Below are 54742 nucleotides of genomic sequence, written 5' to 3'. Positions count from 1 at the left end.
TGTGACGCTTGGGCTCCGCCATCCTTGGCTCCGCACAGTTTTGGACAGGGTTCTCCTCTTGGCTTGCCGTACCTTGGGCGGTGGCCCCGGAACTGTTTTTACCTTTTAGAGACTCTTTGATGTATTCACTTTTGCGTTATGGGGTGGCCCTGTCAGTCGCTCTTTTATCGCTGACCGCGAACGCGGACCTGCAACAACAGCTTGATGCCCTGGAACCGGGTGCGAGCTTTGAGCTTCCCCCTGAGCAGATTTCGTCTCTGGCTATCCGGGTGCCCAGGGTCACTGTGTCCTGCCATGCTGAGACGGTGATTGACCCTCGCGGGCAGGGCAATGCCGTGGATATTGTGGCCGAGCAGGTGACGTTTTCCGGTTGTACGGTGCGCAACTGGGGTGAGGACCTGAACGGGCTGGATGCCGGGATTTTTGTGGCCCGGGAGGCGCGGGATGCGGTGGTTGAGAACAACCGTTTGCAGGGGCCGGCGTTCGGGATCTGGCTGGATGCGACGCCGGATGTGACGGTCCGGAATAATCACATCCAGGGTGACACCAGAATCCGGTCGCAGGATCGGGGCAACGGGATTCATCTGTTCAATACCACGGGGGCGCTGATTGAGGGGAATGACATCCGTCAGACCCGGGATGCGATTTATATCGAGACGGCGAATAACAACACGATCCGGGGCAATGAGATGTCGGATCTGCGTTATGGCATTCATTACATGTATTCGATGAATAACCTGCTGGAGAACAACGTCACCCGGAGTACGCGAACGGGTTATGCGCTGATGCAGAGCAAGCGGCTGAAAGTGTTCAACAACCGGTCGGTGAATGACGAGAACTACGGGATTCTGATGAATTTCATTACCCAGTCAGAGTTGCGGGGCAATGTAGTAACCGGAGTGTCCCAAGGCAAGACCGGTGGAGTCGCCATTTCCGGGGCCGAGGGTAAGGCGGTGTTTATCTATAACTCGCTCTATAACACCTTCGAGGGCAACTACTTTGCCGACAGTAATATCGGGATTCACCTGACGGCCGGTTCCGAAGAGAACGACGTGTTTGGGAATGCCTTTGTGAATAACCAGCGCCAGGTGAAGTATGTGGCGACCCGAACCCAGGAATGGTCGAAGGAAGGTGAGGGCAACTACTGGAGTGACTACCTGGGGTGGGACCGTAACCAGGACGGGGTCGGGGATGTGCCTTATGAGCCTAATGACAATGTCGACCGGCTGCTGTGGAAGTATCCCGAGGCGAAGGTTCTGATGTTCAGCCCGGCGGTGGACACGCTGCGCTGGGTTCAGGATGCCTTTCCGGTGGTCAAGGCTGCCGGTGTGGCCGATTCCCACCCGTTGATGCGACTTCCCCCTGATTTGCAATCGGAGAGCCGATGAGCTGTTTTCGTCTGGAGAATGTGAGTTACCGCTACGACAAGAGTCCGGTGCTGCAAGGCATTGACCTGCGTTTGGAGCCGGGTGAGATTCTGGGGCTGTTCGGCCATAACGGGGCCGGTAAGACTACCTCTATCAAGCTGATCCTGGGGTTGATGCAACCAACCCAGGGCACGGTGTCCGTACTTGGTAGCCACGCCGGTGATCCGCAGGTGAGCCAGCACATCGGTTATCTGCCGGAGAATGTGATGTTTTATCCCCAACTGACCGGGCGGGAGATCCTCAGCCATTTCGCGCGGCTGAAGGGCGCCTCCCTGCAGCAGGTGCCTAACCTGCTGGGTCAGGTTGGCCTCGGCGATGCCATGGACGCCCGGACCAAGACCTACTCCAAAGGCATGCGCCAGCGTCTGGGTCTGGCCCAGGCGCTGTTGGGCAAACCGAAACTCCTGATGCTGGATGAACCGACCGTGGGACTGGATCCGGTGGCCACGGCAGACCTTTATCACCTGCTCCGGGAGTTGCGGGACGAGGGCGCCGGTATTGTGCTCTGCTCCCATGTCCTGCCGGGTGTCGAGCCTTATATCGATCGCGCGGCGATCCTGACGGAGGGAGCCTTGAAGGCCGCTGGAGATCTGGCTGCCCTCAGGCGACAGGCTAATATGCCGGTGACGCTCTCGCTGGATCCCGCCAACAGTATGTCCGCGCTGGAGCGGGTCATCGACAGGGTGGTCACCGGCAGTAGTTTGATGACCAGGACCGAGAACGGTCGCCTGCGGGTGGATGTGCAGCCGAGAGAGAAAATGGATTTGCTGAATGCAGTCATGGCATCGGGTGAAGTGGCCGACCTCAGCATTCACCAGCCTAGCCTCGAAGATATCTACGTGCACTTTATCGGCTCAGGTGGCCTGGCCCACAGGGGAGGCAGCCAATGAACAGTATCTGGACCATTGCCCGGAAAGAACTCAGCGACAGCTTGCGGAACCGCTGGCTGATGGCCATTTCCCTGGTCTTTGCCACCCTGGCCCTGGGGATTGCCTGGTTCGGCGCCGCCGCCTCGGGCCAGGTCGGCTATGCCTCCACGCCTGCAACCATTGCCAGCCTTGCCAGTCTGGGCATCTTTCTGATTCCCCTGATCGCGCTTCTGCTGGCCTACGATGCCATCGTCGGGGAAGAAGAGGGCGGCACCCTGCTGCTGCTGATGACATACCCGCTCAGTCGCAGCCAACTGCTGTTGGGCAAGTTCCTTGGTCATGGTCTGACCCTGGCCCTGGCCACCCTGATAGGCTTCGGGGTTGCCGGAGTCGCCATTGCCTTGCTGGTGGAAGACGTCGCCATCACCAGCCTGGCCACCGCAATGTTCCGGTTTATTGCTTCCACTGTGCTGTTGGGCTGGGGCTTCATCGCTCTTGCCTACGTAATCAGCGTCAGAGTCAGCGAAAAGCCCGTTGCCGCCGGTCTTGCCCTGGCCATCTGGTTCTTCTTCGTGCTGATCTTCGACCTCATGCTGCTGGGCACCCTCGTTGCCAGTGAGGGTAAGTTCAACGCCGAGCTGCTCCCGTGGCTGCTGATGCTCAACCCGACCGACATCTACCGCTTGCTCAACATCGTTGCCTTTGACGGCACCGCCCAGCTCAGCGGTGTCCTCAGCCTCGGTTCTGACCTGCCCATTGGCGCCGCCGGCTTATGGGCCGGCCTGGTGCTCTGGTTTGCCATCCCGCTGGCGGCGGCCCTGTTGCTTTTCCGAAATCGTCGAATCTGAACGGAGTTGTCACTGATGAACCGAACCAAACTGAACTGGCTCCTTGCCGCCGTCGCAGCCGTCACACTGACAGCCTGCTCCGGCAACGAAGAACAAGCCGCTGCCAAACCCGCCCCGGTCCATTTCGAAAGCGGTGACGAATGCCACGTCTGCGGTATGGTGATTACCAACTTCCCGGGCCCCAAGGGTGAAGCCATCACCGAAAAGGATCAGCACGTCCGCAAGTTCTGCTCCACCAAGGACATGTTCGCCTGGATGCTCCAGCCAGAGAATGAAAACCGTGATCACACCCTCTACGTTCACGACATGGCCCAGGCCGAGTGGGAGCATCCGGACGACACGGCCCTGATTGACGCCCGTGACGCCTTCTTCGTGGTTGGCTCCGACCGAACCGGTGCCATGGGGCCGACGCTTGCCTCGTTCGCGACCGAGAACGCTGCCCACGGGTTTATGACGGAGCATGGCGGTGAGGTTGTGACATACAGCGAGATCACCATGGAGCATCTGAATACCGACATGGCGATGCATGGTATGGACCACTAGAAATGAAAAAGGGTCAGATGAAAGCTTTCATCTGACCCTTTTTTTGTGCTGGCCGCTTAGCCGCCGGTCATATTCATGAACCGAAGAATCTGTACGTCCCCATTGCTGGAAAAGTGATGCCGTTCCGGCTTCAGATCCATGGCATTCATAATGGTTTCCCGCAGCTTGTCGTCCGTCACCGGATTGCCCCGCAACACCCGGCGCAGATCCACCGAGTGCTCGTTACCCAGGCACAGAAGCAGCCGACCTTCAACGGTCACTCGCACCCGATTGCAGGTAGAGCAGAAGTTGTGGGAATGGGGTGAGATGAAGCCAACCTTGGTCTTGCTGTCCTCCATCCGGTAGTAACGGGCAGGGCCTCCCGAGTCCTCGGTGGCGGGAATCAGCTCGTGGTGCCGGCGGATAATGTCCCGAACCTCTTCACTGGTGCACAGGGCCAGGCCGCGGTCGTGCTCGGAAATCTCGCCCAGGGGCATTTCCTCAATAAAGGTGATGTCCACCTGCTTCTGCCGGGCGAACTCTATCAGCTCTGGAATTTCCTCATCATTTCGGCCCTTCATCACGACCGTATTGAGCTTGATGCCCCGGAAGCCGGCCTCGCGGGCGGCTTCAATGCCATCCAGTACCTGGCTCAGTTTGCCTGTGCGGGTAATGTTGCGGAATTTCTCGGCGTCCAGGGAATCCAGGCTGATGTTCAAGCGATGCATGCCTGCCTTGCGCAGCGGTTCGGCCATGGTCGTAAGCTGACTGCCATTGGTGGTCATGGCAAAGTCCCGCAGCCCGTAGGTGCCAATTTCCTTTACCAGCTCCAGAATGTCCTTGCGTACCAGCGGTTCACCGCCCGTAAGACGAATTTTCTCGGTACCCAGATCGACAAAATTGCGGGCTACCCGCGCAATTTCCTCAAGAGTCAGAACCTGCTGGCGAGGCAGGAAGGTCATCTCCTCGGCCATACAATAGACGCAACGGAAATCGCACCGGTCAGTGACGGACAGACGCACATAATTGACGGTGCGACCAAAACGGTCTGTCAGCTTGTTCTGGGACATCGGGTTGGTCCTGTTGCCGATTGTTTTTTAACCTGAGTATAGACCAAGTATTGCAGATCGGATCACCAATTCCGATACCCCTCGGGAGGTAAGCCTCCCAGGATCCTGATGGATAGAGACCGCCGTGGTCTATCCCTGTAGAATAGATGCAGTTATGAACCTTGTTGAGAAGCCCGTGATGGGCGATCGTTTTGGGAAAACCGGATTTCGAATTCTTGCGTATATCTCACTTGCTCTGGGTGCCGCAGGCGTAGTGGTGGGCATTCCTGGCGTATTTTTGTGCGGCACGGCTTGTTATCTGGTGACTCGACCTTCTTACTGACCGATTGTGACAACGACTGGAGTATTTGATGCACATCACCCGCTATACGGACTACTCACTTCGCGTACTGATTTATCTGGCAGTGCAGGGTGATCGTCTGGCGACCATTCAGGAAATCGCCGACAGCTATGATATCTCCAAAAACCACCTGATGAAGGTGGTTCATCAGCTCAACAAAAAGGGCTACATCGAGACCATCCGTGGCAAGAAGGGGGGTATGCGCCTCCACCGCTCGCCCTCCGACATCAATATCGGAATTCTGGTGCGGGAAACCGAGCAGGATCTGAGTATTGTGGAATGCTTTTCTTCCAAGAATGCCTGCAAGATAACGCCGGTGTGTGGCCTGAAATCGATGTTTGGTGAGGCGCTGAAGGCCTTTCTGGAGGTGCTAGACAAGTACACCCTGGCCGACGTTATCCAGGAACAGCATCGACCCCAGTTGCTCAGGCTGCTCCAGATCGCGTGAGCAGCCGATACAGAAACTTACGAATTACATCCATTTATAACGGCAGCCATCCCGGGGGTCCGATAGTATGGACCTGGATTCATAAACAACAATAACAGTTGTCGGGGCCGGTTTGATTCATATTGCCTTGCTGGTGTTGCTGGCGCTGTGTTCGGCAGGGGCGTCTGCAACCGGAATACCGGACAGTTTTCCCGTTGTACTGAGCGAGGACAGCGGCAGACTGGATATTTCCCGGCATTTAACTTACTACGAAGATCCATCCTCCAGTCTCAATATTTCCCAGATTGTCAATCGGTGGCCGCAAATCGGGTCCACAACGATACCCGACGACGCCTATAACTTCGGCTTCACCGACTCCACCTACTGGTTTCACACCCGGGTTACCAACCGGTCCAGCCCCAATGATCGATGGGTGATTGAGGGCTTGTACCCTATCATTGACGAAATGGAACTTTTCGTCGTTCGGGCGGATGGAACGGTTGGCCGTCAGATAGCCGGCGACTCGATTCCGTTCTGGCAGCGCCCGAGGGATCATCACAATATCAACTTCCTGCTGAAGCTGCCGCCAGGGCAGAGCGTCGACCTGTTCTTCCGGGTCCGGACGTCCGGCGCTGTGCAGATGCGTACGCTGCTATGGCATTCGGACAACTTCAGCGCGGCGGACCACCAGGAGAGGTTTCTGCTGGGGCTCTATTACGGGCTTCTCGTGGCCATGGCGATCTTCAACTTCCTGATATTCGTTTCCTTCAGAGACACCAACTACCTGTGGTACGTGTCCTACATCCTGACCTACGGCCTGCTCCAGTTCACCCTGAATGGGCTGGCGTTTGAGCACCTTTGGCCGGATTCACCGTGGTGGAACAATCGTGCTGTCGCCTTTCTGATTGCTGCCGGCATGTTCTGCGTTCTCGGGTTTTCCCGGTCGTTCCTCGCACTCAGGGAAAATGCACCCCGACTTGAGCGGGTTTTTCTGGGGCTGATGGCCTTTTTCGTGGTAGCCGGGGCAGGAGCCCTGTTCTGGCCGGACTATGGCCCTGTCATCCGGTTGAATACCTTTATGGCCGCTGTTTCGGTGGGTTTCGTCATCCTGGCGGGTGGCTTGTGTCTCTACCGGAGGTTCCGACCGGCGCGCTATTTCATGGTGGCCTGGACAGCCCTGCTGTCGGGTATGCTTTTGTATACGCTCAAAACCTTTGCCATTGTCCCTGCCAATTTTGTGACCGAGTTTGGTATCCAGATTGGCTCAGCTTTTGAAGTCATCCTGTTGTCCATCGCTCTGGCGGATCGCCTCAGGCACATGTCCATGGAAACCCAGCGGATCCAGATGGAGATGAATGAGAAGCTGGAGTCCAGGGTTGCTGAGCGAACCTCGGAACTGGAATCCGTTAACCAGCAGTTGGAGGCACTGAGCTCAACGGACGGATTGACCGGAGTGTTCAATCGTCGCTACTTCGATACCCGGCTGGCAGAGGAAGCGGCCCGCAGTCGTCGTCAGGGGGCCCTGTCTCTGATCATGATTGATGTTGATCATTTCAAGCTGCTCAATGACAACCTGGGGCATCAGGCCGGGGATGCCTGCCTGCGTCGGCTGGCAGATGTCCTGATGACGGTCGTCAGGCGGGAGACCGATATTGTCGCCCGCTATGGGGGAGAGGAGTTTGCGATTATTCTGCCCTACACCGATGCCGCGGGCTCCCGGGCCCTGGCTGAAAAGCTCCGTACGAAGGTGGAGGGTGAGCTCTGTTTTGAATGGGAGGAGCAACCGGTCCCGGTGACTGTCAGCATCGGTGTGGCGACGGCGCCGGGCGGGATTCCGGTGGAGCCGTGCCAGTTGATCGCGGCAGCGGATGAGGCCCTGTATGCCTCCAAACAGTCGGGACGGAACCGGGTGACGGTCCGGCCGCCGGGAGAGCGGCCGCTGGGGCGGTTCGAGCCTGCTATGCCGTAGTCGCGGTACCGGTGAGACGCTCCGGCAGAGAATGCCGGAGTATCCTCTTGATCACCGTGCTGTATTGCTTTGCAAAACTGCCGGTGTTGTAGTGAATGCCGTGTTTGCGGCAAACCGCCTGCACTTTTCCGGAAATTTCCGGGTACCGATGGGCGGGGAGGTCCGGAAACACATGGTGTTCCACCTGGTAGCTCAGGTGCCCGCTCAGAACGTGCAGCCAGCGTCCTCCGGTGAAGTTTGATGATCCGGTGAGTTGGCGTAGGTACCAGTGGCCCTTGCTCTCTCCCTCACACTCCTCCTCTGTGAAGGTTTCCGCATCCTGGGTAAAGTGGCCACAGAAAATCACGGTAGATGACCAGAGGTTGCGGATCAGGTTCGCACCCACATTCCCCGCCAGGACAATGGGGGCTACCGGAAAGGTGATCAGCGGAAAAAAGACGTAATCCTTGAACGCCTGCCGGCCCCCTTTTCGCGCAAACTCTTTCAGGAAGGGCAGCTTTTCGCGCCAGCTGATTTCCCGGCTCCGGAGTTTCTCGGTTTCCAGTTCGTGCAGGCCTACGCCCCACTGGAAGAACACACTGAGCAGTACATAATTGATGAACTGCAGAGCGTGCCAGGGTTTCCAGGGCTCGTCATCGGTGAGCCGCAACACGGCGTAACCATAATCCCGGTCCTTGCCGATGATGTTGGTGTAGGTGTGGTGTTCATAGTTATGGGTGCGGCGCCAGGAATCGCCCGTGCAGACGGTGTCCCATTCGTAGGTCTGGGAATGCAGGCTTGGGTCGTTCATCCAGTCGTACTGGCCATGCATGACATTGTGGCCTATTTCCATGTTCTCCAGGATCTTGGCAATGCCCAGGGTGGCGGTAGCGGCAACGAATACCGGAGGTATGAAACCGAATGGCATCATGATCCGGCCGCCTGCCTCCAGGCTACGGTGCAGGCGCACCATTCGACGAATGTACTGCGCATCCCGTTCGCCAAGATCCGCAAGGACTTCATCCCGGATTGCGTTGAGGTCTGCTTCCAGTTCCGAGAGTTGAGCTTCGGTCATCTTTTTCATGGTGATACTCCCTGCGGTGCACTGAGGCGCCGCGATGAAATCGGGTGTGAATTCTTAAAGGTCGAGTGAAACCGGTCCCCGAGGCACCGAGATGCAGAGCTGGACGTTCTCCTCGCCGGGGCTGGAGGCCTGGCCGGTCAGGCGATTAACGACGGTCCCCGAGGTTTTCCGGCAGCTGCACTGATGACAAATGCCCATGCGACAGCCGTAGCGGGGAGTCAGGCCGGCGGCCTCGGCGATCTCCAGTAAGGTGGCATCACCCTCGGAGCCAACCTCCAACTGGCTGCTCTCGAACTGAACCTGGCCACCGAGTGTTTCGTTGCCCAAATCGGCACTTGGAGCGGAGAAGAAAGTGCTGTGGATATCCGCATCAGCAAAGCCTCGTTTGTAGAGAAGATCCTGGGCCAGATCCATAAGGCCCTTTGGGCCGCATAGATAGACCTGCCGTGCCTTGATGCCCGGTACCGTGTCCAGATCCTGGTCACGCAGATAGCGAGGTTCTTTTGACTCGTTGGTGGCAATGATATTAAGCGTCAAGGCGCCGTAGCGTGCCTCCAGGGCCAGCAGCTTTTCCCGGGCAATAACGTCATCACTGGTTCTGACGAAATACAGCAAGGTCACCGGTGCCCGGTAATCGCTGGCTGCCATGGTTTCGAGCTGGCTCAGCACCGGGGTAATTCCGCTGCCGCCGGCGATAAACAGTACCGGTTGGGAGGTTTCTGGTATCAGGAAGTCGCCGAAGGCCTCGCCCATGCCGATTACCGCACCGCTTTGCAGGTCGTCGTGGATCCAGTTAGTGACCAGGCCACCCGGAAGACGTTTGATGGTCAGGGTGACCAGACCCTGTTCCTGCCAGAGCAGCGGAGAGCTCGAGAGGCTGAATGTTCTGTTGCGACGGATGCCATCAACCTCGACACAAATGTTCACATGCTGGCCGGCCCTGAAGCCTGACCAGCGCCCGGCCGGTTTCAGGACCAGGGTTTTGGTGTCCCGGGTTTCTGAAATGATCTGTTCGACCCGGGCCGGTGTGTACTCTTGTACCCACATCGGGTTAATGCGTTCGAGCAGGGGGTCGAAAAAAGCTTCCGGGTCATTCCGGTTGAACAGCTGCCTGCCAAGCCATTGCAGGGCTTTGTGCTGGGTGTGTCTCGCTAACATTCTGGGTGCCTCCCTGAGGCTTTCGGTTATCCGTGTGTACAAGTGTTCACTAATGTGTACGACTGTACACACGGATTTCTCTGGCTACAACGGCCCGATTAGTAATGGCTCAAAATGACAAGCATTCTGTACTTTTATTTTCTCGGGTGTGTACACTTGTGAACCATCGGCTAACGGCAGGCGGCATGGATACAGGATGGCGGAAAAACAACGAAGAAAGCCCGGTGAAACCCGCGAGAAACTGATGAGTGCGGCGTTAACGCTGGTTGGTAAGGGGCGGCATTTCGCCAGTCTTGGTATCCGGGAAGTGACCCGTCAGGCAGGCGTGGTGCCAACCTCGTTTTACCGGCATTTCCGCAATATGGACGATCTGGGGCTTCAGCTCGTGGATGAGCTGGGGCTGGTGCTGCGCAGGATGATGCGGGAGGCCCGGGCGAACGTGTTGCAGGCGGACAAGCTGATTGAAGAATCGGTGGCCATCTTCATCAGCCACGCGCAGGCTAACCGCAGTTTTTTCCTCTTTATGGCCCAGGGTCTCGCGGGTGAGAGCCGGGCAGTGCAGGAGGGTATCCGCAGTGAGATGCGCTTCTTTGCCAGCGAGCTTGCCAACGATCTGCGCAGGCTACGGCTGGTGGACCACCTCACCGACCAGGACCTGGACATGACCTGTGACCTGGTGGTGCGAAGCGTTGCCTTCAGTCTGACCGATCTGCTCGGCGTTTCAGCAGACGACGACTACCAGATTGAGCAGATCCGGAAGCGAACCACCCGCTTCCTTCAGCTGATCTTCGTGGGCGCTGCCCACTGGCAAAGCGCGAGCTGATCGTCTGCTGTATCAGTTCGCTTTACTCTTTCTCGTCGATGGTTTGCGTGGCGCCCTGGGCTTGGGCGCAGCTTTCGGTTTGGCCTTTGGCGGTAAAATCAGGCTTTCCAGTTCGTCCAGTGCTTCACCGGTGTAAACCGCCAGTCTCTGCATGCTTGGCAGTGTGTCCCGGCAGCCCGTGTAGCCGAAGTTCAGTGATCCGTCATAGCTCAGGCAGGTAATGTTCAGCGCACCGCCGTGGGCGATCAGGGACACCGGGTACATGGCTTCCAGCTTCGCACCTTCATAGTAGAGCGTTCTCTGGGGCCCCGGCACATTGGAAATCGTGACATTGAATACCGGGCGCATCCTTCCGCCCAGGCCGGACATCAGTTGCAGGATGTAGGGCGACATCAACAGCATGGTGTACTGGGTCAGAGCGCTTTTAGGCAACTTCTGGAGATGCTCTTTCGCCCTGCGGGTGGAGGACTTGATGTTCTGCAGGCGGGTCAGCGGATCCGCCTCGTCGGTTGCCAGGGAAGCGATCATGAAGCTGATCTGAGTGCCCACGCCCTGGTCATCAGATGGCCGGATGTTGACCGGGATGCCAGCGGTGAGGGGCGTGTCCGGCAGCTCGTCCTGTTCCAGCAGAAAACGGCGGAGGGCGGTGCCGCACAGATACAGGACGATATCGTTCAGGGAGGCGCCGGAAACATGGGCCAGCTCCTTGATCCGGTCCAGCTGGTAATGCTGTGTGGCGAATCGGCGCTGGCCGGTGACCCGGTGATTGATCTTGGACACAGGCCCGGTGAATGGCGCCGTGAGGCCGTCTTCGGGATGACGGACTGAATGCACCAGCCGGTTGCCCGCCTGCCAGAGGCGTGGCGCCATATCCGCCTGGAGTTTCAAGGCGTCCATGGCCTGTGAGAATGCTGCCGGAACGCTGGCTTCTGAATCGGTTTTGCTGCCTCGACGACGCTCCGGACGTACCGACCAGGGGGGCGGCATATCCCTTTTATCGGGGTCTGTGGTCAGCACTCGCTGCATCAGGCGAACACCGCTGATGCCATCAATCATGGAATGATGCATCTTGGTGTAAAGCGCAAACCGGTTATTTTCCAGTCCTTCAATAACGTGGCATTCCCAGAGCGGGCGGGCAAAATCGAGGGGGTTGGAATGCAGGCGCGACACCAGGATACCCAGTTCCCGTTCACCACCAGGGCGGGGCAGCGCCGAGTGACGAACGTGATAGTCGAGGTCGATGTTTTTGTCCACTTTCCATGCCGGCGCCAGAACCCGGCCCAACAGTCCGGACCATGCCAGCTTGTAACCCCAGGGAGGCGCTACGTCACCGGTTTCTTTCATTCGAGTCACCATGTCCCGAAGAAAGGTTTCAGGGGCGCCCTCCGGTAGCGAAAAGATCTGCAGGTTGCCCACGTGCATGGGTGTGTCTTCAGATTCTACGGCCAGCCAAGAGGCATCCAGGGTTCCCAGGCGTTTCATTCCTTGTGTGTCTCCACGAGTGTCCAGGTATTTTAATTGTCTGATGCAAGTATACTTGCAACGGCTCTGGTACACGATGCTTGTGGTCATAAAGTTCCCCGGTTTTGCAGCGTTTTACCGTTACAAGCCGTTGCCGTTGAATGCTCCCGAATCAGACCAGTCTGTGCTACTTTTCATCGGTTGGTTGCAGTAAAAACAAAAACATCCGGAGGCGTTGTGGAATCCAGCCCGCTCATCTCGGCAGGACTGCCGATTGCTCTGTTCATTATCATGATTGGTATCGGCATGACCCTGACGGTCCGTGATTTCCGCCAGGTGGCGGTTTATCCGAAAGGGATGATTGTCGGCACTGTCGCCCAGATACTTGTCATGCCGCTTGTCGCTTTCATGCTGGCAACCATGCTTGCGGTTCCGCCGGCCATCGCCGTCGGCCTGGTGATTATCGCGGCCTGCCCCGGGGGAACCACCTCGAATCTGTTTGTGCTGCTTTCGCGGGGCAACATTGCGCTATCCATTGTGCTGACCGTCAGCGCCAGTCTGATCACCATCCTGACCCTGCCTCTTTTCACCAATCTTGCCCTCCAGCACTACATGGGCACGGAAGAAAACATTGTGCTGCCGGTCTGGAAAACCGTGGGTATGCTGATCGGCATCGTGTTGTTCCCGGTTGCCATCGGAATGGTGGTTCGTACCCGCAAGCCGGACGTTGCCCGCAAGGCCGAAAGCATTGTCAGTGTCTTCGGTGGTATCGTGCTGGCGGTGCTGATTGTGGCCCTGGTTTACGGGGTGCGTGACCAGATCTGGGAGCTTCTGAAACAGGCGGGGCCGGCGACTATTCTATTGAATGTGGCCGGTATCGGTCTGGGCCTTGCGGCGGGCCGTGTGGCGGGTCTGACCCAGCGGGAATCGCTGGCTGTGGCTGTGGAGCTGGGTGTAAAAAACGGTACCATTGCCCTGATGGTTACCCTGACGCTACTGGAGTCCAGCGCCATGTCGATTCCGGCTGCGGTCTACGGGGTGCTGATGTTCCCGATAGGCTTTGTTCTGGCGATGTATGGCCGTAGCATTATTCCCATCTCAACCGTACAGCGCAAAAACTGACCGGAGTCCTGCACCATGCAGTTCCTGAACGGCATTACCCTGCTCCTGGTATACCAACTGGTTGGGGAAATCACGGTCCGATTGCTTGGCCTGCCTATTCCTGGCCCGGTGCTGGGCATGGTGATGCTGTTCATAACCCTCATGATCCGGGGCAAGGCGCCGGAGTCTGTCGAACAGGCGTCCACGGCCTTGCTCAGCCATCTCTCACTTCTGTTTGTTCCCGCCGGCGTCGGCATGATGGCGCACTTTGGCCGCATTGCAGATGAATGGGTACCGATTACCCTGGCGCTGCTGTTCAGTACGGTCATTACCATGGTTGCCACGGCGTTGATCATGCAGGTAACCACCCGCTGGTTTGCCAAGCCTCTTCCGGAAAAGGAGGGTGGCGATGACTGAACCGGGCCTGAAAGATATCTGGGTCTACCTTTCCACGTCGCCGCTTCTCGGCCTGACGATTACCCTGGTGGCCTATGGTCTGGCCTATCGGCTGTACCTGAAAACCAACTCCAATCCGCTGGCCAATCCGGTCGTCACCTCTGTCGCCATGCTCATCATCCTGTTACTGGCGACAGGTACCTCCTACAGCGATTATTTTGAAGGCGGTCAGTTTGTTCACTTTCTGCTGGGGCCGGCAACGGTGGCGTTGGCCGTTCCCCTGTATCAACAGTTCTCCAGGCTTCGACAGCTCTGGCTGCCGGTGACGATTTCGCTCTTCTGCGGCGTTGTGATCGCCGCAGGCAGTTCCATTGGCCTGGCCCGTCTTCTGGGTGGATCGCCCGAGATCCAGATGTCCCTGGCACCGAAATCGGCGACAGCGCCGGTGGCCATGGGTATTTCTGAGAAAATTGGCGGGCTTCCGTCGCTGACTGCCGTGCTGGTGGTCATCACCGGCATCACGGGTGCGGTGCTGGGCACCAAGTTGTTCGAGTGGATCCGCGTCCGCGATGACACCGCCAGGGGCATTGCCATGGGCGTTGCGGCCCACGGTATCGGGACCGCACGGGCGTTTCAGGTAAGCTCGCAGATGGGGGCCTTTTCCGGTCTGGCGATGGCACTGTCTGCCTTCGCGACGGCCCTGCTGGTGCCCTGGCTGGTGGATGTGCTTGAAGCCTGGATCCCCGCCTGATTCTGCTACCTTGGGACCACTACCAAGATCCTATAAAAAGTAATTCAAATGTTCATTCAAGAATGGCCTTCCGATGGGTTGAATGGGATGACACCATTTCCCCATCGCTGGCGTACCCGTTACCAAGAGAAATCTTGATTGGCGAACCCTGAGGAGGCCCTTTGAACAAGAATAATTACCTGGCAGCGTTTGTTCTGTCACCGGCGTGTATTTCGATCTCGCTTCCAGCGATTGCACAGTCGTCATTGGACAACGAAGAGGAGCTGGTACTGCAGGTAACCGCCCCACGACTGGTTCGGGATTTGTATGAAACCCCCGCTGCGGTTTCTGTTATCAGCGCCCCCGATATCCGTGATGGCCAGCAGCGTCTGCAACTGGATGAGTCCCTCAATACCGTACCTGGCCTGTTCTTTCAGAACCGCTACAACTTTGCCCAGAATCTCAGGCTGTCCACCCGGGGGTTCGGGGCCAGGGCGCCCTTTGGCATTCGTGGTATTCGCATTCAGGTTGATGGCATCCCCTACACGCTTCCGGACGGCCAGTCCCAGATCGATGCCATTGATCTGGATTCGGCCCAACGAATCGAGGTCATCCGGGGGCCAGCGTCGGTTCAGTACGGCAATGCCGCCGGCGGTGTCATCGATATTTCCACCGCGTTGGGTGATGAGCTTCCCGAGGGTGGCCGGCTTCGCCTTGACGGCGGCAGTGACGAGTATCGCAAGGCTGCGATACAGGGTAACGGCGTTGAAGGTAATACCAGCGGGATAGCCACGCTCTCCTGGCTGACGGTTGATGGCCACCGGGAGCAGAGCGAGGCGGAAAAAGCGCTGTTCAACGGCCGTGTCGCACGGGATCTGGATTCTGGAAGACGTGTGACAGCCACGTTCAACGCATTGCACAATCCGAAATCCGAAGACCCGGGCGGGCTCACCCTGGCCCAGGCGGAAGAGGATCCGGAGCAGGCTACCGCGCTTGCCAAGAGGCTGGATAGTAGCCAGACCGTAAACCAGCAGACCCTGGGCGTAAGATTTGAAGATTCCGCCGTCTTGCCCGGCCAACTCACCCTCAGTACCTTCTACACCCACCGGGATTTTGCCCAGCAACTGCCGTTCCCGGGCAGCAGCCGGGTGGCCTACGACCGCCACTTTTACGGTATCAGCTCGGAGTACCAGCAGGAATCAGCAGTCGCTGGGTTGCCCCTGACGTGGGTTGCCGGGCTGGATGTGCATCATCAGTCCGACGACCGGCGCCGCTATTCGGTGTCTATCGATGGCGATATCACCGGCCAGACCCAGGCGGAAAACCAGAGCGCTACCAATGTGGCGGTTTTTGGCCAGGGCGATCTGGCGCTTGGCGATGCACTCAACCTATCCCTGGGCGTACGTTTCGATCGGTTGCGCATGGCCATTGACGACGACTGGCTGCAAGACGGCGAAGATGATTCCGGCAATCGGACTTTCCGGGAGTACAGTGGCGTTGCCGGCATCAGCTACAAACTGGCACCAAGGCACCAGGTGTACGCCACCCTGGGTACGGCGTTTGAATCGCCCACTTTCACCGAGTTCGCCAACCCCAATGGCGGTGGTTTCAATCCCGATCTGGAGCCTCAGCAGGCAGTGAATCGCGAGCTGGGCATGCGCGGCATGCTGGGTGCAGGGCTGAGCTATGATATGGCCCTGTTCTCCATCCGGGTGGAGGACGAGATCCTGCCTTTTAACGTGGGCGATCAGACCTTCTACGAAAATGCCGGTGAAACCCGGCGCAATGGTTTTGAACTGGGCCTGGCCTGGGAGCTTTCTTACGCCTGGCGGGTAACCAGCGCCCTTACTCTGGCCGATTACGAATTACGGGACTTTGTTGATGAACAGGGCAACGATGCCAGCGGCAATGCCATTCCCGGGCTGCCAGAACAACTCTGGGTGAGCGAGCTGGAGTGGCGCGGATCAGCCGGTCGTTTCGCGGTCCTGGAATGGCAATATGTCGGTGAGTTCTATGCCGAGAACAGCAATCAGACCCTGGTAAGTGATTACTGGCTGGTGGGCCTTCGCGCCGGGGATTCATTCCGGATGGCGGATCAGGCCCTTAATCTGTATGCCGGTATTCGCAATCTGCTGGATCAGGAGTACTTCAGTAACGTCCGGATCAATGCCAACGCCAACCGCCCAGTAGCAGACCGGGGTTATTTCGAACCCGGCCCCGGAAGAACTTTTTATGCGGGCCTGGAATGGGTATTCTGAAGGGCGATAACAACATAAACAGTAGGGATTTTTTATTCATGCAAACCAAGTTCCTTCTCGAAGAAAGCCAGATGCCAAAGTACTGGTATAACCTGCAGGCGGACCTGCCCGAACCGCTGCCGGCGGTGCTGCACCCGGGCACACAGCAACCGGTAACGCCCTCCGATCTTGAACCGCTGTTTCCGATGGCACTGATCGAACAGGAAGTAACTACCGAGCGGGAAATCGAGATTCCCGAGCCAGTACGTGATGTCTACAACCTCTGGCGGCCGGCGCCCCTGTACCGGGCGCATCGTCTTGAGAAGGCCCTTGGCACTCCGGCAAAAATCTTCTACAAATACGAAGGCGTGAGCCCAGCGGGCAGTCATAAGCCGAACACGGCGATTCCACAAGCCTTCTACAACCGCGAAGCGGGTATTCGCACCCTCACCACCGAAACCGGTGCAGGGCAGTGGGGCACATCGCTGTCATTTGCTGGCTCCCTGTTTGATATAGACGTTACCGTGTTTCAGGTGCGGGTTTCCTACAACCAGAAGCCCTATCGTCGGGCGGTCATGGAAACCTATGGCGCAAGGTGTGTGGCCTCGCCCTCTGAACTGACCGAGTTCGGCCGCAAGGTGCTGGCTGAGACGCCGGACCATACCGGTAGTCTGGGCATTGCCATTTCCGAAGCGGTGGAGCTGGCAGTGCAGGACCCGAACACCAAGTATGCGTTGGGCTCGGTTCTCAACCACGTCTTGCTCCATCAGAGCATCATCGGCCTGGAAGCGATGCAGCAGATGGAAATGGCGGACTGCTGGCCGGACGTCATTGTGGGTTGTACCGGCGGAGGCTCCAACTTTGCCGGTATTGCCTTCCCGTTTATGGGCCATGCGCTGAGAGGCGGCGAAAAATCCAGGATTGTTGCGGTTGAACCCTCCGCCTGTCCGACCCTGACCCGCGGCAAGTACGCCTATGATTACGGCGATACCGCCCACATGACGCCGCTTACCAAGATGCATACCCTGGGCTCCGGATTCACTCCGCCCGGCTTCCACGCCGGCGGGTTACGTTATCACGGCATGGCACCGCTGGTGTCCCATGCCAAGGAGCTGGGGTTGTTTGAGGCGGTGTCCTACACCCAGCGGGAGTGCTTTGAAGCTGGTGTTCTGTTTGCGAAGAACGAAGGGATCGTGCCTGCGCCGGAGGCCAATCATGCGGTCAAGGGTGCCATCGATGAAGCCCTGCGCTGCAAGAGGGAAGGTAAGGAAGAGGTGATCCTGTTCAATCTTTGTGGCCATGGTCATTTCGATATGGCGGCCTATACCTCCTATTTTGCCGGTGAACTGAGCGACCACGAATACGATGAACAGGAACTGGCCATGGCCCTGTCGGGACTGCCTTCCGTTAATGCCTGATCAGTTTTCCCTGCGACGGTGAAAAACCGTGCCCCCGCCGCCGGCGTCCAGTTGCCGGATGGCGGTGGGTGCGCCCTCATCATCCAGCCGAACATCTCCGATACCTGAACAGTTCCACAGTCGCTCACCGGCTTCCCGGCCTTCGGGCAGCCTCGGGGAAATCCACATCCGCCTCCTCTTGGTGAACCAGTTCAGGGGCGACCAGGGAGCGAACAGCCAACGATTCAGGCGATCCAGCCATTCCAGGAGGCTGTTGGGGAATTGGTTCTTGATACCGCTGCTGGTGATCTGCCAGACGTGGGGACCGTTCTGTTCATGGCGAAGCCGCACATCGTAGGCAAAGGAATAATGGACATCCCCGGAAAGAATCACGAAGTGTCGGGGCGTTCGGGGGTGGCCGAAGATATTCAGCAGCACACTGGCAGCGCCCCGATGTGCCATCCAGTTTTCAGCGTCCACCAGCAATGGCTTTCCACAGAAGGTGAACACCCGCTGAATCATTTCGATCAGCTTCACTCCGAATATGGGCGCGGGCGATACGACCACCACTGCGTCCTCGCCCATGATTTCATGCTGGAAGTCGGTCAGTGATTCCCAGTCCATCAGTCCGGAAGGATGGCTGCGCCGACGTTCACTGCGCCAGCGATGGGTGCGTGTGTCGAGTACCACCAGTCGGGGTGAAGTGGGCAGGCTGTAATGCCAGTGCTGGAAGTGAAAGAGTCGGTCAATCAGGTCATCCTGGGTGGCCTTGTCCAGGTCGAACTGTCCGTTTTCGGGCTCGAAGAGCGTCTGGCAATGCTTGATCAGCTCCCGGAAATTCTCCGGTTGGTTGCCCCAGCCCTGACACAGAAGATAACCCAGCAGGGCATTGCCAATGATGCGCCGGGAAAAGGGGTGTTCGTAGGCGGTGGTCTCCCAGAGGGCCGAGAGGTTCCAGTCGTCTGTCACATCGTGGTCGTCAAAGATCATGTACACAGGCACGTTGGCCATGGCGCGCGCTGCCTGGGGAAGGCTCCTGCGGAAGTCGTCGATGGTTGCCTGTTCTTTACGGTATCGCGCCAGATCATCCGGGTCATTGACCGGCTCGGTGGCGGTGACCAGGGGCCACGGTTCCGGCGACCACACCAGCAGGTACATGGCGATTACTTCGGCAAATGAAATCAGATGGTTGCCGGCATTGGCGGTGGTGAAAACGGGTTTGCGGACACCGCCGAAAAAGCGCTCGGTCAGATCCTCATTGAATTCAGATTCCGGCAGCAGTTCATCCCGGTGGTAATAGGCCGTCGTCACCGAGGTAAGGTCTCTGCTGTTACTGAACGCGGCACCTTCCAGAGTTTCCTGGTAAAGACCCAACTGATGAATAACGCACTGGATCGCGTGCAGCATCGGCCCGGCCACATCATCGGCGTAGACCTGGTCGCCGGTCATCAGGAGCAAAGCCGGAACCTCTTCCAGCTGCTCTGCGTGCTGCAGCTCTTCGTCCACCCGCACCAGGCCGTCGCGGGCGGGGTGGTGAGGTCTTCGGCAGGAGCCGTGGAGAATGCGGTCCAGTTTCGATTTCAGGGTAAAACCGGGGCGCTCTTTACCCTCGGGGCAAAGGTGAGGTGCCCAGTCCCGGATCCATATGGGGTTGTCTGAGCCAGCGCGGGTCAGTCCAATATCGTATTCAAGCCGGGAGTCCCGGGGCAGAGGAGTATCTGGCGTAATGGCCAGCAGGTTCAGCCAGGCCCGGGCGCCAACCCTGAGCCGGACGATTTCGGACCCGGTCACCGGGCGATCCAGCAGGCTTTCTTGTCCGTTGAACACCCTTACGGTGAGCTCCGCCGGCTCGCTGGTTGCCAGCCAGAGAACCAGCGAGTCCGGAGCGGTATGACGCAGGATCGGTCCGGCCAGTACGGGCCCGAGGTTGGCTCCGGTTTCCAGGTCAGTCGTCCTCGAGTTCCCTTGGCGGGCAGTGGTGCTGCTCCACGACCGTGCCATCGTCCACGCTTTCCAGGTGCACATCAAAGCCCCACAGCCGGTGTACGTGACGCAGGACCTCGTCGGTTTCCTTGCCCAGGGGCACGCGGTCCACGGGGATGTGTCGAAGGGTCAGGGAGCGGTCGCCCCGTACATCCACGTTCCAGACCTGGATGTTGGGTTCGCGGTAACTCAGGTTGTACTGCCGCGCCAGTTTCTCGCGCAGATCCCGGTAGCCAGGCTCGTCGTGGATGGCGGTCACCCGGTAGACGTCTTCCTGATCGTCATTCTGGATCGCAAAGAGTTTCAGATCCCGCATCACCTTGGGCGAGAGAAACTGCTGGATAAAGCTTTCGTCCTTGAAGTTCTTCATCGCAAAATGCAGGGTTTCCAGCCAGTCGCTGCCGGCGATGTCCGGGAACCATTCGCGGTCTTCCTCGGTGGGGTTCTCGCAAATCCGCCGGAGATCCGTAAAGATCGAGAATCCGAGGGTGTATGGGTTGAGGCCCGAATACCAGGGGCTGTTGAACGGCGGTTGATACACTACCGCCGAATGGCTCTGAAGAAACTCGAGCATGAAGCCGTCAGTCACAAGGCCCTTGTCGTACATGCGATGCAGCAGGGTGTAGTGCCAGAAGGTGGCCCAGCCTTCGTTCATGACCTGGGTCTGGCGCTGAGGGTAGAAGTATTGGCCGAGCTTTCTCACGATGCGGATGATTTCCCGCTGCCAGGTTTCCAGCAAGGGCGCGTTCTTCTCAATAAAATAGAGAATGTTCTCCTGGGGCTCTTCCGGATAGCGCTTGCCGCGCCTTACCGGGTCATCGTCGTCGTCCGGTTTCGGAATGGTGCGCCAGAGATCGTTTATGCGCCGTTGCTGGTACTCTTCACGCTCTTTCTGGCGACGCAGTTCTTCCGATGCCGATATCGGAGCCGGCCGCTTGTACCGGTCCACGCCATAGTTCATCAGGGCATGGCAGGAATCCAGGATTTCCTCCACGGCATCGACGCCGTAGCGTTCTTCGCACTCGGCCACGTAATGGCGTGCGAAAACCAGGTAATCAATGATTGCACTGGCGTCAGTCCAGGTGCGGAACAGGTAGTTGCCCTTGAAGAACGAGTTGTGGCCATAGGAGGCGTGGGCAATGACCAGCGCCTGCATCGGCAGGGTGTTTTCCTCCATCAGGTAAGCGATGCAGGGGTTGGAGTTGATCACGATTTCGTAGGCCAGGCCCATCTGCCCGCGCTGATAGCCTTTGGAGGTGCTGAGAAACTGCTTGCCGAAGGACCAGTGATGATAGCCAACCGGCATGCCTACCGAGCTGTAGGCATCCATCATCTGTTCTGCGCTGATCACCTCGATCTGGTTGGGGTAGGTGTCCAGGCCGAACTCGGAGGCGCATTTTGCAATCTCGTCATCGTATGTCTGGATCAGCTCGAACGTCCATTCAGACCCGGTCGAAATAGGTTCCCGGGCTCTTGGCAGGTCACTCTTCGGCAGATTGGGGCGGTCCATGAGGTTCGTCATGCGGCTTTCCTCTCGAACAACTGGCGGAACACCGGATAGATTTCGCCGGGGTCGGCGATCTGCTGCAAGGCAAAGCTCTGGGGGAACTGCTCGTGAATCTTCTCGTATTCGTACCAGAGCATCTGGTGGTCCTGCGGCGTGATCTCCACATAGGCAAAATACTGCACCAGGGGCAGGATATTGTCGGCCAGGATCTTGCCGCACACCGGGGAGTCGTCGTTCCAGTTATCGCCGTCTGATGCCTGGGCCGCGTAGATGTTCCATTCGTCCGGGGAATAGCGGGATTCGATAATCTTGTGCATCAGCTTCAGGGCGCTGGAGACGATGGTGCCACCGGTTTCCCGGGAATAGAAAAACTCTTCCTCGTCCACTTCCTTGGCACTGGTGTGGTGGCGAATGAAGACCACTTCGATCTTCTTGTAGTTCTTTTTGAGGAACAGGTACAGCAGGATGAAAAAGCGCTTGGCGATGTCCTTGTGCATCTGGGTCATGGACCCGGACACGTCCATCAGGCAGAACATCACGGCACTGGTGGCCGGTTGCGGCTTTTTCAGGTGCTGGCGGTAGCGCAGGTCGATTTCATCAATGAAAGGAATACGTCGAATGTTCGCTTTCAGTCGCGCGATTTCCTCTTCCAGAACCTGGATCTGGTCTTCGTGGCTGAACGCGGGGTCCAGATCCTCCGGCGCCGATTTCAGCGCTTCCAGTTGTTTCTCCAGATCCCGGATCTTTTTCTTGCGCGCGCCTCCCAGGCCCAATCGTCGGGCGTGAGCTCCGCGCAATGAGCGCACTACATCCAGCTTGGCCGGCACGCCATCGGTGCTGAAGCCGGAGCGGACATACTTGAAGGCCTCGGTATCCTTGAGTTTCTTGCGGGCCAGGTTGGGCAGTTCGAGATCGTCGAACAGAAAATCCAGGAATTCTTCCTGGGTAATCTGGAAGGCGAACTCGTCCATGCCCTCGCCATCCGGGCTGGCCTGTCCCTGGCCGGACCCCTGGCCTCCGCCACCCTCGGGTTTGGGAATGGTGTCGCCGGCCACGAACTCCTTGTTGCCGGGGTGCACCACCTCCCGTTTGCCGCCCTGGCCGTGGTGGAAGATGGGTTCGTCAATGTCCCGGGACGGAATACTGACTTTCTCGCCCCGTTCGATGTCTGTGATCGAGCGCTTCTGAACAGCATCCGATACCGCCCGCTTGATGTGGTGGCGGTAACGGCGCAGGAACCGTTCCCGGTTCACCGCGCTCTTGTTCTTACCGTTCAGTCGCCGGTCGACTATGTGGGTCATTCCCATGGCGTTACTCCAGCTCAGTGAATGGTCACTGACTTAGTGAGACTTGCGAACTCGCAGGTACCATTCGGCCAACAGCCGAACCTGCTTCTCCGTGTAGCCTCGATCGACCATACGCTCGACGAACTGCTTGTGCTTGTTTTGATCTTCCTGGCTCGCTTTCGGGTTGAAAGAGATAACCGGCAGCAGATCCTCGGTGTTCGAGAACATTTTCTTCTCGATGACGGCACGCAGCTTTTCATAGCTGAGCCAGGACGGGTTCTTGCCGCCATTGTTTGCCCGGGCGCGCAGTACGAAGTTGACCACCTCGTTTCGGAAATCCTTGGGATTGCTGATTCCGGCTGGTTTCTCGATTTTTTCCAGCTCTTCGTTGATTGAGGAGCGGTCGAGAATTTCGCCAGTGTCCGGATCCCGGTATTCCTGATCCTGAATCCAGAAATCGGCATAGGTGACATAGCGGTCGAACAGGTTCTGGCCGTACTCGCTGTAGCTTTCCAGGTATGCGGTCTGGATCTCCTTGCCGATAAACTGCACGTAGTGAGGCGCCAGGAATTCCTTGATGAACCTGAGATACTTCTCATGAATTTCCGGCTGGAACTGCTCCTGCTCAATCTGCTTTTCAAGAACGTACAGCAGATGCACCGGGTTGGCGGCCACCTCTGTGGTGTCGAAGTTGAATACCTTGGACAGGATCTTGAAAGCAAAGCGGGTGGACAGCCCATCCATGCCTTCCATCACGCCAGCGGCGTCACGATACTCCTGGATGGATTTGGCTTTCGGGTCGGTATCCTTGATGTTCTGGCCATCGTAGACCCGCATCTTGGAGAAGATGCTGGAGTTTTCAGGCTCCTTGATGCGCGAGAGCACAGAGAACTGGGCGAGCATATCCAGAGTATCCGGCGCGCAGGGGGCGCCTTCCAGGGAGCTGTTGCTCAGCAGTTTCTTGTAGATCTCGATTTCTTCGGTCACCCGAACACAATAGGGCACCTTGACGATGTACACCCGGTCAAGGAACGCCTCGTTGTGCTTGTTGTTGCGGAAAGTCTGCCACTCGGATTCGTTGGAGTGGGCCAGGATTACCCCGTCGAAGGGGACAGAGCCCATGCCTTCGGTGGTGTTGTAGTTGCCTTCCTGGGTGGCCGTCAGCAACGGATGCAGCACTTTTATCGGTGCCTTGAACATCTCCACGAACTCCATCAGGCCCTGGTTGGCTTTGCACAGGCCACCACTGAAGCTGTAGGCATCCGGGTCATCCTGGGAGAAATCCTCCAACATGCGGATGTTGACCTTGCCCACGAGGGCGGAAATGTCCTGGTTGTTGTCGTCGCCGGGCTCGGTCTTGGAGACAGCAACCTGGTCGAGCACCGAGGGATACATTTTCACAACCCGGAACTGGCTGATGTCGCCGCCAAATTCATGCAGGCGCTTTACCGCCCAGGGCGACATGATGTTTTTCAGGTAGCGGGCGGGGATGCCGTATTCCTCTTCCAGGATCTGGGCATCCTCGGCCGGGTCGAACAGGCCCAGCGGCGATTCGTTAACGGGTGAGCCCTTGATGGCGTAGAAGGGCACCTTCTGCATCAGTGATTTGAGTTTTTCCGCCAGGGACGATTTACCGCCGCCGACGGGGCCAAGCAGATAAAGGATCTGTTTCTTTTCTTCCAGGCCCTGAGCAGCATGGCGAAAGAAGGAGACGATGTTTTCTACGGCATCTTCCATGCCATAGAACTCGGAAAACTCGGGGTACCGCTTGATGACCTTGTTGGAAAATATGCGCGACAGCCTCGGATCTTTCGAGGTATCGACGAGCTCTGGTTTGCCAATGGCAATTAACATCCTCTCGGCGGCCGTGGCGTAGGCCGTTGGGTCCTTTTTGCAGATCTCCAGGTATTCCTCCAGGCTGTATTCTTCTTCCTGGGTACTCTCATACCGGTCTTTGAAGTGCTGCAGTATGCTCATAGATTGCCCTCGCTCGCTGTATCTTCAGCTTTCAATTCACGCAATTTCCCCGTTGCAGTCTGCTCCGCCCATCCGGGCGGTTTGTTTAGTTATGGGTGGAAGGAATGGATACTTACAAGCCTGTGAACGATCAACTCTCGGCCGGCTTGCTTACCTTGAGCTTAGTTCACGGTTGGGAAGTTGGACAGTGGGTGAGTGGTTAAGGTTCATTAAATTATGTTAGGCGGGTGTGTTGGTTTTGTAGCTTGCCGGGTTTCTGCGGGGACAGTGTGAGGGGGCTGGAGTGCACCGGGTGGGTTTCTGACAACGAATTGGCAACTCGCTTCGCTCAGACATCAAATTCGTTGTCAGAAAGCCACCCGATACACTCCGATCAGGCCACGGAGGCGACCGCCTGAAGGCAGGCTAGAGTTTGGTTAAACGGAATACGCTTTCTGAGGCGTTTTCAAGGCCTTTTCTCTTTGTAAACGGATGATCCTTGGCCAGGGTGTTGGTCAGGATGTGTTCGATCTTGTAGTCGTCCTGGTAGAGCTCACGTACTTCTTCGTCACTGACGTTGAACGGCGGGCCCTTGATTTCGGTGTCGTAGTCCAGGGTGATCAGCAGAATTCGGGTGCCGTCGGGGATGATGGCGGTCAGGTGGTCTACGTAGTCTTTGCGCATGTGTGGCGGCAGCGCGATCAGGGCGGCGCGGTCGTAGACCAGGCGGACGTGTTTGAGGTCTTCAGGTACCAGTTGGAAGAAGTCGCCGCACCACAATTCCAGGTTGTCGTGTTTGAACGTGATAAAGGGTTCACCCGGATGGACTTTGGCCTTCTCTCCGGCCTCTTCGAAGAAGTCCTTGCAGGCCAGTTCGCTCAGTTCCACGCCGATGATGGGGTGGCCGCGGTCGTGGAGCCACCACATGTCGTGGGCTTTGCCGCAAAGGGGCACGAAGACGGCATCGGTGCCTTTGCCGGCCAGTTCGGGCCAGTGGTCATGGAGGTATTGATTGACCGTGCCCTCGTGAAAGCCGATCTCCTTTTTGGCCCAGCGTTCGTGCCAGAATTCATGTTCCATGGTTTGCACCCTGTTGTTGCTTGGACATCTTGAGTTTTGGACGTTTATCTCAGTCTACCCTAATCTGTGGCCATCTGGATTCAGGAGAAAAGTATGAAAGCGGTATTCCTCGATGCCAAAACCCTTGGTGATGATGTGGACCTGTCGCCCATTGAAGCGGTGACGGGCGGGCTGGAAAAATTCGACCGGACCGGTCCGGATGAGGTGCTTGGGCGCATCCGGGGCTTTGATACGGTATTGGTCAACAAGGTGGTACTGAGCCGGGAGCATTTCGAGGCCTGCCCGGAGCTTGAAAACATAGCCGTGGTGGCCACGGGGCTGAACAATATTGACCAGCAGGCGGCGAAAGATCACGGCATCAAGGTGATGAACGTGACCAACTACGGCCGCTCCACGGTGGCGCAGCACACAATGGCGCTGATGCTGGCGTTGGCTACCCGGCTGCTGGATTACAACCGGGATGTGCGGGCCGGACGCTGGGGAAAAAGTGACATGTTCTGCCTGATGGACCATCCGATTATGGAACTGGAGGGGCGTACGCTCGGTATTGTCGGTTACGGTGATCTGGGTCAGGGTGTAGCTGAGCGGGCGGCTGCGTTCGGTATGCGAGTTCTGCTGGGTGCTCGTCCCGGTCAGGAAGCGGGCGAGGTGGACGGGTATTCCCGAATCCCTCTGGACGAATTGTTGCCCCAGGTTGATGTCCTGTCACTGCACTGCCTGCTCACCGATGATACCCGGGATCTGATTGGCGCCCGCGAGCTGAAAATGATGAAGCCGGACTCATTGTTGATCAATACCAGCCGTGGCGGTCTGGTAAACGAACAGGCGCTGGCGGACGCGCTGCGCGACGGCGAGATCGGCGGCGCCGGTTTCGATGTGTTGACGGAGGAGCCGCCCCGCAACGGCAATCCCCTGCTGGCGGATGATATCCCCAATCTGATTGTGACCCCTCACTCCGCCTGGGCCAGCCGGGAAGCGCGGCAGCGGATTGTTGGCATTACCGCTGCTAATCTGAAATCAGTGCTCTAGAAGTGAAGCCCCGGATAGGCCGGGGCTTCAGAAGCTGGCTTTTACCTGGTTCAGTATTTCCAGCCCACGCTGACCGAGGCACCCAGTTGGTACATCTCAAGATCAATGGTCTGGTTCGGTGCGAGCGGGTTGGGGCCGGTTACTGTCTTGGCGGGGGAGTAAGAGGCCATTCCTGACACATCGAGGTTTTCGCTGAAGCTGTGAGTGAATCCGCCGGTGAAATGCCATTCCTGGACACCCGGTGCCAGGATGTTGAACAGCACATCCTCGTCCGAGATGGGATTCTCTCCGTAGCTTACACCGGCCCGCCAGGCCTGGGACGTTGTCTGCTGCCACTGCCAGCCAAGCTTGACGATGGTCATGTCGTCCCAGCCAAAGCCGGCGCCGCTGTCATCGCCAAGTTGGGCGGTCTGCAGGTTGGGCAGCAGCGGATTGCCAACGCTGTTAATCTCGCTGTAGCGGATATGCTGTATGTCCAGCAGAAACCAGTGATCTTCAATACCGGACCAGGCGATGCCCGCGTTGAACATTTGTGGGATGTCGAAGTCGCCTTGCTCGGCAAACAGGCCGCGGTATTTGTCGAACTCGTTCATCTTCAGAATATTACGCCAGCTCACGCCACCTCGCAGGGTGTCTGTGATCTCCCCCTGCCAGCCGATCTGGTAACCATAACCCCAGGCGTCGTCGGTGCCGTTGTTGGACAGAGCGTCAGGGTCTGAAGAGAATGGCGCGAAGCTCTGGAGGCCTTCAGCCTCAAAGCGCTGATAGGCAATGACCGGCGAAATGCCGAAGGCCTGGTTCTCGGAAAACTCCCAGGACCATGTGGGTGCAATAAACAGCTGTTCCAGATTCACACCGGTTCGGCCCGCATAGAAAGGCCCGCCACTCTCGCCGGAGTAGTCGGTGTTCATGCCACCGTTGGCAAACACGGAAATACCGAAATGTGTGGTGTCTGACAGTTCCCGGTTAAAACCCAGGTGAGGGATCACGAAACCGTTGCGGCTGCTTTTATAGGTGCCGGGCTGCAGCGAGAACGCCGGGGGCGGAGACATTGGGCCGTCGACGGTGTATTCCCGCCTGGGCGAGAAAACCTCGAAACCGCCATCCATGCGATTGCCAACAAACGCCATGCCCGCCGGGTTGGTTGCCGCCGCAATGCTGTCCTGGGACAGCGCAGTGCCAGCGCCGGCCATGCCTTTGCTGATGGTGCCATAGCCATGGCTGAAGTAGCCGTTGGTGGCCAGAGCGGTCACCGGAGAGAAGGCCGTAACTGCAGCAACGCCCAGAGCAAGCTTGATTCGCATGAGAGAACATCCGTTCAGGAAAAGGTTATATCGTGAATAGCGGTCGTTTTTACCGAAATTCTGTTATAAGAGGAAGTAACAAATTTGGATATGGTTATATTGAGGTTGGTAGCCTCGCAAACGGCTGCTAATCGGCCATACTCTGGTTAGACCGGATATCTGACTGATAATCTGAACAAAACATGGAACGAAAGGACCGAAAGTGGCTTCATTCCAATTAAAAGACCGGCTCCAGGAAGCTGAAAGCTGGATTCTGGCGAATCCCAATCCGCCCCAGAGCTGGCCCTGGACCTGGTTGTACAAGGTCGGGCGCACGGTGTACGCCATGGCCAGAGATGTTATCAGCGGGCAGCTGACCCTCCATGCCATGAGCCTGGTTTACACCACGCTGTTGAGTATTGTTCCCCTCCTTGCCCTGAGCTTTTCGGTGCTCAAGGCGCTGGGCGTGCATCAGCGAATGGAGCCGTTTCTGTTCCAGTTTTTTGAGCCGCTGGGCCCCCAGGGCATTGAGCTCGCTGAGCAGATTCTCGGGTTCGTCGATAACATGAAAGTGGGTGTGCTGGGCTCTGTGGGTCTCGCATTGCTGGTCTATACGGTTATCTCGCTGCTTCAGAAGATCGAGCGCTCCTTCAATATGATCTGGCGGGTGCCGGACATGCGCTCCATGGCACAGCGTTTCAGTAATTACCTGAGCGTGATTATGGTAGGGCCGCTGCTGATGGTGTCGGCCATTGGCGTCAGTGCCACCATATTTTCGTCCACCATTGTCCAGACGCTGATCGAGATCGAGCCGTTCGGTTCTGTCATTCTGGTGGCCAGTCGGTTCACACCGTTTTTCCTGGTGGTTGGTGCGTTCACTTTTGTGTATGTGTTCATGCCCAACACCCGGGTCAAGTTGCGCTATGCCGCCATTGGTGGCCTGGTGGCCGGTGTTTCCTGGCAGGCTGGCGGAATGTTGTTTGCCTCCTTTGTGGCGGGTTCAGCGAAGTACGCCGCCATCTATTCCAGTTTTGCCATAGGTATCATTTTACTGATCTGGATCTATCTGAACTGGATGATCCTGCTGCTGGGCGCCAGCCTGGCGTTCTATCTGCAGAATCCCGGGTCGGTGGCTAAACGCAGGCAGGTACAACTGTCGCCCGAGCTGCAGGAGAAAGTGGCCCTGGCAACCATGTGGCTGGTGGCCAAACCTTTCAGTGAGGGTAAGCCGGCTCCCCAGCAGGAAGTCTTGGAACAACAGCTGAAGGTGCCGGGAGAGGTGACCCGTGCCCTGAGCGACAAGTTGATCCGGGCAGGTTTGCTTACACTGGCCGGGCGCCAGGGTGATCAGCTTGCCCCTGGGCGGTCGTTGGATCTGATAACCGTCGGTGAGGTGTTGAGGGTCGTTCGCAACGACGAAGACCGGGTGGTTGACCGGCTACCGGGCGTCATACCCCCGGAACTGGTGGCGACGACCAGCGTCGATGAGACACGAACCTTTGCGGAGCTGTTACGGGGCGACGATAGCGGGGAAAAGGGCCGGTCTCATGCAGAGCCGGAACCTGCGTCAGCTTCTGACGGTTGAGCGGCCACCCTCCCGGAGCATCTTTTGCAGAGCGTTTCGCAGGCTGCTGATTTGTTCCGGGGTTAACCGCACCACTTTGGGCAGGTCCTCTTCGGCGAGGTTTCGCTGGTGGGCATGTCGGAGCACTTCCCGAGTCCCTATGACCATGCCATCGGTCAGGGGCGTGTGTTTCTGCCTTGGTGCTGGCCGTTCTGCCGCCAGAAGGTAGGCGTGGTATTTGGGGGGCAGGTTCCATTCATTGGCCAGTAACTGGCACGTGGCCCACTGGTACCTGGCGAGGGCATGGCGAATCAGTGCGGGCTCCGGTTCGCCGGTTGTTGTGCGCGACCGGCAGATGCGCTGCAGCTCCCGCCGGATGGTGATGTAGGCCAGGGAAGGCAGCAAGCCGACCATAAAATGCGCACTGGTGTCTTCGCCCTGGGTTCTGGCGATCAATTCCGCCGCCCTCGCGCAGGTCAGGCCCCAGCGCCAGGCGCGCTGGCCGAATAACGCTTCCCGGCTGTTCCGTGCGGCCATCATGGGGCGCATTACTGCCGCGGAAATGACATTTCGGATACCGTCGACCCCCAGTACAAAGACCGCCTGATCCACCGATTCAATGGAATGGTCGCCGGTCCGGAAGTAAGGGCTGTTGGCAATCTGCAGCAACTGATCGGTGAGCGATGGGTCGCCCAGAATGATCTCTGTCAGCCGATGGCGGTCGGTGGATTCATCGGAAAGGGCCCGCATGAGCATTGGAAGGCTCATGGGTTGCCGGGGGAGTTCTTCCATCCTGTTGCTGGAGAGGCGCTGGTGCAATTCTTCCAGTACCTCGTCGTAGGAGGAGAGGTCTGCGCGAAGAACCGCGGGTTCCGCGTCAAGCAACCAGCAGAAGAGATGCTCTTCCAGGTGCTGGGCGAGTTCCGGGCCTGTGTCCGGGGTTTCGTTGGTCGGGTTTTCCGGAGATGGATTAAACAGCCGCGCTTCCGGGGCCGGCGGTGCAGGCTGTTTTGTTGTGAATAGTCCTGAAATCCAGGAGAGAAAACCTGGCATCCGTTGCCTCCGGGTGGAACCTGTTCGAAGTAATGAACCTCCGTTTCCGAGAGTATAGATGTACGACGCATCCTTGCACAGGTTTTAAGCCCGTGAATCAAGGCAGGAATTTACAGGAACGACTCCCCGAACACGAAGACCAGTTGGCAGATACCGGCACCAAAACCGAGGAACGCGCCCACCAGGATCAGTTTGATCTCGTCTTCCTGGAAACAGGGCCGGAGCAGGTCCTGGAATTCTTCCGAAGACAGGGCAATCATTCGCTCTACCATGATCGATTCCACAGCCCGGGCCCGATCCGTCTCGAACACCGGGTTGTTGAACGAAGTCTGTGATATTTCGATGGCTTTCTCGCCCACCTTGTTCTTGAGAGTGGCAAATCCCGTGGGGCCAAAGGCCATCTGTGTCAGCGCCTTTCCCATGCCGGCGGTTTCGTCCACCAGTGGCTTGATGTGCTTCTTGACCATGTTTCGGGCCCGGTCGCCTTTGGGACCGTCGAGAATGGCGTTGATGATGTTGCCAACGGTGAGGATCTCATGGGTCACGATGTGGCAGAACGATTCCGCCACGGCCGGCTGGCGTTTCAGGAACAGGCCCTGAATCCGGAAGGGACCGACTTTTTTCGCGTGCAGCGGCCGGAAAATCACGTTCAGGGCAATCCAGTTGGTGGCCCAACCCACCAGAAGGCCGAAGAAGGGAAGCACCCACCAGCTCGGGTAGACATACCAGACCGCCATCTGGATCAGGCCAAACAGGAAACCGAAATAGAGCCCCGAGTTGATGATGAAGCGGAATTCCACCTCGCCACATTCAATAAAGATCCGGTTCAGCAGCTCCTTGTCGCTGGCCAGACGCTCGATCACCATGCCCTTGATGTCCAGCAGGTCTTCGATGTTGTCGGAAACATCCTCCACCAGGTTGTCCACCAGCTGAGGCGTGGACTTACGGACGCGGTCGTAGACCATTTTTCGTGCCGAGGCAGGCAGATTTTCCCAGAAGGTGGGGTATTCCTTGAGCATCATCTCGTCCACGTATTCTTCGATACGGGGTTCGACGGAATGGACGATGTGGGTGGCGAGTACTTTAGGGTCGATCTGCTGGAATATTTCCCGAACGGTGCCGATTTTTGAAATGGTGGCGTCAACGCTGATGGCGGCCATTTTTCGGGCTTTTGACGGAATGATGCCTTGCCAGCCCAGCAGCGGCGGTTTGCCGATGAACTCCAGAGGATAGAAGGTCATTTTGATGGCGAGCCAGTTGGTGGTCCAGCCAATCAGGGCGGCAATCACCGGGATACTGAGGTATTGCCAGAATTCGTGGGTGCTTAGCAGGCTTGTCATCCCGTTACTCGCGTATGAACGTTTTTTTGCTTTAGGAATCGACAGGGATAATGTTGTTGGCACCCCTTGATGTCAATGACTTGGGTGCCGACATGAGACGGCGGTACGGTTGGTAGCGGTCAGCCGCCGATGTCACCCCACAGCCACTGACACAGCGCCATGGCCGCCACAGGGGCGGTTTCAGTCCGTAAAACCCGTGGGCCGAGGGCGACCGGGAGGAAGCCTTCTTGCTCGGCCTGGGCGATCTCATCCGGGGAGAGGCCGCCTTCGGGGCCAATCATGAGGGCCACACGTTCCGGCGGAATGATGGATTTGAGGGCGCGTTCGGTGCGGTGATGCAATACCAGGCGGACGTCGCAATCCCGGGTGTGTTCCAGCCATTCTGACACGGTCATCACCGGCAGAATCTCGGGTAGCCGGGCGCGGCCGCATTGTTCGGCGGCGCTGATGGCGACGGATTGCCAGTGGCGCAGGCGCTTGTCTTCCCGGTCGCCCTTGAGTTTTACGTCGCAGCGCTCGGTGGTCAGCGGCACGATACGGGTGACGCCCATTTCCACCGCTTTCTGCACGGCGTAGTCCATCCGGTCACCCTTGGAGAGGGTCTGGCCGAGGACGATTTCCAGCGGGGATTCGGTGGTGTTGGCCTGCGGAGTGCCCACCTGGACTTCCACGTTCTTCTTGCTGGCGCTGGTAATGGTGGCGGGGTAGTCGTTGCCATTGCCGTTGAAAAGCAGCAGTTCCTGCCCCGGCTGCATGCGCAATACCCGGCCGACGTGTTGCGCGGCGTTGTCATCAAGTTCTGCGGTGCCGCCCTCGCTGAGGGCGGAATCGGTGTAGATGCGGGGTATGCGCATGGGCCTATCTCTCAGGTTCCTGGCGGTTGTCAGTCACGAACCGCGATTTCTATGCCTTCCGTTGCAACCTGGGCGAGGTGGCGGATCTGTTCTTCGGTGATCACGTAAGGCGGCATGAAGTAAACCACATTACCCAGGGGGCGAAGCAAGGCCTGCCGGGTTAATGCGTGCTGATAAACCCGGATGCCGCGTCGCTCCTGCCAGGGGAAGGGCGTTTTCGACGCCTTGTCTTTCACCATTTCTACCGCGAGGGTCATGCCGTGCTGGCGGATGTCCCCGACATTGGGGTGGTCCGCAAGGTGTGCAACGGATTCTGACATGCAGGCGGAAAGTCTGCGGTTGCTCTCGATGACGTTATCATCCCGGAAGATGTCCAGGGTCGCCAGTGCCACGGCGCAGCCAATGGGGTTGCCGGTGTAGCTGTGGCTGTGCAGGAAGGCCTTGAGGGTTTCGTAGTCGTCATAGAAGGCGTTGTAGACATCATCGGTGGTCAGCACCACCGACAACGGCAGGTAGCCGGCGGTGAGCCCTTTCGACAGGCACATGAAATCCGGGGTAATGCCTGACTGCTCACAGGCAAACAGGGTGCCGGTGCGGCCAAAACCAACGGCGATCTCATCGGCAATCAGGTGCACGCCGTAGCGGTCACAGGCTTCCCGCAATTTGGTGTGGTAAACGGGGTGGTGCATTCGCATGCCGCCGGCGCACTGGATCAGTGGCTCTACCACCACGGCGCAGATTTCTTCATGCTTGTCGGCCAGCAGCTTTTCCATGGCTTCAAACTGGCGCAGGGCGTAGCCCTCGTCGGTTTCGTCCGGCTCCTTGTTGAAGGCATCCGGTGAGGGTGCTGTCAGAACCTCCATCAGCAAGGGCTGGTAGGTGTCCTTGTACAGTGAGACATCGCCGAGTGCGAGGGCGCCCAGGGTTTCACCGTGGTAGCTGTTGCTCAGGTTGACGAAGTTCTTCTTGCCCGGTTTGCCGTGATTCTTCCAGTAGTGGAAGCTCATCTTCAGGGCAGCTTCTATGGCAGACGAGCCGTTGTCGGCGTAGAAAACCTTGTTCAGGCCCGGCGGAGTCACTTCGATGAGGCGCTCGGACAGGTTGACCACAGGTTCATGGGTAAAACCGGCCAGAATGACATGTTCCAGCTGGCCGATCTGGTCCTGTATGGCAGCGTTGATTCGGGGGTTGGCGTGGCCGAACAGGTTGACCCACCAGGAACTGACGGCGTCAATAAACCGGTTGCCTTCAAAATCTTCCAGCCAGACACCCTCGCCCCGCTTGATCGGAACCAGTGGCACGGCCCCTTCATGGTCTTTCATCTGGGTGCAGGGGTGCCACACGGTCTTGAGGCCACGGGCGACGAGGTCAGCATTGCGCATGATAATTCTCCGTCAGACGGTCATGTTCTGTATTGTCGGCGGTTAACCTGTGCGGATATTACAGTTAACGGCGACGGCTGGCCACTGTGCCATCTGATGCTGACTGAAGGGCCAATGTCCCTGAGACCGCGGCACAGCAGAATTCCTTAAAAAACACTAAGGAGACGCTGATGGAACTGGAGTTGGAACATCCCTACGAGGCGGGTCTGGAAAGGGTGCTGGGTGCGTTTTTTAGCGAGGATCACATCCTTGAAAAGAATGCCCGCCTTGGCTCCCGTAACGTCCGGGTGGCGGAGCTCAGTCGGGACGAATCCTCCGGCAAGCTTGTGATCGAGCGGGAAGTAACCACCTCCTCAGAGGTGCCCGGAATTCTGGCAAGCTTTCATCGGGAATGGAACCAGGTACGTCAGGAAGAGCATTGGTTTCGTAAAAGTGACAACGAATGGCACTGCGAATTCAGGATCCGGATTGAAGGTGTACCCGCGAAGATAAAGGGCATGATGAGGCTGCTGGGGCAGGGCGAGACCTGTACCAATCTGGTGACACTCAACGTGCGCTGCGATGTGCCTTTTCTGGGCAAGAAGATTGCGCAGTTTCTGGCAGATGACTCCCACGCCAAGATCAGGCGTGAGTACGAAGCCACCCGCCAATTGCTATAGGGCGACGGGTAGCCGTGTTTGCCCAATACGAGGATGTGATCCAGTTTTAGCTCTGCCTCGGGATCCTCCCAACGGCATCACACACTGGCATCGCAGGATTTGGCGAGGACCGCGCTTCCGTATAAACTGCGCGAGATCACTCACAGAGCCAGGATGGCTCAACACAACGCAAAGGATGCAAGATGAGTAAAGCGATAGTCCTGCTCGGAGATCTTGGCTCCGACCACGAGGGTTTCCCTCCCACGCCGGTTATTGCCGGTTCCCCCGACGTATTGATCGACGGCAAGCCAGTCGCCCGCGTGGGTGACCCGCTGGCACCCCATTCCAAACCCAAGCATCCACCCCATCCGCGCACCATCGCTGGAGGCTCGTCCACCGTCATGATTAATGGCAAGCCGGCGGCGGTGACCGGTGGCGCGATTTCATGTGGCGGCGTGACGATCGGGACGGGGTCGGTGATTATTGGTGATACTCACACGCCTGCCTCAACCTATTGCTTCTCCGACTAACTCATCATCGGCGACTGGCATGGGCGTGAATCTGGTCAGGGAGGTTCGCCGGGTGGATCACCAATTACAGGCCCAGCTGGACAACATTCCCTGAGATACCGTATCAATACGGGTCACATGCAATCGAAAAGCCTCCGCTTGCGGAGGCTTTCGAGGCTGGCCTGGCTTCAGTGCGCCAAGACCCGCGAAAGAAACGCCTGGGTGCGCTCGTTCTGCGGGTTGTCGAACACATCGTGGGGTTTGCCCTGCTCCACAATCTGGCCTTCGTGAATGTAGATCACGCGGTCGGCCACTTCCCGGGCGAAGCCCATTTCATGGGTGACGACCATCATAGTCATGCCTTCCTTGGCGAGCTCCCGCATCACATCCAGCACTTCACCGATCATTTCCGGATCGAGGGCTGAAGTGGGCTCGTCGAACAGCATCAGGCGCGGTTCCATGGCCAGGGCCCGGGCGATCGCGACCCGCTGTTGCTGGCCCCCGGAAAGCTGGCTGGGGTACTTGTCGGCCTGGTTGCCGATGCCCACCCGGTTGAGCAAACGCTCGGCGGTGGCGTTGGCAACGGTTTCCGGGGCATCTTTGACCTTCTGGGGAGCCAGCATAATGTTCTTTTTCACCGTGAGGTGAGGGAACAGGTTGAACTGCTGGAACACCATCCCGACTTCCTTGCGGATTTCAGCCAGGGCTTTCGGGTTGCCACTCTTTGGCGCGAGATGCTGGCCGTCCACTTCCAGGGTGCCGGACTCGTATTCCTCGAGACCGTTCACGCATCGGATCAGGGTAGATTTGCCGGAGCCACTGGCGCCGATAATCACCACCACTTCGCCTTGTTCAACGGTAAGGTCAATATCTTTCAGGACATGGAGTTTTCCGAAGTACTTGTTCATGCCCTTCATTTTTACAATCTGAGTCATGGGTAACGTTCCTTCAGACAGAAGCCAGTCCACGCCGCTCGACAAAGCGGAGAATGATGGACAGGGACAGGGTGATGGCCAGGTAGAGGATGGCGACCACAAAGTACACCTCAAACGCGGTAAACGTGTTGGCGATGTAGATTTGCCCCTGGCGTACCAGTTCACCCACGCCAATCACCGAGAACAGGGACGTGTCCTTGATGCTGACAATGGCCTGGTTGCCCAGCGGTGGAATCATGCGGCGGAACGCCTGCGGCCAGATGATGGACCAGAAGGTCTGGGAGCGTGAGAGCCCCAGGGAAAGGCCTGCTTCGGTCTGGCCTTTGTCGATGGACTGAACGCCACCGCGAACGACCTCTGAGATATAGGCCCCGGAGTTCAGGGCGATGGCCGCGATACCGGCAACCAGCGGATCAATCGGCCCGCCGACGAGATCCGGCAAGCCATAGAAGATAAAGAGCACCTGCACGAGAATCGGCGTTCCCCGAAATACCTCAATGTAGGCGGTTGCAGGCCAGCGGAAGAACCATTTTTTATTGATACTCAGCAGACCGAAAATGATGCCGAGAACAAAGCCGATGGCCAGGCCACCAAAGGAAATCAGAAGAGTGTAGGGAATACCTTTAACCAGGTATGGAATGGAGTTGATGGCTGCCTGCCAGTCAAACTGAAACTGGAATTCCACAGTGGGTGTCTCCGTTGAATGGGGAGTGACCAGCCGGGGTGTTGTGCACCCCGGCTGTGGTTTTCAGTTTTATTTGTCTTCCGGCATTTCGCCGAACCACTTCTCGTAGATTTCCTTGTAGGTGCCATCTTCTTTGATGGAGGCAAGGGCCTCGTTCACGTCATCCACCCACTCACTGCCTTTCTTCAGGGCGATACCGTACTGCTGGCCCTCGTAGAGCTTTCCGACGGTTTTCACCTTACCTTCACCCTTGGTGCTGGCGAAGTAGCCCACATTGGGGGCGTCATAGAAAACGGCGTCCACTGAGCGGGACATCAGCGCCATGTACATGTCAGAGCTGCCCGGATACGGGGTTACACCGTCGTCTTCGTCCAGGGTTTTCATCAGATAGTCGTAGCTGGTGCTACCGATTTTGGTGCCAATTTTCTTGCCTTCGAGATCGGAGATCTCCTCGACATTCTCGTTGTCCTTGCGCACCAGAATCCGCAGACCGGAATCGTAGTAGGGATCGGAGAAATCGACGATCTGCTTGCGTTCTTCGGTGATGGTAATGCCAGCGATGGCAATGTCGACATTACCGGTTTGCAGAGCCGGAATGATGCCATTGAAGTCCATGGTGTTGAGGTCGTAATCAAAGCCTGCACGCTTGGCTACTTCGGCAATGATTTCCATATCGAAACCGATCATTTCGCCGGTTTCCTGATCCATCATTTCAAATGGAACAAAACTCGGGTCAGTGACGACGCGCAGGGTTTCTGCGCTGACGGTTCCTGCGGCAACGGTGAGTGCCAGGCTGGCGCTTACGGTTTTCAGCCATTTCGTGCTCATACATTCTCCTTTTCTTTTTTTAGAGGCTCCATTTGCCCGGTAAGGCAAGCCGGACCAATCACTGCTGTTGACTGCGATCTCCGGGGAGCGTTGATGGAACTGCATCACATACACTTTAGACTATTACGCAGATGTACACAGGAAATCAAATGCTTGGCGGGGAGGTTGGTGGCGCAGGGCGGGTGTTGGATTACGGTCCTTCGGACCTAATCCAACCTACGAAGGCGGGAGATTGCCAAGTGAACCCTAGGTCGGATTACGCCCGAAGGGCCGTAATCCGACACAAAGCCATCCCAGAACCATTGCAGGTTGCCAGGAGTACTGTAGGTCGGATTAGGCCCAACGGGCCGTAATCCGACACCAGCAAACTACATCAGAAAGCAATCTTCTCCCTGTCACTGATGCCCAGGTTCTTCCAGATGCTGATACTGGGCTCTACCTGGTTCAGGGTATAGAAATGCAAGCCCGGTGCGCCGGCCTTCAACAGCTTCTCGCACATTTCGGTGACCACTTCCTCACCGAACTTGCGGATGGAATCGCTGTCGTCGCCGTAGGCTTCGAGCTGTTTGCGAATCCAGCGGGGAATTTCCGCGCCGCACATGTCCGAGAAACGAACCAGATTGGAGAAATTGACGATGGGCATGATGCCCGGAACCACCGGAATGGTGACCCCCATTTTCTCCAGACGGTCGATAAAGTAGAAGTAGCTGTCTGCGTTGAAGAAGTACTGGGTAATGGCACTGTTGGCGCCAGCCTGAACCTTGCGGGCAAAGTTCTTCAGATCTTCTTCAGCGTTGCGGGCCTGCGGATGAAACTCAGGGTACGCTGCCACTTCCAGGTTGAAGGTGTCGCCGCTGTGCTCGCGGATAAACTCCACCAGCTCGTTGGCATAGCGCAGCTCACCGGCGGCTCCCATACCGGAGGGCATGTCGCCCCGAAGGGCAACAATCCGGTTGATTCCGTGTTCTCTGTACAGATCCAGCAGCTCCCCGATTTCCTGGCGGGTGCCCCCGACGCAGGAAAGATGAGGTGCCGTGGAAATGCCCTGGCGATGCAGGTTGAGCACGGTTTCAATGGTGCGGTCCCGGGTGGAACCACCGGCGCCGAAGGTGACGGAGAAAAAGTCCGGATTCACCTCGGCCAGCTGGTTGCGCACGTTCTGCAGCTTTTCCTTGCCCAGGTCGGTCTTGGGCGGGAAAAACTCAAAGCTGAAACGGCGCTTGAACTGTTTCTGGGATTGCATCTGTTTACCCGATCAGTACTTGTAGCTTTCTGGCTTGTACGGGCCTTCGACCGGTACACCGATGTATTTGGCCTGCTCCGGCGTCATTTTGGTGATCACACCACCAAAGCCTTCCACCATGGCCCGGGCCACTTCCTCGTCCAGGTGCTTGGGCAGAACCTGAACATAAACGCCTTTCTCCCGGGCATCTTCCGGCAGGTCGGCGAACTTGCGCTCGAACAGGTACATCTGGGCCAGAACCTGGTTGGCAAAAGAGCCATCCATGATCCGTGACGGGTGACCGGTAGCGTTGCCCAGGTTCACCAGGCGGCCTTCGGACAGCAGGATCAGATGGTCGTTGGTGGCCTTGTCGCGGTACACAACGTGAACTTGCGGCTTAACCTCGTCCCACTCCCAGTTCTTGCGCATGTAGGCGGTATCGATCTCATTGTCGAAGTGGCCGATGTTGCACACCACGGCACCGCTCTTCAGCGCCTTGAGCATGTGCGCGTCGCACACGTTCATGTTGCCGGTGGTGGTAACCAGCAGATCGGTGTTCTGCAGAAGATCGCGGTTAACGCCGGACTCGGTTCCGGTATTTACGCCGTCAAGGTACGGAGAGACAACCTCGAATCCGTCCATGCAGGCCTGCATGGCACAGATCGGATCGGCCTCAGTGACCTTTACGATCATGCCTTCCTGGCGCAGGGAGGCAGCGGAGCCCTTACCCACATCGCCGTAGCCAATCACCAACGCTTTCTTGCCGGAAAGCAGGTGGTCAGTGGCGCGCTTAATGGCGTCGTTAAGGCTGTGACGACAACCGTACTTGTTGTCGTTCTTGGACTTGGTGACCGCATCGTTCACGTTGATGGCAGGAACCTTCAGGGTGCCTTCGCGCAGCATTTCCTGCAGGCGGTGCACGCCAGTAGTGGTCTCCTCGGTCACACCGTGGCAGTTGGCCAGGATTTCCGGGTACTTCTCATGGAGCAGGGCAGTCAGATCACCGCCATCATCCAGAATCATGTTCGGTTCCCAGCCGTCCACGTCGGCACCAACGGTGCGCTCAAGGCACCAGTCGTATTCTTCGTCGGTTTCGCCTTTCCAGGCAAATACCGGAATACCCTGTGCAGCGATAGCGGCTGCGGCCTGGTCCTGGGTAGAGAAGATGTTGCACGATGACCAGCGCACGTTGGCGCCAAGCTCCACCAGCGTTTCGATCAGCACGGCAGTCTGGATGGTCATGTGGATACAACCCATGATGTTGGCGCCTTTCAGCGGCTGCTCGGCTTTGTACTTCTCGCGGAGCTTCATCAGGGCCGGCATTTCGCCTTCGGCGATGTTGATTTCCTTCCGGCCCCAGCTGGCCAGGGAAATATCGCGAACTTTGTAGTCGTCAAAGCTGTTCAGCTTTTCTGCGGGAGTGCTCATGGTGTTCTCCTGTCAGTCAGTTTGGCTTGGGCGTATGCCTGATGACATACGCCCGAAATCGGTTTAGATACCAGCGGCATCCTTGAGAGCTGCTGCGCGATCCGTCTTCTCCCATGGGAAGGCGGTAAAGGTCTTGCCACCGACCGTCATTTCATAGGGATCGCGGCCGAAGTGGCCGTAGGCTGCAGTGGCCCGGTACATCGGATGCAGGAGGTCGAGCATGTTGGTGATCGCGTAGGGGCGCAGATCAAAGTTCTGGCGGACCAGTTCAATGATCTTGTCATCGCTGATCTTGCCGGTGCCGAAGGTATTCAGGGAGATAGACGTCGGCTGCGCCACGCCGATGGCGTAGGACACCTGGATCTCGCACTTGTCAGCCAGCCCGGCGGCGACGATGTTCTTGGCAACGTAGCGGCCGGCGTAGGCGGCGGAGCGGTCTACCTTTGACGGATCCTTACCGGAGAAAGCGCCGCCCCCGTGGCGGGCCATGCCGCCGTAGGTGTCGACGATGATCTTGCGGCCGGTCAGGCCGCAATCGCCCACCGGGCCACCGATCACGAACTTGCCGGTCGGGTTGATGTGGAACTGGGTATCCTTGTGCAGCAGCTCGGCTGGCAGCGCATGTTTGACGATCAGCTCCATCACCGCTTCTTTCAGGTCTTCCTGGCTTACGTCTTCATCGTGCTGGGTGGACAGAACCACCGCGTCGATACCAGCAACCCGGCCATTTTCATAGCGGCAGGTAACCTGGCTCTTGGCGTCCGGGCGCAGCCACGGCAGCAGGCCGCTCTTGCGGGCCTCAGCCTGACGCTGAACCAGACGATGGGAGAAGGTGATCGGAGCAGGCATCAGCACGTCGGTTTCGTTGCTGGCATAGCCGAACATCAGGCCCTGGTCCCCGGCACCCTGGTCTTCCGGCTTCTGGCGGTCAACGCCCTGGGCGATATCGACCGACTGTTTGCCGATGATGTTGATGATGCCGCAGGTGTCCCCGTCGTAGCCCACTTTTGAGGAGGTGTAGCCGATGTCTTTGATCACGCCGCGCACCAGGTCTTCCAGGTCTACCCACGCGCTGGTGGTGATTTCACCACCAACGATGGCCACACCGGTTTTCACCATGGTTTCGCAGGCAACACGGGCGTGCGGGTCGTCGGTCAGGATGGCATCCAGCACGGCATCGGAGATCTGGTCCGCCAATTTGTCCGGATGGCCTTCAGAGACCGATTCGGAAGTGAAGATGTTGTAGTCAGCCATAACACATGCTCCTCTGTGAGCGATTCAAATTCAGTCCGGTAAGCGGCTTTCTTAAAGCGCTTTCCGGTATCCGGTTTGTTGATCTGTGTGAGGATACGTAAAACTACGTATCCGTATATCAAAATTTGTTGATATTGCGATCCAGGTCGTCAAATCTGGCCGCCGTGTTTCCAGAATTCCCGAACCTGGATCTGGAAACCGTTCCGTAAGCCGATAAACAGCTGTTCTCCGGCAACCAGGCCAGCGTCCGCTGCCCAGGTAGTGAGCTCTTCCGGTTCAAAGCCCAGCCAGAGATCACCGCAGTTTGCTTTTGCCCAGTCCTGGTCGTGACTGCACAGGTCGCTGATGACGAAGCAGCCACCGTTGTTCATCAGTGCCGCCGCATCCAGGAAGATATCGGCCGGGCTGGGTACGTGGTGCAAAACCATGTTGGCAACCACCAGGTCAAACGCATCGCCCCTGGCCAGCAGGGTGTCGGTAACGCCCTCAATGAGGTCGATGTTGTTCAGCCGTTCATCAATACAGGTACGGGTTGCCTTGGCCAGCATATCCCGGCTGTTATCCAGGGCGACCACATGCCCGCAAAGCTCGGCCAGCACCGGCAGGAAGGCGCCTTCGCCTGGGCCGATTTCCAGCGCCGCCTGCCACTGGTGTTTGCGGGACCGTTTGCGGATCATTTCCGCCACCGGTTCGGCATAAAGATCGAAGGCGGCGATGAGCTCCTGCTGCTCCCGGAATTGCTCCGCGTGGCGAGCAAAGAAGGCCTGGGACTGATCCGCACGCTGGTTGCGGATGGCTTCAATTCGTTCCTGCAGATGCGGTGGCAGTGGCACCCGGTCTACCGCTTCAAATATCTGGCGAATGGTCTGGTCGGTAGGCTTGTCGCTGTCCAGGTGCAGCGGGCGGCGATAGAAGATCGCATTGCCTTCACGCTGGGGCTCCAGCAGACCGGCTCTGTTCATCACTTTCAGATGGTGGCTCATGCCGGACTGGCGCATATCAAACAGCTGGCTGAGCTCCAACACGCCAAAGGTGTCCCTTCTCAGGACGCGCAGAATCTCCAGGCGCAACGGATCCCCGCTTGCTTTGAAGATCGGGGCCAGTGCGTCCACAGAGGACAGGTTGTCGGCGTGTGCGTTCATGGATGTCATGGGAGCGAAGTGTAGGGTGCTTCGGGTGGTCAATCAATAGGCATATCAAAAAATTTTGATATAGGTTTATCATTCTTTGAAATCAGGCCCTTTCGGAAATCCACAGGCAAACAATCGTCAAACAGGCACATGCCGATTTGCCCCGGCACACACTAATCGGCGAAAATACGCGCCTCATTTTGATCGCCCTTTAATCACTACGAATTCTTTTCCTGCAAAACACTGGAGAAACGTCAATGCCGTCTCGTAAAGATCTCGCCAACGCCATTCGCGCGCTGAGCATGGATGCGGTTCAGAAAGCCAAATCCGGCCACCCGGGTGCGCCCATGGGTATGGCGGATATCGCCGAGGTTCTGTGGAACGATTACCTGAGCCACAACCCGGCCAACCCTCAGTGGGCCAACCGCGACCGCTTCGTGCTGTCCAACGGTCATGGTTCCATGCTGCAGTACTCCCTGCTGCATCTGAGCGGTTACGACGTTTCCATCGACGACATCAAGAACTTCCGCCAGTTGCACTCCAAGACTCCGGGCCATCCCGAGTACGGTTATACCCCGGGCATTGAAACCACTACCGGCCCTCTGGGCCAGGGCATTGCCAACGCCGTGGGTTTTGCCATTGCCGAGAAGTCCCTGGCGGCGCAGTTCAACCGTCCCGGTCACGACATTATTGACCACTACACCTACGCATTCCTGGGCGATGGCTGCCTGATGGAAGGCATCTCCCACGAAGTGGCGTCCCTGGCCGGCACCCTGGGCCTGGGCAAGCTGGTGTTCTTCTATGACGACAATGGCATCTCTATCGATGGCGAGGTCGAAGGCTGGTTCACCGACAACACGCCACAGCGTTTCGAGTCCTACGGCTGGCAGGTGATTCCGGCCGTCGACGGCCACGACGCCGACGCTATTCGCGCGGCCATCGAAGCGGCCCGCGCCAATACCGATCAACCGACGCTGATTTGCTGCAAGACCATTATCGGCTTTGGCTCGCCCAACAAGCAGGGCAAGGAAAGCTGTCACGGTGCCCCCCTGGGTGACGACGAAATCACCCTGACCCGGGAGCAACTGGGCTGGCAGCATGGCCCGTTCGAAATTCCGGCCGACATTGCCAGCGCCTGGAACGCCCGTGAAAAAGGCGCCGCTGCCCAGTCCGAGTGGGAGCAGAAGTTCGCCGCGTATGAAAAGGCCGAGCCAGAGCTGGCCGCAGAATTCAAGCGCCGCATGGCCGGCGACCTGCCTGCCGATTTCGCCGAAAAGGCCCAGACTTATATCCAGGAATGCCAGGACAAGGCCGAAACCGTGGCTTCCCGAAAGGCTTCCCAGAATACCCTGAACGCCTATGGTCCGTTGCTGCCGGAACTGATGGGCGGCTCTGCCGACCTGGCCGGTTCCAACCTGACCATCTGGTCCGACACCAAGGGTCTGACCAAAGAAGACGCGAGCGGAAACTACATCTACTACGGTGTTCGTGAGTTTGGCATGGCCGCCATCATGAACGGCATCGCGCTGCACGGTGGTTTCGTGCCCTACGGCGCGACCTTCCTGATCTTCATGGAATACTGCCGCAACGCTGTGCGCATGGCCGCGCTGATGAAGCAGCGCTCCATCTTCGTGTTTACCCACGATTCCATCGGCCTGGGCGAAGACGGCCCGACACACCAGCCGATCGAGCAGATGGCCAGCCTTCGCACCACGCCCAACATGAGCATGTGGCGCCCGGCTGATACCGTTGAGTCTGCCGTAGCCTGGAAAGCAGCCCTTGAGCGCACCGATGGCCCGACAGCCATGGTGTTCTCCCGCCAGGGCCTGCCGGCCCAGCCGCGTGATGCCCAGCAGCTGGCGGATGTGGCCAAGGGTGCCTACATCCTGTCCGACAGCGAAGGCACACCGGATCTGATCCTGATCGCCACCGGCTCTGAAGTGGGTCTGGCCCAGGATGCCGCCGCAACACTGCGCGAACAGGGTAAAAAGGTGCGCGTGGTTTCCATGCCCTCGACCGACGTGTTCGATGCCCAAAGCGCCGAGTACAAGCAGCAGGTTCTGCCGCTGGACGTGACTAACCGCATCGCCATCGAAGCGGGTATTGCCGACTACTGGTACAAGTACGTTGGCCTGGACGGTCGCATCATCGGCATGACCACCTTTGGTGAATCTGCACCTGCAGGCGAGCTGTTCAAGGAATTCGGCTTTACCGTCGACAACGTCCTGGAAGTGGCTGCCGAGCTGCTGGACGCCTGATGACAGACTCTGCGCCTTTTCGTGTCGCCATCAACGGGTACGGCCGAATCGGCCAGTGCGTGTTGCGCGCGCTCTATGAAAACGGCTTTCGCGACCACCTGCAGGTGGTCGCCATTAACGAGTTGTCGGATATCGACACCATCGCCCACCTGACCCGATACGATTCCACCCATGGCCGGTTCCAGGGTGAGATTTCGGTATCGGGCCAGGATCTCATGGTCAATGGCGATGCTATCCGGGTGCTGAGTCATGCCGATCCGTCAGAACTGCCCTGGCGTCTGCTGGATGTCGACCTGGTGCTGGAATGCTCCGGCGCCTTCTCTGACCGCGCGACGGCCCAGAAGCACATCGATTCCGGCGCCACGCGCCTGCTGTTTTCGCAGCCGGCCGAGTCGGACGTCGATCGAACCGTGGTCTATGGTGTCAACCACGCCGACCTCACGGCAGACGACGTGATCGTTGCGGCGGCTTCCTGCACCACCAATTGTCTGGTGCCAGTCATCAAAGTGCTGGATGAAGCATTTGGCGTGGAGCAGGGCAGTACCACGACGATTCACGCCGCCATGAACGACCAGCCGGTCATCGACGCCTACCACCACCAGGACCTGCGCCGAACCCGCAGCGCCCTGCACAATATCGTTCCTGTGGAAACCGGCCTCGCCAAGGGTATTGAACGCCTGTTACCCAACATGGAAGGCCGGTTCAGCTCGGTGGCCATGCGGGTTCCGACCATGAACGTCTCCGCCATCGACATGGTGGTGAATGTGGCTAAAGCCACTGACGTGGCAGCGGTAAACAACCTGTTAAAAGAGGCCGCCAACGGCCCATTGAAGAGCATACTCGGCTATACCGACGAACTGTTGGCCAGCTCCGATTTCAACCACGACGCCCACTCCGGCGTGGTGGATGGCGGCCAGACCCGGGTAACCGGCGGCACCATGGTGAAAGTGCTGTGCTGGTTCGATAATGAGTGGGGGTTCGCGAACCGGATGCTCGATGTCAGCCGAAGCTGGCTGGAAAAAACAGAAAACGGGGTCAGATGAACGCTTTCATCTGACCCCATGTTTATGCAGACCTAGGGAAGATTGTTATGGCCATCAAGAAAATGACCGACCTCAACCTCGCCGGCAAGCGAGTGCTGATCCGTGAAGACCTGAACGTGCCGGTCAAGGACGGCAAAGTCTCCAGCGACGCCCGCATTCGCGCGTCACTGCCCACGATCAAGGCCGCCAAAGACGCCGGCGCCAAAGTCATGCTGATGTCCCACCTGGGCCGCCCGGAAGAAGGCGTGTACGACGAAGCCTCCTCCATGAGGCCCGTCGCCGACCACCTGACCAAAGTGCTGGGCCAGGAAGTTCGCCTGATCAAGGACTACCTGGATGGCGTTGAAGTGGCCGATGGCGAAGTGGTCCTGTTCGAGAACGTCCGCTTCAACAAAGGCGAAAAGAAAGACAACGAAGACCTCGCGAAAAAGTACGCGGCCCTGTGCGACGTCTACGTGATGGACGCCTTCGGCACCGCCCACCGCGCCCAGGCTTCTACCCACGGCGTGGCAAAGTTCGCCCCCGAAGCCTGCGCCGGCCCGTTGCTGGCGGCTGAGCTGGACGCCCTGGGCAAAGCCCTGGATAATCCGGCCAAGCCAGTGGTTGCCATTGTTGGCGGCTCCAAGGTTTCCACCAAACTGGACGTGCTTAACGCCCTGGAGAAGGTTTGCGACTCCATCATTGTCGGTGGCGGCATCGCCAACACCTTCCTGGCGGCAGCTGGTCACCCGGTCGGCAAATCCCTGTGCGAGCACGACCTGATCGACACCGCCAAAGAAATCGCCAGCCGCGTTGAAATCCCGCTGCCGGTCGACGTGGTTGTTGCCAGCGAATTCGCAGAAACCGCCACCGCAACCACCAAGAACATCGCCGACGTCAGCGACGACGACATGATCCTCGACGTAGGTCCGGAAACCGCCGGCAAGTTCGCCGACGTACTGAAGAACGCCAAAACCATCCTCTGGAATGGCCCGGTTGGCGTTTTCGAATTCGACCAGTTTGGCAACGGCACCAAAGCCCTGGCCGAAGCCATCGCCGAAAGCGACGCCTTCTCCCTCGCCGGCGGTGGTGACACCGTGGCCGCCGTTGACAAGTACGGCGTTGCTGACAAAATCTCGTATATCTCCACCGGTGGTGGCGCGTTCCTGGAATTCGTAGAAGGTAAGACGCTCCCGGCAGTAGCGGTATTGGAAGAACGCGGCGAGTAAACAAACAACAGCGGCTCTGGCGGAAGTCAGCAGAGAGACCAGAATCGCAAGGCAGGTGGAGGATCGCTTCCCGGGACTGTCTGCAGCAAGGATGCTGCAGTCAAGCGTACATGGATGTATTCACAGCGTGTCCCGGGAAGCGATCCTCCACCTGCCGCAGCAGACTCCGAAGCAAGAAACGAACAGAATTCAAACATCCAAAGTCTAAATGAAGGAGACGACCCATGGCCCTGATTTCGATGCGGCAAATGCTGGATCACGCCGCCGAGCATGGTTACGGTGTGCCAGCCTTTAACGTCAACAACCTGGAACAGATGCGCGCCATCATGGAAGCCGCCGACAAAACCGACTCCCCGGTGATTGTCCAGGCCTCCGCCGGTGCTCGCAAATACGCCGGTGCGCCCTTCCTGCGCCACCTGATCCTGGCGGCCATCGAAGAATTCCCGCATATCCCGGTGGTCATGCACCAGGACCACGGCACCAGCCCTTCCGTATGCCAGCGCTCCATCCAGCTGGGCTTCAGCTCCGTGATGATGGACGGCTCCCTGGGTGAAGACGGTAAAACCCCCACCGACTACGAATACAACGTCGACGTTACCCGTCGCACCGTCGAAATGGCCCACGCCTGTGGCGTCTCCGTAGAAGGCGAGCTGGGTTGCCTGGGTTCCCTGGAAACCGGCCAGGCCGGTGAAGAAGACGGCATCGGTGCCGAAGGCACCCTGGACCATAGCCAGATGCTGACCGACCCGGAAGAAGCGGCGGACTTCGTCAAGAAAACCCACGTTGATGCCCTGGCCATCGCCATCGGCACCAGCCACGGCGCCTACAAGTTTACCCGTCCGCCGACAGGTGACATCCTGGCCATCGACCAGATCAAAGCCATCCACGCCCGCATCCCGGACACCCATCTGGTTATGCACGGCTCCAGCTCCGTACCCCAGGAGTGGCTGAAGATCATCAACGAATACGGTGGTGAGATCCCGGAAACCTACGGCGTACCGGTTGAAGAAATCGTTGAGGGCATCAAGCACGGCGTGCGCAAGGTCAACATCGACACCGACCTGCGCCTGGCCAGCACTGGCGCCGTCCGTCGTTTCCTCGCCGAAAACCCGGCCGAGTTCGACCCGCGCAAATTCCTCAAGGAAACCATGAAGGCCATGACCGAAGTGTGCATCGCACGCTACGAAGCCTTCGGTTGTGCCGGCAATGCCAGCAAGATCAAGCCGGTTAACCTTGAGCGCATGTTCGAGCGCTACGCCTCTGGCGAGCTGGACCCCAAGGTCAAGTAAGCTTAAGAGACGGGAACCTGATTGGCCTCCGCATTGCGGGGGCCTTTTTGCTTATGGCGCCAGGCGGCCAGGAAAATGAGCAGCCCGAGGGTTGCCGTAGTAGCTCCGACGTATCCCGTCGATGACCAGCCGAAACCGGCGGTGATCGCCATACCCGCCAGCCAGGGTCCAAGGGCATTGGCGACATTGAAGGCGGCATGGTGCGAAGCCGCCGCCAGGTTCTGGGCGCCATGGGCTACATCCATCAGGTGGGTCTGAAGTGCCGGTCCCAACGCGCCCATCATGGCTACCAGGAAACAGGCAACCAGCAATACCGGTAGGTTGCCGGTGGTGGAAGGAAAGGCTAGCAGGATACAGGCGCTCAGCAACAGAATGACGCCGACCGCCCGAAATCCCAACCGATCGAACAACCAGCCACCGAGCAGATTGCCGGTAAAGCCGCCTAGCCCGAACACTGCCAGGGCCAGGGGAATCCAGTACTCCTCAACCTTTGTTACTTCCAGCAGCGTGGGCGCCAGGTAGCTGAACACGGCGAACATACCGGAAAAGCCGATGGCGCCGATGGCCAGGGCGAACCAGATGCCGGCCCGGTTGAACGCCCGGATTTCGCTGAACGCCCCCTTTCGTTGTTCCTGTGGATCAGCCGGCAGCACCGAGATCACCATGGTCAGAGTGACAAGGGAAACGAGCCCCACGAACATGTACACATAGCGCCAGTCCAGTGACTGCCCCATCCAGGCCGCCATGGGGTTGCCCAGCAGTAGCGCCAGAGTCAGTCCCATCATGACTCGGCTGACTGCTTTCGCCCGTTGATGGACCGGTACTAGGGACGCTGCCACCAGGCAGGCTACGCCGAAATACGCCCCGTGAGGGAGGCCGGCCACAAATCGCGCAACCATGACCCCGGTATAGTCCGCCGCCATAGCGCTCGCCAGATTCCCAACCGCATAAAAGCCCATCAGCCAGATCAGCAACTGGCGCCTGAAAAAGCGGGCGCCGATCACTGCCAGCAGCGGCGCGCCCACCACAACCCCCAACGCGTAGGCGCTGATCAGGTGTCCCACCTGTGGTTCGGTAACACCGAGATCCTGCGACACATTGGGCATCAGGCCCATGATGGCGAACTCCCCCGTACCGATGGCAAAGCCACCCAGGGCCAACGCGAATTCGATCAGGAAAATCCGGAGTCGTGTGGCTGGTTCGCTGCTCAAAAAGCACTCCCTGAGGCCGGTTGAAAGAGTAAAACCGGCAATTCTCACCTTTCCCGGAACAAGATGCCATACGAATTACCACAGTCGGCACGGTCACAAGCGCCGCCGCGTTTGATCTATCGCAATTGGGCATCACCGGGTGCTTGTATTTTCGCTGGCAGCGTCAACTATAGGTAACAGAGATCAATAATTGATCATTGTTGATGGTCAGTAACGAGGAGTGCCATGGACTTCAAAGACTATTACGCCGTGCTCGGTGTCAGTGAGTCTGCCTCCGCCGAGGAGATTAAAAAAGCGTACCGAAAGCTGGCACGGAAATACCATCCGGACGTCAGCAAGGAGGAAGATGCCGACACCAAGTTCAAGGATCTTGGTGAAGCCTACGAAGTACTGAAAGACCCTGAAAAACGCGCGGAATACGACCAGCTGCGTAAATACGGTGCCAAAGCCGACGGATCCTTTGAGCCACCCCCGGGCTGGCAGAGCGGGTCCGGCTTCGGTGGCGGTGGTTACACCGAGGCCGATGCACGACAGTTCAGCGATTTTTTCGAAGAGATCTTTGGCGGCGGCCGCCGTGGCGGATTTGGTGGTGGCGGTTTTCGCCAGAGTATGAAAATGCGCGGTGAAGACGTGCACGCCAGGCTTGCATTGTTCCTCGAAGAGGCGTTTCACGGCTGCGAAAAGCAGGTTTCGTTCGCGGTTCATGAGGCCGATGAGCACGGCCGCGTGATTCCCCGGCAGAAAACCCTGAAGGTAAAAATCCCCGCTGGCATGCGCGAGGGGCAGCATATTCGCCTGAAAGGGCAGGGTTCGCCCGGCATTGGCGGCGGTGAACCGGGTGACCTGTTTATTGAGGTGGAGTTCGCGCCGCATCCACAGTTCACTGTCGAAGGCCGGGATGTCCTGGTCACCGTGCCGGTTGCGCCCTGGGAAGCGGCCCTCGGTGCGACGGTAACGGTACCAACCGTTGGCTCAAAGGTGAATGTGAAAGTACCCAAGGGCTCCACCAGTGGCAGGAAGCTCAGGCTGAAGGGCAAGGGCTTCCCGGGCAAACATCCGGGCGACCAGATCGTCGTTCTCCAGATCGCCATGCCGGAGAAGCACAGCCCGGAGGCTGAGAAGCTTTACGAGCAACTGGCCGAGGCAGAGAAGAACTTCAATCCACGCAGCAAGCTTCACGTGTAAGCGGGAGTAAGGTATGAGCAAACAAGATCATATTCTGACGGTAGAGGTGTTCGATCAGGATGGCAGCACCTTCACCCTGCGTGAAATCTGTGAGCGCGGCGAGTGTCATGCCGAGTTTGTCATAAAACTGGTGGACTACGGGATCATTGCGCCGGTCGAGGATTACCCGGAGGCCCGGCAATGGCAGTTCGATGTCGCTGCCCTGAGCCGATTGCGCAAGGCCCAGAGATTACAGAGGGATCTGAAAATGAATCTGCCCGGCCTGGCCATGTCTCTGGAACTGCTCGATGAGGTGGAGGAAATGCGTCGGGAAGTGGCCCGCCTCAATCACCGCATCCGGCAATTGATGGGGGAGTAAACGCTCCCCCGCTTATTTCTTCTCTTCCAGCGCCTGAATCTCGGCGTAGATCTTTTCAGCCTCCTCCATGAGGGTACCGTGAGTTCTCAGATCGCCATTGCGCTGGGCATCCAGTGCCTTGGCGAGCTTCGCCTCGTATTCCTTCTGCAGTTTTTTCTTCGGATCGCCCTTCAAAAATCCAAGCATGGTTTTGACCCTGTTTTGGCTGACTGGTCATAGATTTACGTTTTCCGCTCCACAAAGTTCACAAAATGTTCATGATCAAAAACTGGACAGCTTCGAAAAGTGGGATTAAATTCCCAAATACAAGATTGGGAAAAATATCCCAATTTTAGATCGGGTGTTTCGACGTGGTCGCCCGCGGACGCAATAACAAGCCTGGAGAAGAACGATGAATCGCAAACCCTTAGCAATAGCAGTGAAGCTGGCCATGACGGGCGCCCTGGTGGGGACCCTTGCCGCGTGCGGCGGCGGTGGCTCCGGAGAGGTCTCCACCAGTGGAACCTCATCCGGAACCAGTGTTGGTGCGGTTACCGGTTTCGGCAGTGTCTACGTGAACGGCACCCGTTTCGAAATCAATGGCAGCGTCAGCAGTGACGACGGCCTTGAGCGTGAGGACCAGTTGGAAAAAGGCATGATCCTCAAGGTTGCGGGAGACTGGGATGACCGGGGCGAAGGCCGGGCCGACAGAGTCAGTTACGACGATACGCTGCGCGGACCCATCTCTGGAATGAGCTGGGATGAGGTAACTCGCACCGGAACGCTGACGATGCTGGGGCAGACCATTTCATTGGATAACAAAACCGTCTTCCGTGGTGCCACACCGACGACCATTGCCGGCAATCCCCAGGGATACCGGGTAAGAGTCAGTGCCTGGCGCCTGGAGGATGGGGGCTTCCGGGCCAGCTTTGTCGGTGCCCGGGCCATTGGCCTGGATTTCGATGATGACAACGAGGTCGAGATTGAGGGCGTTGTTGCCAATCTGGACCCAAGTGCCGAGACCTTCACCATCAACGGTTTCCTGATCAATTACACCAGTGCGGTCGGCGATGACGACTTCTCCCTGGATGATCTGGCGAATGGAATCGTGGTGGAAGTGGAAGGCTACCTCAACGGCAATACCATCATGGCTGAGGAAATCGACGATGAGGACGACCTCTTCGACGATGATGACGACGTCGAAATTTCCGGAAACGTCTACGACTACGATGCGGCCAGCCGTCAGTTCTCGGTGAATGGGGTCAGAGTCCAGATTAATGGTGGCACGGAGTTCGACGATCTCCGTGAGAGCAGCCTCGTCGATGGCCTGTTTGTGAAAGTGGAAGGCGAATTCCGAAACGGCGTACTTGTCGCTGAAGAGATTGAGGGCCGGGAATCCGATGCTGAGCTTGATGGCCGCATCGAGTCCATTGATCTGTCCGGTGAATCCCTGGTGGTCAGTGGCGTTCGTGTTCAGTTGACCAGCAATACCCTGATTGATGACGACGATGATGACGATGACCGTCGCAGCCGTGTCCAGGATATCCAGAGCCTGCAGGTGGGTGACTATCTCGAAATTGAGGGTCGTCAGCGCAGCAGTGACGGCGGATTCCTCGAAGCCCTCAGCATTGAGCGTGAGGATGATGACGACGATGACGATTTTGAACTGGAAGCCCGGGTGAGTGCAATCGGAGCCGATTCCATCACCATCATGAACCTTGAGGTGCTCCGCAATGGCTACAGCCTGTCCGGTGCCCGGGTTGGCGATGAAGTGGAAATCGAGTATCGCCTGACCGACGGCGGCCAGTACGAGCTGACCGATGATGTCGACGTTGATGACGACAGCGACGACGACAGCGATGACGATTGATCCATGAACCGTCGGAGCGGGTCGGCCAGGTGCCGGCCCGCATTCTGGCTTTTCACGTCGCTATGGGAATACAATCCCAAACATGAAAAAGTCCAACCCCCTGCATCAAGCGCTGTTTCGCATTCTGCGCCCTCTGGCGAGGTTGCTGTTGAGGAACGGTATCCCCTACGGAGAGTTTTCCGAGCTTGTGAAGCGTGCCTACGTGGAAGCCGCCCTGGAAGACTTCGCCGACGGTCGTCGCAAGCCCACGGATTCCCGTGCAGCGGTGATGACCGGGCTGACCCGTAAGGAAGTGAAAAAGCAGCGGGAAGTTCTGGCAGGTGGGCACACCGGCACACGAGCGCCGGTCCACGCCAACCGGGCGTCCCGGGTGGTGTCCGGTTGGGTCCACGATGCGGCTTTCCGGACCAGTGAAGGAGAGCCTTCCATGCTGACATTCGACGGTCCCCTGAGTTTCAGCGAGCTGGTCAAGCGCTACAGTGGGGATATGCCACCCCGGGCCGTGCTCGATGAACTGCTTCGGGTGGGTGTGGTGTCGGTAGATCAGGAATCAGGTGGGCTGGTACTGAAGCAGAGAGCCTATGTTCCCGCTGGCGACAGCGAGGAAATGCTCCAGATCTTCGGCGAGGACGTATCAGATCTCATAGCGACCATTGATCACAATCTGGTCAGCGACGAATCCGGACAGCCACCTCTGTTCCAGAGAACCCTGACCTACAACAACATTCCTCCGGAAGTCATGGAACGCTGGCGCAGGCACGCCGCCGCCCAGTCACAGGCACTGCTGGAGCAGCTGGACAAATGGCTGGGCCCCCATGACCGCGACATATCCGGTCAACAGGCCAGCAGTGAGGCCGGGGAGTCTATCCGCACGGGCGTGAGCATCTTCTTTTTCGAAGAGCCGGCCAGGAAAGACTCGAAAGGAGAATCACCGCTATGAGTCCTACGAGGCATCCAAACATCATTTGTCGCTGGGAGCCAACGGAGCTTGCAAGCACGATACTTTCCTCCTCGTCCAGGCAGGTTATCCGTTCCTGGATCAGCTCCAACGAGTTTCTTGATGAGCATCACGATCCGGTCATGCTGATGATGGACAGTCACGCATCGAATTCCTTCAGCTCTCTGGTGCAGGCCACCAATCCTGATCTCGCTCCCACGGTGGTTCTGAACGAGCTGCTCCGCAAGGGGGTGGTCGAATCTCTTGAAAGCGGTTATCTGATGCTGAGGCGAAGTGTCTACGCGCCATCGCAGCCCCGGCTGGCGGGCGAATCCCGGGTCGAAGAGTTGTTTGAATCCGACGACGACATTCCCCGCAGACGATTTAACGATGCCCCATAACAAACGCCGGCCAGGAACGCCGGGCAGGGAGAAGAAAGGTATGAAACGGCAACTCCGCAATCGTGTTTTCGGGCTGGCCGCCGGTACGGTGGCTTTCGGTGTGATCTCCGCGTGTGGCGGTGCCGGAGACGGAGGACTGGATGTAGCCGAAGGCGGCATCCGGGGAACAGGTTCAAGTGTCGGACCGGTTTCGGGGTTCGGGAGTGTGTTTGTTAATGG

General features: G+C 58.0%; 48 protein-coding genes. 25 read left to right on the top strand and 23 right to left on the bottom strand.

Translation table 11 applies throughout. The features are described from left to right. The first annotated feature begins 119 nt into the window (after positions 1–119). The 4 genes from ACESMK_RS14815 to ACESMK_RS14800 are packed head-to-tail and all read left to right on the top strand — an operon-like array spanning position 120 to position 3687. Positions 120–1388: a nitrous oxide reductase family maturation protein NosD gene (locus ACESMK_RS14815; RefSeq protein ID WP_373000337.1), complete on the top strand. Its 1269-nt coding sequence runs from the start codon at positions 120–122 to the stop codon at positions 1386–1388. Then, a complete protein-coding gene (locus tag ACESMK_RS14810; RefSeq protein ID WP_373000334.1) occupies positions 1385–2317 on the top strand; it encodes an ATP-binding cassette domain-containing protein in 933 nt (310 codons plus the stop codon). The genes ACESMK_RS14815 and ACESMK_RS14810 overlap by 4 nt, the downstream gene beginning before the upstream one ends. Then, positions 2314–3144: an ABC transporter permease gene (locus ACESMK_RS14805; protein ID WP_373000331.1), complete on the top strand. Its 831-nt coding sequence runs from the start codon at positions 2314–2316 to the stop codon at positions 3142–3144. The genes ACESMK_RS14810 and ACESMK_RS14805 overlap by 4 nt, the downstream gene beginning before the upstream one ends. A gap of 15 nt (positions 3145–3159) precedes the next feature. Beyond that, positions 3160–3687 (top strand): nitrous oxide reductase accessory protein NosL, encoded by a 528-nt coding sequence (locus ACESMK_RS14800; RefSeq protein ID WP_373000328.1) that lies wholly within the window; start codon positions 3160–3162, stop codon positions 3685–3687. A 56-nt stretch (positions 3688–3743) separates the two neighbouring features. Here the strand turns inward: ACESMK_RS14800 and moaA are convergent, their stop codons facing one another. Then, positions 3744–4736 (bottom strand): GTP 3',8-cyclase MoaA, encoded by a 993-nt coding sequence (gene moaA / locus ACESMK_RS14795; RefSeq protein WP_373000325.1) that lies wholly within the window; start codon positions 4734–4736, stop codon positions 3744–3746. Positions 4737–5086: 350 nt separating this feature from the next. Between moaA and ACESMK_RS14790 the strand changes: the two genes are divergently transcribed. Further along, a complete protein-coding gene (locus ACESMK_RS14790; RefSeq protein WP_373000322.1) occupies positions 5087–5524 on the top strand; it encodes an RrF2 family transcriptional regulator in 438 nt (145 codons plus the stop codon). 112 nt (positions 5525–5636) lie between these two features. Then, complete coding sequence (locus ACESMK_RS14785; RefSeq protein WP_373000319.1) at positions 5637–7472, top strand: 7TM diverse intracellular signaling domain-containing protein; 1836 nt, start codon at positions 5637–5639, stop codon at positions 7470–7472. Here ACESMK_RS14785 and ACESMK_RS14780 read toward each other — a convergent pair. After that, positions 7462–8535, bottom strand: a complete 1074-nt coding sequence (locus ACESMK_RS14780) for a fatty acid desaturase family protein (RefSeq protein ID WP_373000316.1) — start codon at positions 8533–8535, stop codon at positions 7462–7464. The genes ACESMK_RS14785 and ACESMK_RS14780 overlap by 11 nt on opposite strands. A 54-nt stretch (positions 8536–8589) precedes the next feature. Then, positions 8590–9693: a ferredoxin reductase gene (locus ACESMK_RS14775; protein ID WP_373000313.1), complete on the bottom strand. Its 1104-nt coding sequence runs from the start codon at positions 9691–9693 to the stop codon at positions 8590–8592. A 196-nt stretch (positions 9694–9889) separates the two neighbouring features. Between ACESMK_RS14775 and ACESMK_RS14770 the strand changes: the two genes are divergently transcribed. After that, positions 9890–10516, top strand: a complete 627-nt coding sequence (locus tag ACESMK_RS14770; protein WP_373000310.1) for a TetR family transcriptional regulator — start codon at positions 9890–9892, stop codon at positions 10514–10516. A gap of 12 nt (positions 10517–10528) precedes the next feature. Here ACESMK_RS14770 and ACESMK_RS14765 read toward each other — a convergent pair whose 3' ends face one another. Then, positions 10529–11998, bottom strand: a complete 1470-nt coding sequence (locus tag ACESMK_RS14765; protein ID WP_373000307.1) for a WS/DGAT/MGAT family O-acyltransferase — start codon at positions 11996–11998, stop codon at positions 10529–10531. 216 nt (positions 11999–12214) lie between these two features. Here ACESMK_RS14765 and ACESMK_RS14760 point away from each other — a divergent pair, with 216 nt between their 5' ends. The 5 genes from ACESMK_RS14760 (at position 12215) to ACESMK_RS14740 (ending at position 17859) form a co-directional block, all read left to right on the top strand. Further along, positions 12215–13099 carry a bile acid:sodium symporter family protein gene (locus ACESMK_RS14760; RefSeq protein ID WP_373000304.1) on the top strand — a complete coding sequence of 295 codons (885 nt, stop codon included), beginning with the start codon at positions 12215–12217 and terminating at the stop codon, positions 13097–13099. 15 nt (positions 13100–13114) lie between these two features. Continuing rightward, the gene (locus tag ACESMK_RS14755) at positions 13115–13495 is read left to right on the top strand and encodes a CidA/LrgA family protein (RefSeq protein WP_373000301.1); all 381 of its coding nucleotides are present in this window, start codon (positions 13115–13117) and stop codon (positions 13493–13495) included. After that, positions 13488–14225 carry an LrgB family protein gene (locus tag ACESMK_RS14750; protein WP_373000298.1) on the top strand — a complete coding sequence of 246 codons (738 nt, stop codon included), beginning with the start codon at positions 13488–13490 and terminating at the stop codon, positions 14223–14225. Before ACESMK_RS14755 ends, ACESMK_RS14750 begins: the two co-directional genes overlap by 8 nt. Before the next feature lie 161 nt (positions 14226–14386). After that, positions 14387–16462: a TonB-dependent receptor family protein gene (locus ACESMK_RS14745; RefSeq protein ID WP_373000295.1), complete on the top strand. Its 2076-nt coding sequence runs from the start codon at positions 14387–14389 to the stop codon at positions 16460–16462. 38 nt (positions 16463–16500) lie between these two features. Continuing rightward, entirely contained in the window at positions 16501–17859 is a 1359-nt protein-coding gene (locus tag ACESMK_RS14740) for a TrpB-like pyridoxal phosphate-dependent enzyme (RefSeq protein WP_373000293.1), read from the top strand. Here ACESMK_RS14740 and ACESMK_RS14735 read toward each other — a convergent pair whose 3' ends face one another. The 5 genes from ACESMK_RS14735 to tmpT form a co-directional block, all read right to left on the bottom strand. Beyond that, positions 17860–19839 carry an alkaline phosphatase D family protein gene (locus tag ACESMK_RS14735; protein WP_373000290.1) on the bottom strand — a complete coding sequence of 660 codons (1980 nt, stop codon included), beginning with the start codon at positions 19837–19839 and terminating at the stop codon, positions 17860–17862. It abuts the gene before it with no gap. Further along, complete coding sequence (locus ACESMK_RS14730) at positions 19784–21343, bottom strand: SpoVR family protein (RefSeq protein ID WP_373000287.1); 1560 nt, start codon at positions 21341–21343, stop codon at positions 19784–19786. The genes ACESMK_RS14735 and ACESMK_RS14730 overlap by 56 nt, the downstream gene beginning before the upstream one ends. Beyond that, positions 21340–22629 carry a YeaH/YhbH family protein gene (locus ACESMK_RS14725; protein WP_373000503.1) on the bottom strand — a complete coding sequence of 430 codons (1290 nt, stop codon included), beginning with the start codon at positions 22627–22629 and terminating at the stop codon, positions 21340–21342. Before ACESMK_RS14725 ends, ACESMK_RS14730 begins: the two co-directional genes overlap by 4 nt. Positions 22630–22668: 39 nt before the next feature. Beyond that, the gene (locus tag ACESMK_RS14720) at positions 22669–24591 is read right to left on the bottom strand and encodes a PrkA family serine protein kinase (protein ID WP_373000284.1); all 1923 of its coding nucleotides are present in this window, start codon (positions 24589–24591) and stop codon (positions 22669–22671) included. 405 nt (positions 24592–24996) lie between these two features. Next, positions 24997–25650, bottom strand: coding sequence for a thiopurine S-methyltransferase (tmpT, locus tag ACESMK_RS14715; protein ID WP_373000281.1), 654 nt, complete (start codon positions 25648–25650; stop codon positions 24997–24999). Between the two features lie 93 nt (positions 25651–25743). On the opposite strand from tmpT, the gene ACESMK_RS14710 reads away from it, so the two are divergent. Beyond that, positions 25744–26679 (top strand): D-2-hydroxyacid dehydrogenase, encoded by a 936-nt coding sequence (locus ACESMK_RS14710; protein ID WP_373000278.1) that lies wholly within the window; start codon positions 25744–25746, stop codon positions 26677–26679. Between the two features lie 50 nt (positions 26680–26729). Here the strand turns inward: ACESMK_RS14710 and ACESMK_RS14705 are convergent, their stop codons facing one another. Further along, positions 26730–27983: an OmpP1/FadL family transporter gene (locus ACESMK_RS14705; RefSeq protein ID WP_373000275.1), complete on the bottom strand. Its 1254-nt coding sequence runs from the start codon at positions 27981–27983 to the stop codon at positions 26730–26732. A 202-nt stretch (positions 27984–28185) separates the two neighbouring features. On the opposite strand from ACESMK_RS14705, the gene ACESMK_RS14700 reads away from it, so the two are divergent. Next, a complete protein-coding gene (locus tag ACESMK_RS14700) occupies positions 28186–29547 on the top strand; it encodes a YihY/virulence factor BrkB family protein (protein WP_373000272.1) in 1362 nt (453 codons plus the stop codon). Here ACESMK_RS14700 and ACESMK_RS14695 read toward each other — a convergent pair. The 4 genes from ACESMK_RS14695 to ACESMK_RS14680 form a co-directional block, all read right to left on the bottom strand. Then, the gene (locus ACESMK_RS14695; protein ID WP_373000269.1) at positions 29530–30579 is read right to left on the bottom strand and encodes an HDOD domain-containing protein; all 1050 of its coding nucleotides are present in this window, start codon (positions 30577–30579) and stop codon (positions 29530–29532) included. The genes ACESMK_RS14700 and ACESMK_RS14695 overlap by 18 nt on opposite strands. 110 nt (positions 30580–30689) lie before the next feature. Continuing rightward, positions 30690–31919 (bottom strand): DUF445 domain-containing protein, encoded by a 1230-nt coding sequence (locus ACESMK_RS14690; RefSeq protein ID WP_373000266.1) that lies wholly within the window; start codon positions 31917–31919, stop codon positions 30690–30692. Positions 31920–32038: 119 nt separating this feature from the next. After that, positions 32039–32773 carry a 16S rRNA (uracil(1498)-N(3))-methyltransferase gene (locus tag ACESMK_RS14685; protein WP_373000263.1) on the bottom strand — a complete coding sequence of 245 codons (735 nt, stop codon included), beginning with the start codon at positions 32771–32773 and terminating at the stop codon, positions 32039–32041. A gap of 29 nt (positions 32774–32802) precedes the next feature. Then, complete coding sequence (locus ACESMK_RS14680; protein WP_373000260.1) at positions 32803–34155, bottom strand: adenosylmethionine--8-amino-7-oxononanoate transaminase; 1353 nt, start codon at positions 34153–34155, stop codon at positions 32803–32805. A 170-nt stretch (positions 34156–34325) separates the two neighbouring features. On the opposite strand from ACESMK_RS14680, the gene ACESMK_RS14675 reads away from it, so the two are divergent. Beyond that, a complete protein-coding gene (locus ACESMK_RS14675; protein ID WP_373000258.1) occupies positions 34326–34814 on the top strand; it encodes a DUF2505 domain-containing protein in 489 nt (162 codons plus the stop codon). A gap of 182 nt (positions 34815–34996) precedes the next feature. Beyond that, positions 34997–35323, top strand: coding sequence for a type VI secretion system PAAR protein (locus ACESMK_RS14670; protein ID WP_373000255.1), 327 nt, complete (start codon positions 34997–34999; stop codon positions 35321–35323). A 167-nt stretch (positions 35324–35490) separates the two neighbouring features. On the opposite strand, the gene ACESMK_RS14665 is transcribed toward ACESMK_RS14670, so the two are convergent. The 7 genes from ACESMK_RS14665 to ACESMK_RS14635 all read right to left on the bottom strand — a co-directional run bounded on the left by ACESMK_RS14665 (position 35491) and on the right by ACESMK_RS14635 (position 42805). Continuing rightward, entirely contained in the window at positions 35491–36237 is a 747-nt protein-coding gene (locus ACESMK_RS14665; RefSeq protein ID WP_373000252.1) for an amino acid ABC transporter ATP-binding protein, read from the bottom strand. Positions 36238–36250: 13 nt separating this feature from the next. Continuing rightward, the gene (locus ACESMK_RS14660; RefSeq protein WP_373000249.1) at positions 36251–36922 is read right to left on the bottom strand and encodes an amino acid ABC transporter permease; all 672 of its coding nucleotides are present in this window, start codon (positions 36920–36922) and stop codon (positions 36251–36253) included. A 69-nt stretch (positions 36923–36991) separates the two neighbouring features. Beyond that, positions 36992–37750 (bottom strand): transporter substrate-binding domain-containing protein, encoded by a 759-nt coding sequence (locus ACESMK_RS14655; RefSeq protein ID WP_373000246.1) that lies wholly within the window; start codon positions 37748–37750, stop codon positions 36992–36994. 373 nt (positions 37751–38123) lie between these two features. After that, complete coding sequence (gene metF / locus ACESMK_RS14650; RefSeq protein WP_373000242.1) at positions 38124–38993, bottom strand: methylenetetrahydrofolate reductase [NAD(P)H]; 870 nt, start codon at positions 38991–38993, stop codon at positions 38124–38126. Positions 38994–39005: 12 nt separating this feature from the next. Further along, positions 39006–40400 carry an adenosylhomocysteinase gene (gene ahcY, locus ACESMK_RS14645; RefSeq protein ID WP_373000239.1) on the bottom strand — a complete coding sequence of 465 codons (1395 nt, stop codon included), beginning with the start codon at positions 40398–40400 and terminating at the stop codon, positions 39006–39008. A gap of 63 nt (positions 40401–40463) precedes the next feature. Then, entirely contained in the window at positions 40464–41654 is a 1191-nt protein-coding gene (gene metK, locus ACESMK_RS14640; RefSeq protein WP_373000236.1) for a methionine adenosyltransferase, read from the bottom strand. 149 nt (positions 41655–41803) lie between these two features. Next, positions 41804–42805, bottom strand: a complete 1002-nt coding sequence (locus ACESMK_RS14635) for an ArsR/SmtB family transcription factor (protein WP_373000234.1) — start codon at positions 42803–42805, stop codon at positions 41804–41806. A 236-nt stretch (positions 42806–43041) separates the two neighbouring features. Here ACESMK_RS14635 and tkt point away from each other — a divergent pair, with 236 nt between their 5' ends. The 4 genes from tkt (at position 43042) to fba (ending at position 48582) form a co-directional block, all read left to right on the top strand. After that, entirely contained in the window at positions 43042–45042 is a 2001-nt protein-coding gene (gene tkt / locus ACESMK_RS14630) for a transketolase (RefSeq protein WP_373000231.1), read from the top strand. Beyond that, entirely contained in the window at positions 45042–46085 is a 1044-nt protein-coding gene (gap, locus tag ACESMK_RS14625; protein WP_373000229.1) for a type I glyceraldehyde-3-phosphate dehydrogenase, read from the top strand. The genes tkt and gap overlap by 1 nt, the downstream gene beginning before the upstream one ends. A gap of 47 nt (positions 46086–46132) precedes the next feature. After that, a complete protein-coding gene (locus ACESMK_RS14620; protein WP_373000226.1) occupies positions 46133–47293 on the top strand; it encodes a phosphoglycerate kinase in 1161 nt (386 codons plus the stop codon). Positions 47294–47517: 224 nt separating this feature from the next. After that, positions 47518–48582: a class II fructose-bisphosphate aldolase gene (gene fba, locus ACESMK_RS14615; protein WP_048496096.1), complete on the top strand. Its 1065-nt coding sequence runs from the start codon at positions 47518–47520 to the stop codon at positions 48580–48582. A 2-nt stretch (positions 48583–48584) separates the two neighbouring features. On the opposite strand, the gene ACESMK_RS14610 is transcribed toward fba, so the two are convergent. Then, positions 48585–49793, bottom strand: a complete 1209-nt coding sequence (locus ACESMK_RS14610; RefSeq protein ID WP_373000223.1) for an MFS transporter — start codon at positions 49791–49793, stop codon at positions 48585–48587. A 225-nt stretch (positions 49794–50018) separates the two neighbouring features. On the opposite strand from ACESMK_RS14610, the gene ACESMK_RS14605 reads away from it, so the two are divergent. Both ACESMK_RS14605 and ACESMK_RS14600 read left to right on the top strand, forming a co-directional pair. Beyond that, positions 50019–50978, top strand: a complete 960-nt coding sequence (locus ACESMK_RS14605; RefSeq protein WP_373000220.1) for a DnaJ C-terminal domain-containing protein — start codon at positions 50019–50021, stop codon at positions 50976–50978. Positions 50979–50991: 13 nt separating this feature from the next. After that, entirely contained in the window at positions 50992–51336 is a 345-nt protein-coding gene (locus ACESMK_RS14600) for a chaperone modulator CbpM (protein ID WP_373000217.1), read from the top strand. A gap of 12 nt (positions 51337–51348) precedes the next feature. On the opposite strand, the gene ACESMK_RS14595 is transcribed toward ACESMK_RS14600, so the two are convergent. Continuing rightward, positions 51349–51522 (bottom strand): DUF6435 family protein, encoded by a 174-nt coding sequence (locus ACESMK_RS14595; protein WP_104321698.1) that lies wholly within the window; start codon positions 51520–51522, stop codon positions 51349–51351. Between the two features lie 205 nt (positions 51523–51727). On the opposite strand from ACESMK_RS14595, the gene ACESMK_RS14590 reads away from it, so the two are divergent. From ACESMK_RS14590 to ACESMK_RS14580, 3 genes are all read left to right on the top strand, one after another. Further along, entirely contained in the window at positions 51728–53185 is a 1458-nt protein-coding gene (locus tag ACESMK_RS14590) for a DUF5666 domain-containing protein (protein WP_373000214.1), read from the top strand. An 82-nt stretch (positions 53186–53267) separates the two neighbouring features. Beyond that, entirely contained in the window at positions 53268–54125 is an 858-nt protein-coding gene (locus ACESMK_RS14585; RefSeq protein ID WP_373000211.1) for a DUF6502 family protein, read from the top strand. Beyond that, complete coding sequence (locus tag ACESMK_RS14580; protein ID WP_373000208.1) at positions 54122–54523, top strand: hypothetical protein; 402 nt, start codon at positions 54122–54124, stop codon at positions 54521–54523. The genes ACESMK_RS14585 and ACESMK_RS14580 overlap by 4 nt, the downstream gene beginning before the upstream one ends. Positions 54524–54742: the final 219 nt, after the last annotated feature.

It is taken from the genome of Marinobacter sp., from assembly GCF_041687235.1.
Classification (GTDB): domain Bacteria; phylum Pseudomonadota; class Gammaproteobacteria; order Pseudomonadales; family Oleiphilaceae; genus Marinobacter.
Note: the sequence above shows the minus strand (reverse complement) of the source record. Positions and strands in the feature narration are given on the sequence as shown.

What these genes read in the sequence shown, in the direction of transcription:
- ACESMK_RS14730 (WP_373000287.1), bottom strand. Translation starts at nt 21,343, where the DNA reads ATGACGAACCTCATGGACCGCCCCAATCTGCCGAAGAGTGACCTGCCA.
- ACESMK_RS14755 (WP_373000301.1), top strand. Translation starts at nt 13,115, where the DNA reads ATGCAGTTCCTGAACGGCATTACCCTGCTCCTGGTATACCAACTGGTT.
- ACESMK_RS14600 (WP_373000217.1), top strand. Translation starts at nt 50,992, where the DNA reads ATGAGCAAACAAGATCATATTCTGACGGTAGAGGTGTTCGATCAGGAT.
- ACESMK_RS14770 (WP_373000310.1), top strand. Translation starts at nt 9,890, where the DNA reads ATGGCGGAAAAACAACGAAGAAAGCCCGGTGAAACCCGCGAGAAACTG.
- ACESMK_RS14740 (WP_373000293.1), top strand. Translation starts at nt 16,501, where the DNA reads ATGCAAACCAAGTTCCTTCTCGAAGAAAGCCAGATGCCAAAGTACTGG.
- ACESMK_RS14605 (WP_373000220.1), top strand. Translation starts at nt 50,019, where the DNA reads ATGGACTTCAAAGACTATTACGCCGTGCTCGGTGTCAGTGAGTCTGCC.
- ACESMK_RS14750 (WP_373000298.1), top strand. Translation starts at nt 13,488, where the DNA reads ATGACTGAACCGGGCCTGAAAGATATCTGGGTCTACCTTTCCACGTCG.
- tkt (WP_373000231.1), top strand. Translation starts at nt 43,042, where the DNA reads ATGCCGTCTCGTAAAGATCTCGCCAACGCCATTCGCGCGCTGAGCATG.
- gap (WP_373000229.1), top strand. Translation starts at nt 45,042, where the DNA reads ATGACAGACTCTGCGCCTTTTCGTGTCGCCATCAACGGGTACGGCCGA.
- ACESMK_RS14775 (WP_373000313.1), bottom strand. Translation starts at nt 9,693, where the DNA reads ATGTTAGCGAGACACACCCAGCACAAAGCCCTGCAATGGCTTGGCAGG.
- ACESMK_RS14800 (WP_373000328.1), top strand. Translation starts at nt 3,160, where the DNA reads ATGAACCGAACCAAACTGAACTGGCTCCTTGCCGCCGTCGCAGCCGTC.
- ACESMK_RS14665 (WP_373000252.1), bottom strand. Translation starts at nt 36,237, where the DNA reads ATGACTCAGATTGTAAAAATGAAGGGCATGAACAAGTACTTCGGAAAA.
- ACESMK_RS14810 (WP_373000334.1), top strand. Translation starts at nt 1,385, where the DNA reads ATGAGCTGTTTTCGTCTGGAGAATGTGAGTTACCGCTACGACAAGAGT.
- ACESMK_RS14805 (WP_373000331.1), top strand. Translation starts at nt 2,314, where the DNA reads ATGAACAGTATCTGGACCATTGCCCGGAAAGAACTCAGCGACAGCTTG.
- ACESMK_RS14725 (WP_373000503.1), bottom strand. Translation starts at nt 22,629, where the DNA reads ATGACCCACATAGTCGACCGGCGACTGAACGGTAAGAACAAGAGCGCG.
- ACESMK_RS14680 (WP_373000260.1), bottom strand. Translation starts at nt 34,155, where the DNA reads ATGCGCAATGCTGACCTCGTCGCCCGTGGCCTCAAGACCGTGTGGCAC.
- ACESMK_RS14780 (WP_373000316.1), bottom strand. Translation starts at nt 8,535, where the DNA reads ATGAAAAAGATGACCGAAGCTCAACTCTCGGAACTGGAAGCAGACCTC.
- fba (WP_048496096.1), top strand. Translation starts at nt 47,518, where the DNA reads ATGGCCCTGATTTCGATGCGGCAAATGCTGGATCACGCCGCCGAGCAT.
- ACESMK_RS14815 (WP_373000337.1), top strand. Translation starts at nt 120, where the DNA reads ATGTATTCACTTTTGCGTTATGGGGTGGCCCTGTCAGTCGCTCTTTTA.
- tmpT (WP_373000281.1), bottom strand. Translation starts at nt 25,650, where the DNA reads ATGGAACATGAATTCTGGCACGAACGCTGGGCCAAAAAGGAGATCGGC.
- metK (WP_373000236.1), bottom strand. Translation starts at nt 41,654, where the DNA reads ATGGCTGACTACAACATCTTCACTTCCGAATCGGTCTCTGAAGGCCAT.
- ACESMK_RS14765 (WP_373000307.1), bottom strand. Translation starts at nt 11,998, where the DNA reads ATGAAACGCCTGGGAACCCTGGATGCCTCTTGGCTGGCCGTAGAATCT.
- ACESMK_RS14675 (WP_373000258.1), top strand. Translation starts at nt 34,326, where the DNA reads ATGGAACTGGAGTTGGAACATCCCTACGAGGCGGGTCTGGAAAGGGTG.
- ACESMK_RS14590 (WP_373000214.1), top strand. Translation starts at nt 51,728, where the DNA reads ATGAATCGCAAACCCTTAGCAATAGCAGTGAAGCTGGCCATGACGGGC.
- ACESMK_RS14620 (WP_373000226.1), top strand. Translation starts at nt 46,133, where the DNA reads ATGGCCATCAAGAAAATGACCGACCTCAACCTCGCCGGCAAGCGAGTG.
- ACESMK_RS14710 (WP_373000278.1), top strand. Translation starts at nt 25,744, where the DNA reads ATGAAAGCGGTATTCCTCGATGCCAAAACCCTTGGTGATGATGTGGAC.
- ACESMK_RS14790 (WP_373000322.1), top strand. Translation starts at nt 5,087, where the DNA reads ATGCACATCACCCGCTATACGGACTACTCACTTCGCGTACTGATTTAT.
- ACESMK_RS14655 (WP_373000246.1), bottom strand. Translation starts at nt 37,750, where the DNA reads ATGAGCACGAAATGGCTGAAAACCGTAAGCGCCAGCCTGGCACTCACC.
- metF (WP_373000242.1), bottom strand. Translation starts at nt 38,993, where the DNA reads ATGCAATCCCAGAAACAGTTCAAGCGCCGTTTCAGCTTTGAGTTTTTC.
- ACESMK_RS14695 (WP_373000269.1), bottom strand. Translation starts at nt 30,579, where the DNA reads ATGCCAGGTTTTCTCTCCTGGATTTCAGGACTATTCACAACAAAACAG.
- ACESMK_RS14595 (WP_104321698.1), bottom strand. Translation starts at nt 51,522, where the DNA reads ATGCTTGGATTTTTGAAGGGCGATCCGAAGAAAAAACTGCAGAAGGAA.
- moaA (WP_373000325.1), bottom strand. Translation starts at nt 4,736, where the DNA reads ATGTCCCAGAACAAGCTGACAGACCGTTTTGGTCGCACCGTCAATTAT.
- ACESMK_RS14585 (WP_373000211.1), top strand. Translation starts at nt 53,268, where the DNA reads ATGAAAAAGTCCAACCCCCTGCATCAAGCGCTGTTTCGCATTCTGCGC.
- ACESMK_RS14735 (WP_373000290.1), bottom strand. Translation starts at nt 19,839, where the DNA reads ATGGCACGGTCGTGGAGCAGCACCACTGCCCGCCAAGGGAACTCGAGG.
- ACESMK_RS14670 (WP_373000255.1), top strand. Translation starts at nt 34,997, where the DNA reads ATGAGTAAAGCGATAGTCCTGCTCGGAGATCTTGGCTCCGACCACGAG.
- ACESMK_RS14705 (WP_373000275.1), bottom strand. Translation starts at nt 27,983, where the DNA reads ATGCGAATCAAGCTTGCTCTGGGCGTTGCTGCAGTTACGGCCTTCTCT.
- ACESMK_RS14720 (WP_373000284.1), bottom strand. Translation starts at nt 24,591, where the DNA reads ATGAGCATACTGCAGCACTTCAAAGACCGGTATGAGAGTACCCAGGAA.
- ACESMK_RS14580 (WP_373000208.1), top strand. Translation starts at nt 54,122, where the DNA reads ATGAGTCCTACGAGGCATCCAAACATCATTTGTCGCTGGGAGCCAACG.
- ACESMK_RS14690 (WP_373000266.1), bottom strand. Translation starts at nt 31,919, where the DNA reads ATGACAAGCCTGCTAAGCACCCACGAATTCTGGCAATACCTCAGTATC.
- ahcY (WP_373000239.1), bottom strand. Translation starts at nt 40,400, where the DNA reads ATGAGCACTCCCGCAGAAAAGCTGAACAGCTTTGACGACTACAAAGTT.
- ACESMK_RS14685 (WP_373000263.1), bottom strand. Translation starts at nt 32,773, where the DNA reads ATGCGCATACCCCGCATCTACACCGATTCCGCCCTCAGCGAGGGCGGC.
- ACESMK_RS14635 (WP_373000234.1), bottom strand. Translation starts at nt 42,805, where the DNA reads ATGACATCCATGAACGCACACGCCGACAACCTGTCCTCTGTGGACGCA.